General features: G+C 72.4%; 43 protein-coding genes (1 of these 43 running past the window's edge). 28 read left to right on the top strand and 15 right to left on the bottom strand.

What is annotated here, in order from left to right:
- Positions 1-859, bottom strand: partial view of an ABC transporter substrate-binding protein gene (locus tag ACWEJ6_RS26365; RefSeq protein ID WP_452426956.1) — the 5' portion only. Its footprint begins 431 nt before the window's first position; only the first 859 of its 1,290 coding nucleotides appear in the window; its start codon is at positions 857-859; the stop codon falls past the left edge of the window.
- A 156-nt stretch (positions 860-1,015) separates the two neighbouring features.
- On the opposite strand from ACWEJ6_RS26365, the gene ACWEJ6_RS26360 reads away from it, so the two are divergent.
- The 3 genes from ACWEJ6_RS26360 to ACWEJ6_RS26350 all read left to right on the top strand — a co-directional run bounded on the left by ACWEJ6_RS26360 (position 1,016) and on the right by ACWEJ6_RS26350 (position 5,572).
- Positions 1,016-2,026 (top strand): LacI family DNA-binding transcriptional regulator, encoded by a 1,011-nt coding sequence (locus tag ACWEJ6_RS26360; RefSeq protein WP_387665538.1) that lies wholly within the window; start codon positions 1,016-1,018, stop codon positions 2,024-2,026.
- Between the two features lie 70 nt (positions 2,027-2,096).
- Positions 2,097-3,677 carry a zinc-binding metallopeptidase family protein gene (locus ACWEJ6_RS26355; protein ID WP_358298186.1) on the top strand — a complete coding sequence of 527 codons (1,581 nt, stop codon included), beginning with the start codon at positions 2,097-2,099 and terminating at the stop codon, positions 3,675-3,677.
- Positions 3,674-5,572, top strand: coding sequence for a hypothetical protein (locus ACWEJ6_RS26350; RefSeq protein WP_452426953.1), 1,899 nt, complete (start codon positions 3,674-3,676; stop codon positions 5,570-5,572). Before ACWEJ6_RS26355 ends, ACWEJ6_RS26350 begins: the two co-directional genes overlap by 4 nt.
- Here ACWEJ6_RS26350 and ACWEJ6_RS26345 read toward each other — a convergent pair.
- Positions 5,542-6,228 carry a TetR/AcrR family transcriptional regulator gene (locus tag ACWEJ6_RS26345; protein ID WP_452426951.1) on the bottom strand — a complete coding sequence of 229 codons (687 nt, stop codon included), beginning with the start codon at positions 6,226-6,228 and terminating at the stop codon, positions 5,542-5,544. The two genes, ACWEJ6_RS26350 and ACWEJ6_RS26345, sit on opposite strands and share 31 nt — an antisense overlap.
- A 66-nt stretch (positions 6,229-6,294) precedes the next feature.
- On the opposite strand from ACWEJ6_RS26345, the gene ACWEJ6_RS26340 reads away from it, so the two are divergent.
- Genes ACWEJ6_RS26340 through ACWEJ6_RS26315 form a run of 6 tightly spaced genes read left to right on the top strand, consistent with a single transcriptional unit; the run spans position 6,295 to position 12,804 of the window.
- The gene (locus ACWEJ6_RS26340; protein ID WP_397166488.1) at positions 6,295-7,152 is read left to right on the top strand and encodes a poly(ethylene terephthalate) hydrolase family protein; all 858 of its coding nucleotides are present in this window, start codon (positions 6,295-6,297) and stop codon (positions 7,150-7,152) included.
- A 10-nt stretch (positions 7,153-7,162) separates the two neighbouring features.
- Positions 7,163-8,416, top strand: a complete 1,254-nt coding sequence (locus ACWEJ6_RS26335; protein ID WP_452426948.1) for an ABC transporter substrate-binding protein — start codon at positions 7,163-7,165, stop codon at positions 8,414-8,416.
- A gap of 2 nt (positions 8,417-8,418) precedes the next feature.
- Positions 8,419-9,336 carry a carbohydrate ABC transporter permease gene (locus tag ACWEJ6_RS26330; protein ID WP_452426946.1) on the top strand — a complete coding sequence of 306 codons (918 nt, stop codon included), beginning with the start codon at positions 8,419-8,421 and terminating at the stop codon, positions 9,334-9,336.
- On the top strand, positions 9,333-10,133 hold the full coding sequence (locus ACWEJ6_RS26325) for a carbohydrate ABC transporter permease (protein WP_397166485.1): 801 nt from the start codon (positions 9,333-9,335) through the stop codon (positions 10,131-10,133). Before ACWEJ6_RS26330 ends, ACWEJ6_RS26325 begins: the two co-directional genes overlap by 4 nt.
- Complete coding sequence (locus tag ACWEJ6_RS26320; RefSeq protein ID WP_452426944.1) at positions 10,130-11,452, top strand: M28 family metallopeptidase; 1,323 nt, start codon at positions 10,130-10,132, stop codon at positions 11,450-11,452. Before ACWEJ6_RS26325 ends, ACWEJ6_RS26320 begins: the two co-directional genes overlap by 4 nt.
- Complete coding sequence (locus ACWEJ6_RS26315) at positions 11,449-12,804, top strand: carboxylesterase/lipase family protein (protein ID WP_452426942.1); 1,356 nt, start codon at positions 11,449-11,451, stop codon at positions 12,802-12,804. Before ACWEJ6_RS26320 ends, ACWEJ6_RS26315 begins: the two co-directional genes overlap by 4 nt.
- A 3-nt stretch (positions 12,805-12,807) precedes the next feature.
- Here ACWEJ6_RS26315 and ACWEJ6_RS26310 read toward each other — a convergent pair whose 3' ends face one another.
- A complete protein-coding gene (locus ACWEJ6_RS26310) occupies positions 12,808-13,653 on the bottom strand; it encodes an SDR family oxidoreductase (RefSeq protein ID WP_452426940.1) in 846 nt (281 codons plus the stop codon).
- Positions 13,654-13,756: 103 nt separating this feature from the next.
- Between ACWEJ6_RS26310 and ACWEJ6_RS26305 the strand changes: the two genes are divergently transcribed.
- Positions 13,757-14,764, top strand: coding sequence for a helix-turn-helix transcriptional regulator (locus tag ACWEJ6_RS26305; RefSeq protein ID WP_452426938.1), 1,008 nt, complete (start codon positions 13,757-13,759; stop codon positions 14,762-14,764).
- Between the two features lie 129 nt (positions 14,765-14,893).
- Entirely contained in the window at positions 14,894-15,724 is an 831-nt protein-coding gene (locus ACWEJ6_RS26300) for a hypothetical protein (RefSeq protein ID WP_452426936.1), read from the top strand.
- 57 nt (positions 15,725-15,781) lie between these two features.
- On the opposite strand, the gene ACWEJ6_RS26295 is transcribed toward ACWEJ6_RS26300, so the two are convergent.
- On the bottom strand, positions 15,782-16,252 hold the full coding sequence (locus tag ACWEJ6_RS26295) for a pyridoxamine 5'-phosphate oxidase family protein (RefSeq protein ID WP_452426934.1): 471 nt from the start codon (positions 16,250-16,252) through the stop codon (positions 15,782-15,784).
- Positions 16,253-16,429: 177 nt separating this feature from the next.
- On the bottom strand, positions 16,430-16,795 hold the full coding sequence (locus ACWEJ6_RS26290; protein WP_452426932.1) for a hypothetical protein: 366 nt from the start codon (positions 16,793-16,795) through the stop codon (positions 16,430-16,432).
- A gap of 183 nt (positions 16,796-16,978) precedes the next feature.
- On the opposite strand from ACWEJ6_RS26290, the gene ACWEJ6_RS26285 reads away from it, so the two are divergent.
- The 9 genes from ACWEJ6_RS26285 to ACWEJ6_RS26245 all read left to right on the top strand — a co-directional run bounded on the left by ACWEJ6_RS26285 (position 16,979) and on the right by ACWEJ6_RS26245 (position 25,823).
- Positions 16,979-18,622, top strand: a complete 1,644-nt coding sequence (locus ACWEJ6_RS26285) for a chitobiase/beta-hexosaminidase C-terminal domain-containing protein (RefSeq protein WP_452426930.1) — start codon at positions 16,979-16,981, stop codon at positions 18,620-18,622.
- Between the two features lie 186 nt (positions 18,623-18,808).
- Positions 18,809-19,630 (top strand): hypothetical protein, encoded by an 822-nt coding sequence (locus tag ACWEJ6_RS26280; protein ID WP_452426928.1) that lies wholly within the window; start codon positions 18,809-18,811, stop codon positions 19,628-19,630.
- Between the two features lie 64 nt (positions 19,631-19,694).
- Entirely contained in the window at positions 19,695-20,138 is a 444-nt protein-coding gene (locus tag ACWEJ6_RS26275) for a hypothetical protein (protein ID WP_452426926.1), read from the top strand.
- Positions 20,139-20,190: 52 nt separating this feature from the next.
- The gene (locus ACWEJ6_RS26270) at positions 20,191-21,321 is read left to right on the top strand and encodes a sensor histidine kinase (protein ID WP_452426924.1); all 1,131 of its coding nucleotides are present in this window, start codon (positions 20,191-20,193) and stop codon (positions 21,319-21,321) included.
- Positions 21,322-21,326: 5 nt separating this feature from the next.
- Positions 21,327-22,013, top strand: a complete 687-nt coding sequence (locus ACWEJ6_RS26265; protein ID WP_387665578.1) for a response regulator — start codon at positions 21,327-21,329, stop codon at positions 22,011-22,013.
- 36 nt (positions 22,014-22,049) lie between these two features.
- Positions 22,050-23,495 (top strand): hypothetical protein, encoded by a 1,446-nt coding sequence (locus tag ACWEJ6_RS26260; protein ID WP_452426922.1) that lies wholly within the window; start codon positions 22,050-22,052, stop codon positions 23,493-23,495.
- 124 nt (positions 23,496-23,619) lie between these two features.
- Positions 23,620-24,042: a hypothetical protein gene (locus tag ACWEJ6_RS26255; RefSeq protein ID WP_452426920.1), complete on the top strand. Its 423-nt coding sequence runs from the start codon at positions 23,620-23,622 to the stop codon at positions 24,040-24,042.
- Positions 24,043-24,873: 831 nt separating this feature from the next.
- A complete protein-coding gene (locus ACWEJ6_RS26250; RefSeq protein WP_452426918.1) occupies positions 24,874-25,221 on the top strand; it encodes a peptidase inhibitor family I36 protein in 348 nt (115 codons plus the stop codon).
- Positions 25,222-25,448: 227 nt separating this feature from the next.
- Positions 25,449-25,823 (top strand): hypothetical protein, encoded by a 375-nt coding sequence (locus tag ACWEJ6_RS26245; protein ID WP_452426916.1) that lies wholly within the window; start codon positions 25,449-25,451, stop codon positions 25,821-25,823.
- A 245-nt stretch (positions 25,824-26,068) separates the two neighbouring features.
- On the opposite strand, the gene ACWEJ6_RS26240 is transcribed toward ACWEJ6_RS26245, so the two are convergent.
- Complete coding sequence (locus tag ACWEJ6_RS26240) at positions 26,069-26,656, bottom strand: isochorismatase family protein (RefSeq protein WP_452426914.1); 588 nt, start codon at positions 26,654-26,656, stop codon at positions 26,069-26,071.
- Positions 26,657-27,098: 442 nt separating this feature from the next.
- Between ACWEJ6_RS26240 and ACWEJ6_RS26235 the strand changes: the two genes are divergently transcribed.
- Entirely contained in the window at positions 27,099-28,307 is a 1,209-nt protein-coding gene (locus ACWEJ6_RS26235) for a hypothetical protein (protein WP_452426912.1), read from the top strand.
- Between the two features lie 465 nt (positions 28,308-28,772).
- Here ACWEJ6_RS26235 and ACWEJ6_RS26230 read toward each other — a convergent pair whose 3' ends face one another.
- The 5 genes from ACWEJ6_RS26230 to ACWEJ6_RS26210 form a co-directional block, all read right to left on the bottom strand.
- Positions 28,773-29,990, bottom strand: coding sequence for an MFS transporter (locus tag ACWEJ6_RS26230; protein ID WP_452426910.1), 1,218 nt, complete (start codon positions 29,988-29,990; stop codon positions 28,773-28,775).
- A complete protein-coding gene (gene blaOXA, locus ACWEJ6_RS26225; protein ID WP_452426908.1) occupies positions 29,987-30,712 on the bottom strand; it encodes a class D beta-lactamase in 726 nt (241 codons plus the stop codon). Before blaOXA ends, ACWEJ6_RS26230 begins: the two co-directional genes overlap by 4 nt.
- Positions 30,713-31,496: 784 nt before the next feature.
- The gene (locus tag ACWEJ6_RS26220) at positions 31,497-32,837 is read right to left on the bottom strand and encodes an NAD(P)/FAD-dependent oxidoreductase (protein ID WP_452426906.1); all 1,341 of its coding nucleotides are present in this window, start codon (positions 32,835-32,837) and stop codon (positions 31,497-31,499) included.
- A 31-nt stretch (positions 32,838-32,868) separates the two neighbouring features.
- Positions 32,869-33,180: a hypothetical protein gene (locus ACWEJ6_RS26215; RefSeq protein ID WP_387665605.1), complete on the bottom strand. Its 312-nt coding sequence runs from the start codon at positions 33,178-33,180 to the stop codon at positions 32,869-32,871.
- An 87-nt stretch (positions 33,181-33,267) separates the two neighbouring features.
- Positions 33,268-34,011, bottom strand: coding sequence for a thioesterase II family protein (locus ACWEJ6_RS26210; RefSeq protein WP_452426904.1), 744 nt, complete (start codon positions 34,009-34,011; stop codon positions 33,268-33,270).
- 154 nt (positions 34,012-34,165) lie between these two features.
- On the opposite strand from ACWEJ6_RS26210, the gene ACWEJ6_RS26205 reads away from it, so the two are divergent.
- Genes ACWEJ6_RS26205 through ACWEJ6_RS26185 form a run of 5 tightly spaced genes read left to right on the top strand, consistent with a single transcriptional unit; the run spans position 34,166 to position 50,365 of the window.
- The gene (locus ACWEJ6_RS26205) at positions 34,166-40,189 is read left to right on the top strand and encodes a beta-ketoacyl synthase N-terminal-like domain-containing protein (RefSeq protein WP_452426902.1); all 6,024 of its coding nucleotides are present in this window, start codon (positions 34,166-34,168) and stop codon (positions 40,187-40,189) included.
- A complete protein-coding gene (locus ACWEJ6_RS26200) occupies positions 40,186-45,354 on the top strand; it encodes a type I polyketide synthase (protein ID WP_452426900.1) in 5,169 nt (1,722 codons plus the stop codon). The genes ACWEJ6_RS26205 and ACWEJ6_RS26200 overlap by 4 nt, the downstream gene beginning before the upstream one ends.
- Positions 45,351-47,012 carry an NAD(P)/FAD-dependent oxidoreductase gene (locus tag ACWEJ6_RS26195; protein ID WP_452426898.1) on the top strand — a complete coding sequence of 554 codons (1,662 nt, stop codon included), beginning with the start codon at positions 45,351-45,353 and terminating at the stop codon, positions 47,010-47,012. The genes ACWEJ6_RS26200 and ACWEJ6_RS26195 overlap by 4 nt, the downstream gene beginning before the upstream one ends.
- 31 nt (positions 47,013-47,043) lie before the next feature.
- Positions 47,044-48,711 carry an NAD(P)/FAD-dependent oxidoreductase gene (locus ACWEJ6_RS26190; protein ID WP_387665618.1) on the top strand — a complete coding sequence of 556 codons (1,668 nt, stop codon included), beginning with the start codon at positions 47,044-47,046 and terminating at the stop codon, positions 48,709-48,711.
- Positions 48,712-48,730: 19 nt separating this feature from the next.
- A complete protein-coding gene (locus tag ACWEJ6_RS26185; RefSeq protein ID WP_452426895.1) occupies positions 48,731-50,365 on the top strand; it encodes an NAD(P)/FAD-dependent oxidoreductase in 1,635 nt (544 codons plus the stop codon).
- 109 nt (positions 50,366-50,474) lie between these two features.
- Here the strand turns inward: ACWEJ6_RS26185 and ACWEJ6_RS26180 are convergent, their stop codons facing one another.
- From ACWEJ6_RS26180 to ACWEJ6_RS26165, 4 genes are read right to left on the bottom strand one after another with little or no spacing between them, the layout of a single operon-like run.
- On the bottom strand, positions 50,475-51,065 hold the full coding sequence (locus tag ACWEJ6_RS26180; protein ID WP_387665624.1) for a flavin reductase family protein: 591 nt from the start codon (positions 51,063-51,065) through the stop codon (positions 50,475-50,477).
- Positions 51,062-52,537: an amino acid adenylation domain-containing protein gene (locus tag ACWEJ6_RS26175; protein WP_452426893.1), complete on the bottom strand. Its 1,476-nt coding sequence runs from the start codon at positions 52,535-52,537 to the stop codon at positions 51,062-51,064. Before ACWEJ6_RS26175 ends, ACWEJ6_RS26180 begins: the two co-directional genes overlap by 4 nt.
- Positions 52,534-53,676 carry an acyl-CoA dehydrogenase family protein gene (locus tag ACWEJ6_RS26170; RefSeq protein WP_452426891.1) on the bottom strand — a complete coding sequence of 381 codons (1,143 nt, stop codon included), beginning with the start codon at positions 53,674-53,676 and terminating at the stop codon, positions 52,534-52,536. The genes ACWEJ6_RS26175 and ACWEJ6_RS26170 overlap by 4 nt, the downstream gene beginning before the upstream one ends.
- 12 nt (positions 53,677-53,688) lie before the next feature.
- Positions 53,689-54,993: a cation:proton antiporter domain-containing protein gene (locus ACWEJ6_RS26165; RefSeq protein ID WP_452426889.1), complete on the bottom strand. Its 1,305-nt coding sequence runs from the start codon at positions 54,991-54,993 to the stop codon at positions 53,689-53,691.
- 180 nt (positions 54,994-55,173) lie between these two features.
- On the opposite strand from ACWEJ6_RS26165, the gene ACWEJ6_RS26160 reads away from it, so the two are divergent.
- A complete protein-coding gene (locus ACWEJ6_RS26160) occupies positions 55,174-56,496 on the top strand; it encodes a glycosyltransferase (protein ID WP_387665635.1) in 1,323 nt (440 codons plus the stop codon).
- Positions 56,493-57,593 carry a galactose-1-phosphate uridylyltransferase gene (gene galT, locus ACWEJ6_RS26155; protein ID WP_452426887.1) on the top strand — a complete coding sequence of 367 codons (1,101 nt, stop codon included), beginning with the start codon at positions 56,493-56,495 and terminating at the stop codon, positions 57,591-57,593. Before ACWEJ6_RS26160 ends, galT begins: the two co-directional genes overlap by 4 nt.
- Positions 57,594-57,671 lie beyond the last annotated feature (78 nt).

Here is a 57,671-nt window from a genome sequence, read left to right as displayed (position 1 = left end):
TCTGGTCGCCGCCGGCGGCCGCGAGCAGGGCCGGGAGCATGTCGGAGTGCTGGGCGACCATGGCGGCCTCGCCGGTCACCAGGGCCTTCATCGAGTCCTCGAACTTGGCGGTGACGATGTCCTTGTTGAAGCAGCCGTCGGCCTTCAGCTTGGCGTAGGCGGTCAGCCCGGCGACGAAGGGCGAGCCGGGGTCGGCCAGCGTGCTGGTGTGGCCGGCGATGGCCTTGCCGTAGGCGTTGCCCTGGTTGGCGCCGGCCAGGTAGAGGATGGGCAGGATCTGCACGGGCCAGATCGAGCCTCCCGACTCGAAGACCGGCGTGACGCCGGCGGCCTTGAGCTTGGGGCAGGCGGCGGCCAGCTCGGTGAAGTTCGCCGGCGGGGTCAGCCCGGCCTTGGTGAAGACCTTCTTGTTGTAGTAGAGGCCGAAGACCTGGGGGAAACCGGTGATGGCGGCGTAGACCTTGCCGCCCACGGCCCCGGCGGCCTGGTAGAGGTCGCCGGACCGGGCGATGTACGCCTCGCCGGTCAGGTCGCGCAGGTTCTCGGCCGGGTTGAGGGCGAGCAGGCCGCTCACCGTCGCGTGGTACTCCAGGACGTCCGGGCGCTCGCCGGTGGCCCACTTGGTCTGGGTGGTGTCCTCGAAACCGTCGGACGGGATGGACACGAGCTCGATCTTGTGGCCGGACTGCTTCTCGAACTTCTTGTACATCTCCAGCAGCGGCGCCGGGTCCGCGCTGTTGTGCCAGAGGGTCAGCTTCACCTGACCGGTCCCCTCGGGGGCGGAGGATCCGCAGCCGGAGAGGGACAGGGCGAGGACGGCGCCTATCGCCGCGCCGAGCGGACGAGTTGGTGCTCTCACGCTCGTGCTCCTGTTCATGAGGGGGAGAATGTGTAGAACGTTCTACGGCAAGATCGAAACCTCCGTCAAGGGGTGGACCTGAGCAGTGGTGGCGGGCTAGCCTCTGCTTCCAGCAAAGTGTGTAGTTCGTTCTACGAGAACCCAAAAGGATGGCGTGTGACGAGCGGACGGGTGACGATCGCCGACGTGGCCAGGCGGGCCGGGGTCTCCACGGCCGCCGTGTCGAAGGTGGTGCGCGGCGCGTACGGCGTGAGCGCGGAGATGCAGGCCAAGGTGCGGCAGGCCATCGACGAGCTGGGCTACCGCCCGCACGCCGCGGCCCGCGCCCTGCGTGGACGCACCTACACCCTCGGCGTCATGCTCTCCGACACCCGCAACCCGTTCTTCCCCGACATCATCGAGGGCATCACCGGCCGGCTGGGCGACACCGAGTACCAGGTGCTGCTCGGGCCCGGCGGCATCGAGCCCAAGACGCAGGCCAGGATGACCGACGCCATGATCGACCGGAGCATGGACGGGCTCATCCTGATCTCGCCGGTCATGACGGACGCCGAACTCGCCGCCATCGCGGCGGCCGTCCCGGTCGTCGTGGTGGGCCGGCACGGCGGCGCCGCGGGCCACGACGCGGTCGTCGACGACGACGTGATGGGGGCCCGGCTCGTGGTCGACCACCTGGTCGGGCTCGGGCACACCCGCATCGCGCACATCACCCACCTGGAGCGGGCCCGCGCCCAGGGACTGCCGCACATGGTGCGCGCCGAAGGCTACCGCCAGGCGATGCGCGCCCACGGGCTCGCCGACGACGTGCTGGCCACCTCCTTCACCGAGGAGGGCGGCTATGAGGGCGCGCGGGAACTGCTCGCCCGCGACGACCGGCCCACCGCGATCTTCGCCGGGGCCGACATCGCGGCGCTCGGCGTCCTGCGCGCCGCCGACGAGGCCGGCCTGTCGGTGCCGGAGGACCTCTCCGTCGCCGGTTACGACAACATCGGCATCGCCTCGCTCAAGCGCATCTCGCTCACCAGCGTCGACCAGGACGGACGGGTGATCGGGGCGACCGCCGCGCGCCTGCTCGTCGAGCGCATCGAAGGACGCACCCGGTCGGTGGCGTCGTCGGTGTCGCCCACGCTGATCGTCCGCGGGACCACCGGACCGCCCCGCCGCTGAGAACTCGGCCGCGCCTCGGGGGACTGTCGCGGGCCATGCATTAAAACGATTCGATGGAAGGACCCCCCACGTGAGACGACTCGCTCTCCTCGCCCTTCTCCTCCCGCTGGTCGCGCCCGCGCAACCGGCCCTGGCCCAGGCGTCCGCCACGGTGTGCCCGGTCAGGGTGGACCCGGCCGCGTTCGCCTCCGAGGCCCGGCTGAGCGCCCTGGCCACCCGGCAGGGAACGTTCGGGCCCAGGCCGACCGGCTCGGCCGCGCACGCCGGCTACGTCGACTGGCTGGAGGAGGAGATGGCGGCCATCCCCGGCCTCCAGCTCTCCTCCCTGCCCTACGCCATCGACCGCTGGGACAACCTCGGCACCGGGCTGACCGTCGGCGGCACGTCCGTGCAGGTCGCGGCGCCCGTGCCGTTCTCCTCCTCCACCGGCGCGGGCGGCGTCTCGGCGCCGCTCGTGCACCTGGCCGCGGGGACGAACATCACCGCCGCCAACGCCGCCGGGAAGATCGTCGTCCGGGACCTGCCCTGGACCAGCGTGCCCAACCTGCTGTTCTATCCGCCCACCCTCGGCTACTCCATGTACGACCCGGGCATGACGATCAACCTGCTCGGCTCGGAGTCGATGGAGGCCCCGGCCGCGGCCGACGCCGACCTCAAGGCGGCCGCCGCCGCGGGCGCGCTGGGCGTGATCGAGGTCAGCCAGCTCCCGCACGCCCAGATCAAGGACATGTACGCCCCCTACGAGGGCCTGCCGTACGGCGTGCCCGGCGCGTACGTCGGCGCCGACCAGGGCAAGCAGATCAAGGACGCGCTGGCCGCCGGGCAGCCGGTCCAGGCGTCGCTGACGGTGAACGCCGCCTGGACGCCGACGACGACCCGCACCCTGCTCGCCACGCTGCCCGGCGGCAGCGCCCAGAAGATCGTCGTGGAGAGCCACACCGACGGCATGAGCCCGGTGTGGGACAACGGCCCGCTCACCATGATCGAGATGGCCCGTTACCTGTCGACGCTGCCGGTGGAGTGCCGTCCGCGGACCGTGCAGTTCGCGTTCGTGACCGGCCACCTCTACCAGCACCTGACCGGTCCCGACGTCCGCGAGGGCGGCGCCGGTCAGCTCGCCGCCCAGCTCGACGCCGAGTACGACCAGGGCAAGGTCTCCTCCGTCGTCGTGCTCGAACACCTCGGCGCCAAGCGCTACGACGCGGTCGCCAGGCCGAACGGCCTGCCGGGCAAGCAGCTCGTCGCCAGCCCCACCCTCACCGAGCTGCTGTGGGTGCCCGTCAGCGAGAGCACGCCGCTGCGCGAGCTGGTCAAGGGCCACATCGAGTACTGGGACGTGCGGCGCACCGCGATCCTCAAGGGCCTGTCGGCGGCCGACCTGGCCACCGTGCCGCACCACTGCAGCTTCGGCGGCGAGGGCACGCCGTACAACCAGCACCTGCTGCCCGTCATCGCGCCCATCGCCGCGCCCAAGACGCTGTTCTCGCCGCAGTTCGGCGCCGAGGCGATCGACCTGCCGGTGATGCGCAAGGCGTCGCTCGCCTTCACCGACGTCGTGCTCGACCTCGGCCCGATGGCCCAGTCGGCCGTCGCGGGCGACGTGACGACCATGCGCCAGCAGCGCGCCTCCGGCACGCCGGGGTGTGCGTGAGCATAGACCGAAGGGCACTCGTGCGCCGGCACAACGTCGCCGACGCCGGGTGCCCGCTCACCGTCGGCAACGGCGAGTTCGCCTTCACCGCCGACGCCACCGGGCTCCAGACGTTCGCGCCGCTCGGCACGCAGGCGCAGTGGGGCTGGCACACGATGCCCAACCCCAAGGGCCACGTGCTGGAGGACGCGCTCACCGACTACGACGGCGTCGGCTATCCCGACCTGTATCCGGCCACCGAGGCGGGCGGCTGGCTGCACGTCAACCCGCACCGCCTGCACCTCGGCCGGATCGGCCTCGACGCCGGCGAGGACGCCCCGCTCGGCCGGTCGGCGCAGACCCTCGACCTGTGGACCGGCACGCTGTCCAGCTCCTTCGAGCTGGGCGGCTGGCCGCACGAGGTGGAGACGGTCTGTCATCCCGAGCGCGACCTGCTGGCCGTACGCGTCACCGGCGGCACGGGCATCAGGATCGCCTTCCCCTACGCCAGCGACGGCTGGCACACCACCGCCGACTGGGACAGCCCCGACCGGCACACCACCACGTGCGCGCGGCGCGGCTCGCGCTGCGACTTCACCCGCGTCCTGGACCAGGACGGCTACCACGTGGCCGCCGAGTGGACGGGGGCGGCGCGGTTCACCTCGCCCGCCCCCCACGTGTACCTGATCGAGGGCGAGGAGCTGGAGCTCGTCGTCGAGTTCGCCCGGCACCCCGTCGGCGCCGGCCTGCCGTCCTTCTCCCAGGTCCGTACGGCCGCCGCCGCCCACTGGGAGCGGTTCTGGACGCGCGGCGGCGCGGTCAGCTTCGAGGGCAGCGCCGACCCGCGGGCGCCCGAGCTCGAACGCCGGGTCGTGCTCTCGCAGTACCTCACCGCGGTCAACTGCGCGGGCACCACCCCGCCGCAGGAGACCGGGCTGGCCGTCAACTCCTGGAGCGGCAAGTTCCACCTGGAGATGCACTGGTGGCACGCCGCCCACTTCGCCCTGTGGGGCCGGCCGGAGCTGCTGGAGCGGAGCCTGCCGTGGTACCGCTCGATCCTGCCGCGGGCCAGGGCCACGGCCGCGCGGCAGGGGTTCCGGGGCGCCCGCTGGCCCAAGCAGGTGGGGCCGGAGGGCAGGGAGAGCCCGAGCGAGATCGGCGCCTTCATCGTCTGGCAGCAGCCGCACCTGATCTCCTTCGCCGAGCTGCTCCGCCGGATTCGTCCGGGGGCGCTGGAGGAGTACCGGGACCTGGTGTTCGAGACGGCCGAGTTCATGGCGTCCTTCGCGGCCGGCGGGCACCTGGGGCCGCCGCTGGTGCCGGCGCAGGAGTCCTACCACGAGTCCAGGAGGACGGTGCGCGACCCCGCGTTCGAGCTGGCCTACTGGTGGTGGGGGCTGGCGACGGCCCAGCGGTGGCGGGGCCTGCTCGGCCTCGATCCCGACCCGGAGTGGGCGCGGGTGCTGGACGGCCTGGCCCGGCCGCTGGTGCGCGACGGCGTGTACGCGGCCATCGGCGTGGAGCCGTACACGGTCAGGACCGACCATCCCTCGATGACCGGCGCGCTCGGGTTCGTGCCGCCCACCCCGCTGATCGACCCCGAGACCATGCGGGCCACCCTGCACGACGTGCTCGCCGACTGGGACTGGGACAGCGCCTGGGGCTGGGACTTCCCGATGCTCGCCATGTGCGCGGCCCGGCTCGGCGAGCCCGGCACCGCCGTGGACGCGCTGCTGATGGACGCCCCGAAGAACACGTACCTGCCCAGCGGCCACAACCACCAGTGGCCCGGCCTGCTGCCCCTCTACCTGCCGGGCAACGGCGGCCTGCTGGCCGCCGTCGCCCACATGGCGGCATCGGGCTGTTTCCCCGAGGGCTGGCGGGTTCAGGCGGAAGGGGTGGTCCCGATGCCGTGATCGGGGCCGGCGAGCAGGGCGACCGCGTAGTGGTAGAGGTCGTCCGCCGACGACGTCAGCGTGGCGGCGCGGCCCGCGCGCACCTCCGAGGCGATGAACTCGGTGGTGCCGTAGACGATCAGCCGGGGGATCGCGGCGCGCAGCGGCGGCAGCGAGGGGTCCTCCAGCCTGGCCCGCGCGGCCAGCGCCGCCAGCATGTCCAGAAAGGGCCGGTAGGCGGTGTCGCGCTGCTCGACGGCCCGCTCGCCCGCCCTCGGCAACTCCACGAAGTAGGCCTGCGCGTACTCCGGGCGCTCCTGCCACCACCGCAGGTAGGCGGCCAGGCCCAGTCGCAGCGCCGTGCGCCAGCGGTCGCCCGCCTCGGACGCGGCCGCCCGGATCGAGTCGATCATCTCGGGCAGGTCGCGCTCGCAGCCGGCGAGGAAGCACGCCTCCTTGTCGGCGAACTGGGCGTAGAAGGCGTTGCGCGAGACCCGCGCGGCGGCGATCACGTCGGGCACGCTCGTGGCGGCGTAGCCGCGCCTGGCGACCAGCCGGAGCATGGCCTCCACGAGGCGGTCGCGCTGCGACTCGCGCACCGTGTCGGGGGAGAGCCCGTGCCGGCCCCGGGGAAGCGGCCGAACCGCCGGAACTTCCTTCTGTTCATCTCTTGACATCGCTCACCGATCGTACTTCCCTCTCTTAGGAGACGTTCACGTCTCCAAATATCCCACGAGGTGACCATGGAGAACATCACTCGTCGGCAGGCGTTGCGGGCAGGGGCGCTCGGCCTCGTGTCGGCCGGATTCCTGTCGTGGACCACCGCGGCCGACGCCGCCTCCACCATCGAGACCATCTACAAGGCGACGGGTCCGTGGCCGGTCGCCACCGGCACCTCGGGCGGCCACCGGCTCTACTACCCCTCGAACCTAGGCGCGGGCGGCGTCACCCACCCGATCGTCACGTGGGGCAACGGCTCGTGGGCCACCCCCGACAACTATCCGGGGCTGCTCAACCACCTGGCCTCCTGGGGCTTCGCGGTGGTCGCCTCCACCGACACCACCACGGGCACCGGCGCCGAGATCCTCGCCGCCGCCCAGCACCTCGTGGGCCTGGACGCCGACCCCGCCAGCGTCTTCCACGGCAAGCTGAACACCGCCCAGGTCGGCGCCGTCGGCCACTCCCAGGGCGCGGGCGGGGTCGTCAACGCGGCCAACCACTCCGCCGGGCTGATCAAGACCGTCGTGCCGATCGCCGTGCCCGCGCAGTGGATGGCCAGCCCCGGGGACGAGTTCTCGGTGGCCGCCCTGACCTGCCCGGTGCTCTTCCTCAGCGGCGCCGACGACTGGCTGATCTCCTCGGCCGCGACCGTGCAGGGCTACTACGACCAGGCCACCGCCGGAGCGGGCCGGGCGCTGCTCAAGGGCGCGGGACACAACGACATCCAGAACACCGGCGGGGCCTTCCTCGGCTACGTGACCGCCTGGCTGAGGTACCGGCTCCAGGCCGACGCCCAGGCCCGCGGGGCGTTCGCCGGCGGCGCCCCCGAGCTCCCCACCAACACCGCCTGGCAGAACCAGGCGCTCAAGAACCTCACCTAGGAGAACCACCATGGCGGATCTGACGCGGCGTGGGCTCCTCGCCGCCGGCGCGCTCACCCTGCTCGCCGGATGCGGCAAGGACCAGCCCCGGCAGCAGGCCGCGGCCGCCGGGCCGCACGGCGAGGTCACCGTCTGGCTGCACGGCTCGCAGGACACCGGCCAGCAGTTCCAGGAGCTCGTGCACCGCTACATCGCCGAGTTCAAGGTGGACGTCAAGCTGCTCTACCTGCCCGTGGGCCAGCTCGACGCCAAACTGCTGACCGCCTTCAGCGGCGGCGCCCCGCCCGACGTCTTCAAGATCGGCCACTGGAGCTTCCCCGCCCACGCCAAGAAGCAGCGGCTCGCCCCCGTCGACACCAAGGCCCTGCCCTTGACGAACTACGAGCCGGGCACGACCGCCCCGCTCACCTACCAGGACGTGCCCTACGGCGTGCCCATCGACTTCAACCCCTGCCTGCTCTACTACCGCAAGGACCGGTTCGAGCAGGCCGGGCTCGACCCCGACAAGCCCCCGGCGACCTGGGAGGAGATCGCCGAGTACAGCGCCAAGCTGACCTCGGCCGACCGGGCGCGGGTCGGCCTGCAGTGGCTCTACGGCGATCCGCAGTGGGCCCTCATGACGCTGACCGCCCTCGTCCGCGGCAAGGGCGGCGAGCTCGTCGCGGCGGGCGGCGGCAAGGCGTCGCTGGCCACCGAGCAGGGCATCGCCGCCCTGACGTACATGTCGGGCATCGGCAACCCCAAGCTCTCCAACCCGCTGGGCGCGCTCGGCCTGTTCTACTCCGGCCAGGCGGCCATGGTCGTCAGCGGCGCCTTCCTCGGCCCCGCGCTGGAGAAGCTGGGCAAGGACAAGCTCACCTTCGGCAAGCAGTACGGCGTCGCCCCCATGCCCACCTGGGACGGCGGGCCGTCCGTCGTCCCCGCCTACACGTGGGGCTGGGGCGTGGCCAAGGACTCGCCCAACCAGTTCACCGCCTGGCACCTGGTCAACTACCTCCAGGGCGCCCCGTCGGTGGCCGCCAACCTCGACAACGGCATCATCATCCCGACCAAGGGCTGGCGCGAGGCCGGGCCGCGCGGCAAGTCCGAGATCATGGAGATCGTCGCCGGCAGCCTGCCGCACGTCGACTTCGGCCCGATCATCCCCGGCGCGCTCGAACTGGCCAAGGCCGCGTCCGGCGCCGTGGACTCCGTCGCCCACGGCAAGGCCACCCCGGCCCAGGCCGCGGCGACCTTCGACGCCACCGTGCGACCGGTCCTGTGAGCGTGCTCGGCGGAGTCGGAGCCCGTCCGCACGGCCCGGTGAGCGTGCTCGGCAGGGTCAGGGCCCGGCCCCAGGCCACGGCGGGCGTGGCGCTGACCCTGCCGGTGGCCGTCTTCTTCGTGGTGTTCTGGCTGGTCCCGTTCCTGTCCGCGATCTATCTCAGCTTCACCGACTACGAGATGGCCGGGACGCCCAACTGGATCAGCCTGGCCAACTACGAGCGCATGTTCGCCGACCCCGGCTTCCTCAACTCGGCGTGGATCACCGTCGTCTACACGGTCTGCACGGTCGTCCCGACGATCGTGCTGGCCCTGCTGGTGGCCGTGCCGCTGAGCAGGCCGGGACGGCTCAACCGCTGGCTCAGGGCGCTCGTCATGATCCCGGCCGTGATGCCGCTCGCCGCCACGTCCATGGTCTGGGTGATCATCTACTCCGACCGCGGCCTGGCCAACACCCTCCTCGGCCTGGCCGGGATCCCCCCGCAGTCCTGGCTGACCAGCTCCGGCCTGGCCATCTGGGCCCTGGTCGTGATGGTCGTCTGGAAGAGCATGGGGCTGTTCGTGATCATCCTGACCGCCGGCCTGCAGGCGCTGCCCGGCGAGGTGTACGAGGCCGCCGCCATCGACGGCTCCGGGCCGGTCACCACGTTCACCCGCATCACGCTCCCGCTGCTGCGCAGGACGCTGCTGTTCGTCCTGGTCATCTCGGTCGCCGGATCGATGCAGGCGTTCGTGCCCGCCTTCCTGCTCACCGGCGGCGGGCCCGCCGACGCCACCCAGGTGCTGCCGTACTACATCTGGGCCAACGCCTTCCCCTACGAGCACATGGGCTACGCCGCCGCCATGGGCATGGTGCTGCTCGTCGCCATGGTGATCGTCTCGGCGCTGCAGTTCGCGTTCCTGAAGGGCGGCGACGAATGAAGGTGCTGCGCGCCGTCTGGCTGATCGTCGCGGTCGGGTTCATGCTGCTGCCGGTCTACGCCATGGTCGTCGTCGCCTCGGCGCCGGACGACACCGACCTGCGCGGGCTGGTCTTCAACGGCTTCCACCTGCCCGAGAACATCGGGGTGCTGTTCGGCGCGGGCAACCTGCCCACGTACCTGCGCAACAGCCTGATCCTGTGCGTCGGCACCGGCGTCCTGGACGTGCTCTTCTCGGCCGCCGCCGGGCACGCGATGGCCCACCTGTCCTTCCCCGGCCGCCGCGTCCTGTTCGCGCTGGTGGTCGGCACGCTCGCGCTCACCCCGATGGTCATGGTCATCCCGGTCTTCCTCATCGTGAAGGAGCTCGGCTGGGTCAACACGTTCCAGGGCATGATGGTGCCGGGCATGATCAGCGCGTTCGGCGTCTTCCTGGTGCGCCAGTTCGCCCTCGGCATCCCGAAGGAGCTGCTGCTGGCCGCGCGGGTCGACGGCGCGGGGGAGTTCCGCATCTTCGCGCGCATCGCCGTGCCGCTGCTGCGGCCCGCGCTCATCACCCTGTTCCTGGTGCACTTCCTGGCGCAGTGGGACAACCTGCTGTGGCCGCTGATCGTGGCCAACGAGCAGGAGCTGTGGCCGCTGCCGGTGGGGCTGGCCAACTTCCAGAGCGAGGTCGGCGTCACCTACCACCTGACCACCACCGCGGCGCTGGTCACCGCCGTGCCGCCGTTCATTCTCATGGTCGCGCTGCAGCGCTACTACGTGGCGGGGCTCACCTTCGGAGGCGTGAAACGATGATCCCGGACCTGATCCCCGGCGCCGCCCGGATGATGGAGTGGATCGAGACCGTCACCGCGCGCGGCGTCCGGCGGCCCGGCTATCCGGCCGACGACTGGACCGCCGCGTGGGCCGCCGAGCGCCTCGCCGGGTTCGGGCTGCGCGACGTACGGCTCGCGCCGGTCGAGCTGCCCGTCTGGCGGCCGGTGACGGCGTCCCTGGTGGTGCGCCTGGACGCCGACCCGTCGAAGGTCGTGCGGGTGGCGGCGTCCGCGCTGCCGTACACCACGCCGAAGGCGACCGTGACCGCGCCGGTCAGCCGCGAGGTCGTGCCGGGCGCGATCGTCGTGCCCGAGTACGCCTTCACCGAGCTGCCGCAGTCCTACGTCAGGGACCTGGCGACGGCCGTGCACGACCCCGAGGGCGTCTTCGACGACCTGGTCCAGACGCTGCCGTTCCAGCTCGACCACCTCGACGTGCTCCAGGGCGTGATCGACGGCGCCGCCGCCGCGTTCGCGGGCGCGCTGACCGGCGTGCCGTGGGAGACCCGCGACTACTACGTGCCCTACGACGCCGTGCACCGCGACCTGCCGGCCGTCTGGTTGTCGGGCGGCGACTCGCGGCGGGTGCTCGACCTGGTCGACGCGGGCCCCTGCACGGGCACGCTCACCGTCGAGTCGGAGACCGGCCCGGCCGTCTCGCACAACGTGATCGGCACGCTGCCCGGCCGCTCCGACCAGTGGGTGATCATCGGCTCGCACCACGACGCGCCCTGGGCCTCGGCCGTCGAGGACGCCTCGGGGATCGCGCTGGTGCTGGCCGCCGCCCGGTACTGGGCGGCCGTGCCCGAGCGGGACCGGCCGCACAACCTGCTCTTCCTGCTGACCGCGGGGCACATGGCGCACGCGGCCGGCACCCGGGCCTTCATCGAAGAGCACCGCGGCCTGCTCGGCGACGTCGTGCTCCAGCTCCACCTGGAGCACGCCGCCCGCCGGTGCGTGGCCGTGGACGGCGAGCTGGTCCCCACCGGCGACCCCGAACCCGGCTGGTGGTTCACCACCCGGAAGCCGGAGCTGGAGAGCCTGGTGGCGGCGGCCCTCGTCGCGGAGGACCTGAGACGCTCGTTCGTGCTGCCGCCGGACGCCTTCTCCCCGATGCCGCCCACCGACGGAGCCTTCTTCCACCCCGAAGGGGTGCCGCTGGTGCACTTCCTGTCGGCCCCCATGTACCTGTTCGACTCGGCCGACACCCTCGACAAGGTGTACGAGGACGGCCTCGAACCGCTCACCCGGGCGGCCGTGAGAATCGTCGAAGGGACGGCCGGATGGCGTCGCGCATGATCGTCCGTACCATGTCCGGGCTGGTGGAGGGCAGGGCCGAGGAGGGCGGGCTCGCCTTCCTCGGCGTGCCGTACGCCGCCCCGCCCTTCGGCGAGCACCGCTTCGGCGCGCCCGTCCCGCCGCCGCCGTGGGACGGCGTGCGGCCCGCCGTCACGCGCGGCCCCGCCGCCCCGCAGGCGGCCGGCGCGGACATCGGCCTGTACGCGCCCGACGTCTTCGAGACCGGCGAGGACTGCCTCAACCTCGACGTGCGCACCCCCGGCGCCGGCGAGACGGGGCTGCCCGTCCTGGTCTGGATCCACGGCGGCGCGTTCTCCATCGGCGGCAACGGGGCCGCCTGGCACCAGGGCCACCGCTTCGCCCGCGACGGCGTGGTCTGCGTGGCCGTCAACTACCGGCTCGGCTTCGAGGGCTTCCTCGCCCTGGACGACGCCCCGCTCAACCGGGGCGTGCTCGACTGGCTGGCCGCGCTGGAGTGGGTGCGCGACAACATCGCGGCCTTCGGCGGCGACCCCGGCAACGTGACGGTCGCCGGGCAGTCGGCGGGCGCCGCGGCCGTCGCGACCCTGCTCACCATGCCGCGCGCCGAAGGGCTGTTCCGGCGCGCGATCGTGATGAGCGGCTCGGCCACCCTGGTCGCCGGCGAGCAGGAGGCGCGCGACCACGCCAGGGCGCTGGCCGCCCGCCTCGGGATCGCCCCGACCAGGTCGTCCTTCGCCGCGCTGCCCCCCGAGGCGCTCGTCGCCGCACAGCCGCCGCCGCTGACCGGCGGCTCCGGCGGGCTGAACGACTCGGTGCCGGTCAAGCCGGTCGTCGACGGCGACCTGATCCCGGCCGTCCCGCTGGACGCCCTGCGCGCGGGCGCGGGCGGGCGCCTTCCGCTGCTGGTCGGCTGCACGTCCCAGGAAGCCGACGTGTTCGTCAGGGGCATGGCCGCCGGGCTCGACGAGGCCGCCGCGCGGGCGGCGCTCGACCACCTCGGCGTCCAGGTGGACGAACCCGGCCTCACCCCCGCCGAGCGGGTCGGGCGCGCCGTCACCCGGCACCTGTTCACCCGCGAGACGCGCTGGATCCGCGAGGCCAGGCCCGCCTACGGCTACGAGTTCCGCTGGGAGTCGCCGGTCGAGAGCCCGGCCGGCGGCGGACGCGTGGGCGCGGTGCACAACCTCGACCTGCCCTTCGTCTTCGACGTGCTGGACGCGCCCGGCGTCGCCCGCACGGCGGGACCGGGCGCGCCGCAGGCGCTGGCCGACGCGATGCACGCCGCCTGGGTGCGCTTCGCCCGCACCGGCGACCCCGGCTGGCCGCTCGGCCACACCATGATCTTCGACGATCCCGCACCGCCGGCGTGAGGCTCAGCCGGCCGTGAAGTCCGCGCGGTGGTCGGCGACCCACTCCGCGAGCGTGCGGCCCGGCCGTCCGGTCACCGCGGTCACCGGACGCGGCACGTCGGGCACGGTGAGGGTGTCGTGCCAGTAGTCGAGCAGCATCTTCAGCACGGGCTCGGGAATGAACCGCCCGGTCTCCGCGCGGAACTCCGCCGGCGTGATCTCCACCAGCGGGATCTCCAGGCCCAGGGTCTCGCCGATGATCGCCACCTGCTCGGCGCGGGTCAGGGCCTGCGGGCCGGTGAGCGGGATCGCCGTTCCCAGGTGATCGTCGGAGAGCAGGGTCTCGGCGGCGGCCTCGGCGATGTCGTACTCGTGGATCGGGGCCTGCGCCGACGCGAGGTAGGGCGCCCGGATCGGTGCGCCGGAGCGGATCTGCCAGGCCCAGGAGAGCAGGTTGCCGGCGAACGTGCCGGGACGCAGGATCGTCCAGGCGTCGGCCCGGGAGGTCACGGCGGACTCGACCGCCGCGTGGTGGAGCTGGCTCGCCGAGCCGTGGTCGCGCCGGAACTCCTTCGCGGCGGCGAGGGAGGACAACACGGTGAAGCGGTGGACGCCGCGGGCGGTGGCCGCGGCGACGAACGCCCCCACCCCCTCGGCGGGGAAGACGAAGGCACGATCGACGCCGGCGAACACCTCCGGCCCGAGCGTGGCGGCGTCGGCCAGGTCGCCGGCCACGACCTCGACCCCGGCCGGCAGGCCCGCGTCATCGGGCTTGCGGCTCAGCGCGCGCACGGCGGCGCCGCGGGCGAGCAGCGTCGTGACGAGGTGACGGCCGACGGCGCCGGTCGCGCCGGTGACAAGGATGCTCAAGATGACTCACCTCAGGGGAAACGGTGCCGGTCCATCCGGCCCGAACTCCAACCTAGGGAGCTTTTAGGTCATTTCCTGTCCACTTCTACTAGGCTCGGCGGGTATGCCGGACCAGACCACGACCGGGCGGGCGCTGCGCCTGCTGGAGTTGCTGCAGGCCCGCCGGTCCTGGAGCGGCGGCGAGCTCGCCGGCCGCCTCGGCGTCGACGGCCGCACCCTCCGGCGGGACGTCGAGCGGCTGCGGCGCCTCGGCTACCACGTCGAGGCGCGCCGCGGCCCCGACGGCGGCTACCGGCTGTCCACGGGCAGCGACCTGCCGCCCCTGGTGTTCACCCCGGACGAGGCGCTCGCCGTGGCCGCCGCCCTCGCCTCGTCGGCCGCCGGCGGCGCGGCCGGCGGCGGCGAGGTGGCGCTCACCGCCCTGGCCAAGATGGAGCAGGTGATGCCGCCGGCGGTGCGCCGGCGGGTGCGGGCGCTGCGCTCCTCGGTCGCCTTCGGCAGCACGCCGAACGCCGTGGCCGGCGCCTATCCGGCGCCGCTGAACGCCGGCGTGCTGGCGGTCCTGGCGCTGGCGTGCCGGGACGCCGAGCGGGTCCGGCTGCGCGTGATGAGCACCGAGGGCGCCGACACCGGACGGGAGTCCCCGTGCCACGTCGAGCCCGCCGCCCTGGTGCCCCGGCAGACCCGGTGGTTCCTCGTCTGCCGCGACCTCGACCGCGGCTGGCGGGTGCTGCGCGTCGACCGGATCACGGCGGCGTCGGCGACGGGCGTGCGCTTCGAGCCCGAAGAGGTCCCCGGGGGCGACCCGGTCGCGTTCGTCACCAGCCGGCTCGGCGCTCCGCCCCGCCGGCACACGGCGACGATCCTCATCCACGCCCCGATCGAGCAGGTGCAGGCGTACATGGGCGGCTTCGCCACCGACTTCGCCCCGACGACCACCGCCACCGGCCAGGCGGCGACACACTGGCGGATCGCGGACGTACGCCTTGAGGTGCTCGCCGGCGGCCTGCTCTGGCTGCGATGGCCCTTCGAGGTGGTCGACTCTCCCGAGCTCGCCGCCCTGCTCCGGGACCGGTCCGCGGCCTTCGCCCACGCTGCGGACCCGGGCTGAGGTCCGCCGCCCACGACGCGGCGGCCTGACGCCCGGCTCGGACGTCCGTCGTGACGGCGTCGAGATCTTCCTGCGCGATCATCTTCCACGCCCTCCGTTCCGGACGGCATGCGACCGAGCGGGGAGCGTATGAGCAAGGGGCGATGGACGATCGGGGCGGCTCTCGTGCTGACGGCCTCGGCCTCGATCTCGGTCTTCGGCCCGCGGGCCGAAGCGGTCACCCGTCCCGGTCCGGTCGAGGCGCTGAAACGGCAGCTCGTCGGTCATGACGGGGTTCGGGAGACTTCGGTGTACCGGAGCGTCTGGGGGCCGAAGAAGGATCGAGTGACCAGCCGGGCGCGGTCCGTCCACGAGTTCGGTGGCGGGCGGGTCGCGGCCACGGACATCAGCTACCCGAAGTCCTCGTTGCTCGGCGCCTCCCGGAACATCGTCTTCCCCGACCGCGCGTACCTCTGGCGTCCCGACCGGCCCGACTACCTGCCCGCGGGGAAGTCGTGGATCCTGACGACCAGCAAGAACGACCTGGCCCTGGACTGCGGGCAGATCAGGCTGAGCGATTCCGCCACCCTCCGGCACGTGCTGGCCACCACCACGGCCAAGAGGCCCGCCGGCGTCTACGACGGCACCCGCACCACCCTCTACGAGGGCAGCACCACCATCGGCGCACTGTTCAGGCTGAACCCGCGCCTGTGGGTGGCCGGCCTTCAGAAGCCCACAGGACCGTACGCGAGCTACAGCAAATTGCCCGTGAAGTGGCGGCTGTGGCTCGGCGCCGACCAGCTCGTCCGCAGGTGCCAGACGCGCTATGACGAGCCCGACTCGCTCTGGAACGACAAGGACCGCCGAGTCACGACCGCCGACGTGCGGTTCTCCGGCTGGGGCGACCCGATCGACGTCAAGCCGCCGCCCGCCGAACTCGTGGCGACCCGCGACGAACTGGTCTTCCCCGACGAGGACTGACCGGTGAGCGGGCGGCCCTGTCGCCCGGGGCCCCACCCGCGGTCTTCCGCGGCCGGGTCATTCCGGCGGCGTCCAGATGCGGCTGCGGAGATCGGTGCCGCGGATCACCTGGACGCGCCAGGGTTCGAGGCGGAGGACGTGCAGCGCGGGGTCGGCGGGCGACCGCCAGAAGGCCCCGAGGTCGTAACCGGCCCCGCGCGGGCTGGTCGCCCGGTAGAGGTCCCAGACGCGGTGCTTGGTCGCCAGGTCGTCGACCCAGGCGGCCGTGGCGTCGATGGCGACCGAGCTGTTGCCGGGCTTCCAGTAGGAGAAGGAGGTGTGCGGATTGCCTGCCAGGTGGGCGGCCTTGACCGGCGTCCGGTAGGTGGCCAGCCACCCGCGCGGCCGCCCGTCCACGTTCTCCCAGACGGGGATGAGGATGCGGGTGCGGGGACGGTTCTTGGCGTCGACGGTGACCATCGTGGCGTACCGGATGGCACCGATATAGGTGTTGAACTCGCTCTCGATCTCGGCGAACGACGTGGTCATCGACGGCACTCCTTACGACTTGGGTGACCAGGGCATCTTGCGCCGCCGCGAAGACCCTGCGGAAGACGGCACTTCAAAGGCACCGAGTAACCGCCCGGGAACCACTCCTGACCAGGCAGGACAGTGGCACGCGCGGACGGACGCGATGCGCGAGACTCCGGGGCCGGAGGATCAGAGTCAGCTCGGCGGGATGATGCCCCACCTGTCGCGCTCACGCAGACGGCGCTCGTGCTCGTCCGTCTCGACGATGCCCGCCACCACATAACCCCGATAGTCACGCCCGCGGACGATCAGAAGGTTGTCCAGGTCATGGCGAGGGCCGAGTTGGGCAGTCACGGCGTTGACGGCTTGTGCATCCGGCCGTTCGATCGTCAGCCCCTCCATCGACACGGGAAGACTGACCGCCGAGACATCCCCGAAGGCTATGTCGATCGTGGTCGTGCCGGACGTGTCAACACCGCTGCGCAGCAGCAGCTTGGAATGCGTCGGTACGTAGATCCACATGCGGAACGTCCGCTCCGGAAAAGCCACGCCAAGATCCATGGCCCCGATCATCCAACGAGACCGCTCTCCCGGTGAGGGGTGCTCAGTTCTTACCTTGCAGGTCGCGCGAACTTCATGCAGGTCGCCGGTTCCGTACATCTTGGTGCTCCAGGTTCAAGTCGTTCACTTTTGAAGCACGTGTCGCGGCGCCCAGCGCGCCGCGACAAGATCGGGGAGCACCACATGCGACATGCCGACTTCACCGTCCGCCGAGAACCGGCCGCCTGGCGCCACATCGCAGCCGTCTCGGTCGGCATCGGTCTGGGGCTCTTCCCGCCGGCACAGAGCGCGTCGGCCGCCCCGAGCGGGACGCCGCAGGCCCCGGCCTTCAGTGTCGACGGCGGTCGCTACGAGCAGGCGGTGTCCGTCGAGCTGCGGGCCAGGCAGGGCGAGACGATCCGGTACACCACCGACGGCAGCATTCCCACCAAGAGCAGCCCGACCTTCGCCGGCAAGCCCATCCGCATCACCGAGGACACGAATCTGACGGCACGCGCCTTCAAGGGCAACCAGCCCGGCGCCGTCAAGTCCGAGGGGTACCTCATTCGCGAGGGGGAGCAGCCGATCGCCCGCATGATGATCGTCTCGGACGTTCACATCGGCGACTACGAAGCCGACCGCCACCGCTGGTCGTCCTACTTCGACACCATCGCGTCGGTTCTGGGCACCCCGGACGCCATCCTCTCCAACGGCGACATGATCAACGACAACCGGGACGGCCGCGGCAAGGACCACCAGTTGACCGCCCGCATCTTCAAGGAGAACCTCGCGCGCAAGGGCATGAACGCCACCCAGGTGTTCATGTCGTACGGAAACCATGACGCGACCCTGGCCGAGCTCCGTGCGGGCTACCCCAAGGAGTGGTTCCCCGACTCCGGCGACGGGTACTACCGCACGGACATCAAGGGCATTCCGCTGATCACCGTCAACACCGAGAACTACTCCGCGGCCCAGGCCACCTGGCTGCGTGACCAACTCGGGCAGATCTCCGCGGACCCCGCCTACCGCGACCTGCCGATCATCGTCCAGGGGCACCGGCCGGCTCCGGGCACCGTGATGGACGGCCAGCAGACCAGCAACCCGCGTCTGACCGAGGATCTGTCGAAGTTCCCGCGCGCCGTCTACTTCTCGGGCCATTCGCACCTGAACGTGAACGACCCGCGCTCGATCCACCAGAAGAACTTCACCGCGGTCAACGACGGCAGCTCGTCCTACATCGAGATCGACCACGGGTACCAGATGCTCGACGCGGAAGGGCAGCTGGCCAACCGCTTCGAGACCCCCACCGCCCAGGGGCTGGCCGTCGAGGTCTACCGGGGCCGTACCGTCGTCAACCGCATCAACCTCAACGCCGACCTCCACGACATCTACACCGGCGGGAAGTGGTCGGCGAACTGGAAGCCCCCGTTCCAGAGCGACGGGACGCTGGCCGGCAGGTCCTGGGAGATCAGGACGGCCGGCGCCGACGCCCAGGTCGTGCAGAACTTCACCTACACCGACGCCAACCGCAACCGCACGGCCCCGGCCTGGACGTCCCCGCGCCCGCTGACGGCCCAGACCGGCAAGGACGGCCGGCTCGCGCTGCGCATCGAACAGGCCCGGGACGACGAGCTGGTGTACCACTACAAGGTGCGCGTCACCCGCGCCGACAACGGTGCCGAGGTGCTCACCACCAAGGTCGCCAACCGCTTCGACGTGGTGCCCGCCGCCGCCTCCATGGACATTCCGGTCCCGGTCCAGCGCGACGGCGCCAGGTACCGCGCGGAGGTCGTCGCGGTCGACGCGCAGGGCAACCAGTCGCCTGTCGCCGCGGACGTGCTGAAGTAGCACCTCGCCCCGTCATCGACCATCGGCCGGACCCGGTCGATGACGGGGCTCCCTCGGAAAGCCTGACGGCCCGCCGCTCCGGCGCGGACCTCTCCATCGCCCGGCGCAGGTAACGGGGACCCAGGACCGGCGGATTCCCCATCGTGGGTTTCTAGTCGCACCACCGCGCCCGGCCGTGACGTGGTCATGCACGACGTCGTCAGCCTGGTCCCGGCGCAGCCGAGCGACGTCGTGCAGCAGTTGCAGAGGGCCGCCGGACGCCGGCCGTACTGGCCGTTCGCCCTGGCCGCCCTGCTCCTCGCGGGGCTGGTGACCGGACGCTTCGGCCTGGTCGTTCTCGCTGTCGGGCTGCCCGGCGTGCTCTGGGTGGCGTTGCGCGACCGGGCGGCTCGCGCGGTGGTCGTCATGTACGACGTGACCGACGAGGCCGCCCGGCGCTTCGATCACCTCGTCAACGCGGTCACCGGCCTCCAGCAGGCCCACGGCTTCTGGCTGATCACCGCGTCCGGCGCGGTCACCAGCACCTACCAGTTCAAGGTGAACGCCGGCGCGTCCAGTCTGCTGCGCCGGCTGAACGCCTCGGCCCGGCTGGCCGGACCGCGGATCCTGGTCACCAACGTCGCCGTCCCGACCCTGACCGCGGGCAGCCTGTCGGTGCACTTCCTCCCCGACCGGATCCTGTTCCGGGACGGCCGCCACGTCGCCGACCTGGCCTACCAGCACCTCCAGGTCGCCATGGAGCACGCGCGCTTCATCGAAGCAGGCCCGGTGCCCCGCGACGGCACGGTCGTGGACTCCACCTGGCGCTACGTCAACGTCAACGGCGGCCCCGACCGCCGGTTCAACGACAACGCCCGCCTGCCCGTCCTGCTGTACGGCAGGCTGCTGCTCCGCAGCCACAGCGGTCTCAACCTCGTCTGGGACGCCTCCCAGGCGCCGCTCGTCCACGCGGTGGCGAACGCCCTCCACCAGTTCACCGCCGCCCGTCCGCCCATGTTCCATCCCTGACGGCCTCCGCCGCGCCATCCGGACACAGGAGAGCGCCTGAGCTGGAGTGCATAGACTTGTCCTCATGTTCGACGACAAAACGCAGGAGACCCTGCGGCGCCTGCTGGACCTCGCCGAACACCCCACCACCCCGGACACCGAGCGGGCGCTGGCATTCGTCCGGATCCGCGCCCTGGTGGCGGTGCCGGCCGACGACACCCGCCGCCGGGCGCCCGTCGCCGGCATGGACGCCCAGCTGCTCACCAAGCTCAAACCGCTCCAGCGACAGGTGGACGAGGACCTGGTCGACGACGTGCACGGCGACCTGCACTCCTTCGGCATCCGCTACCGGCTGGTCTCGGAGGTCGCCGGCGAGCTGGCCCACATCCTCGACCTGCGCTCCCGCCTCGCCCCCGACAAACGACACCGCCACGACGACGGCGTACGCCAGACGGCCGCCAGGCTGACCTACCTCCTGGAGCGCTCCGACGGCTTCCGCACCTCCCGCTGGCGCACCAAGCGCGGCTGACCCGCCCGACCCGGTTTTCCGCATGCCGGCAGCGACACCCTCGGAGGAGCGGATGACCAGCGTGGGGCGCGCCGGCGGGGTTCTGAGGCTCTGGACTGCCAGGTTCTCCGGTCGTAGGGGCGACGTCGCGATCGCGGCGGTCACCACCGCGGCCACCCTCGGTCCGCTGCTGGTGCCGAGTCCGAAGGCGTGGTGGATCGTCGCCCTGGGCGCGCTCGCCTCCGCGCCCGTCCACTGGCGCAGGCGCGCGCCCATGGCCGTGGCGCTGCTCGTCGGCGCCGCGATGACCGTCATGGTCTTATGGGAGAAGCCGTTCCTCCCGTTCGGGCCACTGGTCGCCGTGTACACCATCGCCGACCTCAGTCCCACGTGGAAGCGACTGGCCGCGATCCCGGCGATCGCCGTCATCGTCGGCGTCTCCCTGGCGCTGCCCGGGGAGGACAGCGAGATCTTCCGCCTGATCGGCACCGCCTTCGTGGCCGCCTACGCGCTGGGCACCAGCGCCCGCGCGAACCGCTCACGTGCCGCGGAACTGGCCGAACGGGCCCGTCGCCGCGAACAGCAGCACATCGCCGCGGTGGCGGAGGAACGAGCGCGGATCGCTCGTGACATGCACGACATCATCACGCACGCCGTCGGGCTGATGGTCGTCCAGGCCGAGGCGGGGCCCGTGGTCGTACGGAGCGACGCGCCCAGGGCCGAGGCCGTCTTCGACGCGATCGCCGACACCGGCAGGGGAGCGCTCACCGAGCTGCGCGGCCTGCTCACCGCGCTGCGCGCGTCGGACGGCCCGGCGGGGGAGGACCCCGGGCCCGCCCAGCCGAGCCTGGACGGACTCGCCTCACTGGCCGGACGCAGCGGCCTGGACGTGGTCATGACCGTGGAGGGCGAGCGGCGGCGGACATCGGGCAGCCTGGAAGCCGCCGTCTACCGGATCGTCCAGGAAGCCCTCACCAACGTGCGCAAACACGCCGGGGTGCGCAACGTCCGGCTGCACCTGCGCTGGACCGCGCGGGAACTGGTGGTCGAGATCGCCGACGACGGCGGCGGGCCACGTCGCGACGGCGGCGGCTACGGCCTGATCGGCATGCGGGAACGGGCGACCGCCTACGGCGGGACGCTCACCGCGGGACCGGGACAGGACGGGGGATTCCTCGTCAGAGCCGTCCTTCCGCTTGAATAGCGCGCATGCTGCGCGTGCTCATCGCCGACGACCAGGATCTCTTCCGCGCCGGGTTCGGCCTGATCCTCGGCGCTCAGCCGGACATGCTGGTGGTGGGCGAGGCGGCGGACGGCGACGAGGCGATCGCGCTGGCCGGGCGGCTGCGTCCGGACGTGGTCCTGATGGACGTGCGGATGCCGGGCAGGAACGGCATCGAGGCCACCAGGGAGATCTGCGCGACCACCGCCGCCAAGGTGCTCGTCCTGACCATGTTCGACCTGGACGAGTACGTCTACGACGCCGTCCGCGCCGGCGCCAGCGGCTTCCTGCTCAAGGACATCCGCCGCGACGAGCTGGCGCACGCGGTGCGCACCGTGGCCGCCGGCGAGGCGTTGCTGGCCCCCGCCGCCACCCGCAGGCTGCTGGAGGACCTGGTCAGAAGGCCGGCTCACGGCCCGATGCCGCGGCTGGCGGGACGGCTGGCGGCGCTCACCGAGCGAGAGCGTGAAACGCTCAGGCTGGTCGCCCGCGGACTGTCCAACGCCGAGATCGCCGCCGCGCTCGTGGTCACCGAGCACACGGTCAAGACGCACGTCAGCCGCATCCTGACCAAGCTGGACCTGCGGGACAGGGTGCAGGCGGCGGTGTTCGCCTACGAATGCGGCCTCGTGGTCGCCGGTGAGAGTGACATCGGAGATCACACTCACGACTGACGCGCCACCAGGGCGGCCGCGAGCAGCATCGTCGTCATGAAACGTGTCCTGATCGCGCTCGCCGCGGCCCTCGCCTCGGCCGTCCTGCTGCACTTCGGCACCGGCCCGCACCCCGTGGCCTGGCTGACGTGGCTGGCCCCCTTGCCCGTGCTGCTCGCCGCCCCCCGCGTGGGGGGAGGCGCGGCCTTCGCCGCGGGCGCCCTCGCCTGGCTCGGCGGGCAGTTGCAGTGGTGGCCGTACTTCACCGCGACGCTGGAGACGCCCGTCCCGGTGGCGGCCGGCCTGCTCGCCGGGCCGGCGCTGCTGTACGGCCTCGGCGTGCTGCTGCACCGTTCGCTGCTGGCCAGGCGGCGGACGCTGTCGGCCGTGCTCGCCGTACCGGCATCGTGGGTCGGCGTCGAATACCTGATGGCGCTGGCCGGACCACACGGCGCCTGGTGGAGCCTGGCCTATACGCAGGCCGACGTGTTACCCGTCCTGCAGACGGCCTCCGTCGCCGGCGTCTGGGGGATCACCTTCCTGCTCCTGCTCGTGCCCGCCGCCGTGGCCGCGCTTCTCGCGCCGGGCGCGACCCGCCGGCTCTCCGTCGCGGTGACCGCGGGCGCGATGGTGGCGCTGGCCCTGGCGTACGGCTTCGCGCGGCTCGGCACCGGCCAGGACGGCGGGCAGCGCCGCGAGGTCGCGCTGATCTCCACCGACGACCCGAGCGACACCGTGGCACTGGACTCCCCGCAGGGGCGCGACCTGCTCCGGCGCTACCGCCGGGCCGTCGACGCGGCCGCCGCCCGCGGCGCCGAGATCGCGGTGCTGCCGGAGAAGACGTTCGACGCGGCCACCGCCCGCCTGCCGCTGGCCAGGCCGGGCGTGACGGTCGTCGCCGGCGTCGCGCTCGGCGCCGGCGCGACGCGGACCAACAGCGCGCTGGCCTACCCGTCCGGGGCCCGCTACGACAAACACCACATGATTCCCGGGCTGGAGTCTGAGTTCACGCCCGGACGCGCGCTGACCCTGCTCGGCCCGACCACGACGGGCCTGATCGTCTGCAAGGACCTGGACTTCCCCTGGCTGGTACGGCAGTACCGCCAGGCCGGCACGACGACGCTGCTCGCCCCCGCCTGGGACTTCGACGACGACGCCTGGCTGCACAGCCGCATGGCGGTGGTCCGCGGGGTGGAGAGCGGGTTGTCGGTGGCGCGCGCGGCCCGCCAGGGCCTGCTCACGGTGAGCGACACCCGGGGACGGGTGCTGGCCGAAGGCCGCAGCGGCAGGCCCGGCGTGACCACAGTGTTCGCGGCGGTGCCGCAGCAGGGCGCCTCGACCGTCTACGCCGACCTGGGCGACTGGGCGGCCTGGTGCTCGGTCGCGATGCTGCTCATCGCCCTCGCCGGGCTTCGCATCGGCCGCTCCGCCGCCCGTACGATCCGGCCGTCTACGGGTGGGCCGGCTCCCGGTGCGCCAGTCCGGGCGGCCACGGGTATCTGACCTTGAAGATGGACAGGAAGATCAGGATCTCGCCGCCGCGCACGACGGCCGGTACGCGGTACGTTCCCTGGATCGCTCCGGGCATGTTCCGGATCTTGCTGGACGACGTGCCAAGCTGACGGACATGGAGGCTGAGTCCGTACGCAGGGTTCTGGCCGTGAAGCCGGATGGTCCATGGCTGCTGCTCATCAACGGGACCACCTGGAATGTCGAATCGCGAAATGCTGGGGTGGATGCCGGCTTCGCCGTGTCGAGGGTGGCGCTCCTACCGCTGCTGGAGAGGCCTCGGGACGAGGTGGAGAGGCTCGCCGGGAAGGCGCTTGGCCCCGATGGGCCAGACATCGCCGAGGTCCTGCGGGCGGTCATCCAGTGCGGGCTTTCGTGGCCGACCGAGTATTGGATCTCACGAGCGCTGGCGTGGATGATGGCTGACGAAGTGGAGCTCTTCGCCGGACTCCTCAAGGAGATCGCTGTTGGCCGGTCCCGTTCCCAAGCCATCCAGCACGCCGCGAAACGGCTCCTGAAGCAGAACGGTCATTGGCCGTAGCCGGCTTGGAAGACTTCGGCGCAAGCGTCCCATGGCGTGCTCCGGTTCTGGTCAGGCGCGGTTCGGCCTTCCTTGATCATTGCACGTACAGACAGGGCAGCTGATCATGTGAGGGCGCCGCCCAGATGCAACCGCGAGCTTGCAGTGACCGGTGTCGTGGCACCAGGAGAATGCGCTGCCCGCGGAGCTCGCTCCCGGCGGTGGTGGTCGGCTCCATCCGAGCGCCCGTGATCAGGAGCCTGAAGCCATCCCGACGCCGAAGTTCAAGTGCCTCCCCGGGACGCCAATCCCCCGAACGCCAGTGACCGGTGATCCTTACGCTGTGGTCCGGTCCTGCCTCCAGCGTCATCGTCCGGAAGTGAAACGGCCCCCCTGCCCCGCGCGAGGCGACACGGTACCGTTCCCCGCACTCACACACTCGCTCAGCCGGAAAGGGAACGTCATGGACCGCCGGGTCAGCTTCGTGCTGGGTCACGCCCATACTGTAGGTCGCTCCCAACGCAATGTGCTGCCCCGCCCGGCTCGCCTGAGTTGACCCGTGGCCCTGGTTCGCCCGGCTTCTCCCGGGTCGATGGCGGACGAGGTGATCAGGCTTTCACCTCAGCCACTTACGGCCCCGACCCCTGGTGCGGCGGCCACCTCCGGAGCCGGAGTGCCCCCGCCATCGTCACCGCTCTTCGACACTCGAGCCTTTCGCTGATATCGGGATGCGACTTCCAGGCGAGTGTTCCTCGGAGTCACGGCGACAAGTTCCTCACTGTGAGTACGTTAAAGAACACGGAGGGTGAGGGTAATGAGATAGCGGAGTCCCACCACCGACAGGAGATCCCCATGCGTTCCCTCGCCTTGCTTGCGGTCCTGGCCGCCGGCGCCACCCTCGCCACCGCCGCGCCCGCCGCAGCCCGCGCCCTTCACGCTGCTGACCCGCGCTGCCCCGACGACGCGGTCTGCTTCTGGAGCGAGCCCGAATTCGAAGGCGAGCGGCAGGTCGTCCGCCCCGTCTCCGGCTCGCGTCCGTGCATCGCCACGCCCGAGGCTCATGCGGAATCGGCCGTCAACAACACCAGATTCTCCCGGCTGCTGTACCTCGACCCCGGCTGCTCCAGCCGGCCTGTCGGGTTCGTCCCGGCCGGTGGTAACACTCCCTTCCTCGATCCTCCCATCGCCGCTTGGCGGTGACCCGCCGTCCGGCCAAGAGGTGCGGCCTGACGCCACGCGCTGGGTCGCGCGAGCTGAGGTCACCCCATTCTCTGGCGCGCGAACGCGCCGCTGCCCACACCGCCGGCCCGCCGGCCCACCCGCTGCCGCGCCCTGTCCCACCACCGGCGCGCCGAGGTCCCGCCGCCCGGTCCGCCCCCCTTGCAGGGGTGAACGCCTTCCCCCATGACCTGAGGAGGTCATCCGCCTTGAACATCATCCGCCGTACTGCGGCCACCTTCGCGCCCCTGGCCGGCGCCCTGACCCTCGCCCTGGCCGCCGGCATCGCACAACCGGCCGCCGCGTCCGCTCAACCAGTCGCAGCACCAGCCGCAGCCGACTTCGCCTGCCCGCCCGTGCTGGGCGTCTGCGCCTACGACGTGGACGACAACCTCAGGGTCCTCTACGACGACGAGGCCGACATCATCCCGCCCATCGTCCGGGCGGCCAACTACAGCAACGACCCCTGGTGCTTCTACAACTGGTTCGGCTACGGCGGTGCACGCCAAGAGCTCGCCCCGGGCCAGGTCGCCGACGACTTCGGCTTCGTCGTCCGCGCCGCTCGACGCGGACCGTGTGATTGACCACGCGACTCATGTGACCGACTGACGCCGCGGCCTTCACCACTCGGGGGACGGTCCACTGCCGACGTGATGCTGTGCCTGATCGCGGCGATGGCCACGGGTCAGTCAGATCGTCCGCAGAGTCGGTGCGAGCGGCTCGACTCCGGATGATCGCCAATCGACCCGTGGCCGTCCCCGCCCGTGTGGCAGTACTCCTGCGTGGACTGGATCCGCAAGCCGCCGACGAGCACGCCGGGCCGGCGTGCTCAGGCGACGACGGGCTCGCCGCTCAGCGCGACACCGGCCCGGCGCAGCTCGTCCAACGCGGTGCGCGTGGTGTCGGCGGCGACGCCGGCGGTGTAGTCGAGCAGGACCTGAACCGTGAAGCCCGCGCGCGCTCCGTCCAGCGCGGTGGCCTTGACGCAGTGGTCGGTCGCGATGCCGACGACATCGAGGTCGGTGACGTCACGCGCCTTCAGCCAGGCGGACAGCGTCTCGCCTTCCTCGGTCAAGCCCTCGAAACCGCTCTTGGAGGCGGAGTGAGCGCCCTTGTAGAACACCTCGTCGACGTGCCCGGAGGCGACGGCGGGCGCGAACTCCGGATGGAACTCGCCTCCCTCGCTGCCGACGACGCAATGCACGGGGAACGAGTCCTGGAAGTCGGGGGTGTCGGAGAAGTGCGCGCCCGGATCGATGTGGTGGTCGCGGGTGGCGACGACGAAGGCGTACTGCCCATCGGCGCGCTGGACCAGCTCGGTGATGGCGGCGGCCCGATCCGCGCCACCCTTCACCGGAACGCTGCCGCCCTCGCAGAAGTCCTTCTGCACATCGACGACGATCAGTGCACGATTCACGGATGATCCCTTTCTCCCGGGTGTAGCTGTCCTGCGCACACCCTTCCGGCGGGCGGGCACATCACTCCCTGGATGTATGCCGACCGGCGACACGCGCGGCAACGCGGCTCACCGCTCCCGATGAAGCCGCATCTGGCCCATGCTTACGAAGCGCTTAATGTTCATCACTATAAGTGTTGTCCCTGTGCGGCGGCAGGAGGCGGGCTCCTGGCAGTGGCCCGCGGCCGTTTCTGCAGGAGCTTGAGCGTCACCGACCAGCGGCCCGCCCTCACCGCGCCGGACACCGTGGCGGACCGGCGACGATCTCCAGCTCCAGGTGGCGGATCATGTCGAGGTCTCGTTGATGTCGGCGAGGGGGACCGCGGCGCCGGACTCGGCGAAGGCGCGGGCGGCTCGATGGAGGCCGCGTGAAGATTGTCCATCTTGGGCGTAGGGTGGCCCGATGCCCGGATCCTTGCGTGCGGCCGTGCTGGCAGTGGTGTCGATCCTCCTCTGCGGCTGCTCGGCCACGCCGGCGGCGGCCCCACCGTCCCCGACCGTCCCGGCCAAGCCGACATCCACCCCCATCTGTGACGGCCGGCTGCCGCCCACGGGGCCGGAGAAGACCGCCTACACCGATCACATCGATGACTGGCAACTCGCCAAGGCCGTCAAGGACGGGTTTCCCAACGACCTGGCGGTCAAGCGGGACGGGACGGTATGGGTGGTCGGCACGGCCGAGGTGCCGGTGAAGCCCTATCTGGACAAGGAGCAGGGGTGCCTGGTCACGACCGACACCGAGCGCCGGGGGAAGGTGTGGCGGTACGACGCGGGTACGTGGCACGTGGTCGCTCCGCCGCAGAGGTGCTCGGACCACCTGTCCAAGGTCGACGTGACCGAGGACGGCAGCCTGTGGGTGTACGGCACGCGACTGGAGAAGGATGACCACGTGTCCTGCGTGGCTCGATGGAACGGCAGCGGCTGGGAGGCGCGGACCGTCCGAACGGAGGACCCGGCGGAGGAGGCCGAGGCGCTGACCGTCAGCGGCACCGATCCGTGGTTCATCGACTCCCGGGGGAGAACCGTTCGGCTGACCAAGGGGAAGCTCTCCGCTCACACACCGGTGGCGGAGGCTGACGTGCTCGCGCGAGGGCAGGGAGGCGCGCTCTGGGCGGCGGGAGTCCAGGGTGCACATCGCATCCAGCTCGCACGATGGGATCGCGGGCGCTGGCAGCGCGTTCCCGACCTGGCACTGCCTCATGCGAAGGGGGAGCCGAGGGCCTGGCTCGCGTGCGACGGCATGGTCGCGACCGGGCCTGATGACGTCTGGGTGGCCGCCTACTGGACCTGGAACGCGAGCGACGAGTCGGAGCCCGGGCGGCAGGTCCTGGCCCATTGGAACGGCTCGGCCTGGTCATGGCACACGGGCAAGGTGGCACTGCCGGACAGGGAGGCCGACCTCGCCCCGGATGGGCAGGGTGGCGTCTGGCTCACCTCCCTCGACGACACCACCCTCGAACACGTCACCGGCCGGCGTCACGAGCCGATCAAGCTACCCGATACGGAGGAGGATGTCGGGCTGGGCATGCGGCTGTCGCAGCGTCCCGGCACCCACGAGGTCTGGGTGCTGAGCCAGGGGAACCTCTGGGTCACTCGAAGGGACGCCGGCTAGCGAACGGCTACTTGGCGGCCGAGGTTGCCCAGCGCCTGACCTTCGCCGCGCCGGTCGCCCGGCTCCGGGCGACACACCTGGAAGCACTCCATCAGGGGTGTGATGACGGCGCAGAGACGACCAGTCTGGTGGGCGTGGTGGCGGCGACCAGGTTTGAGGCGTTCAGCGTCGAACCAAGCCGGCGCGGCAGCTCGGTCGACGAACACCTCGGGCGACTCCTGGCCGGGAAGCGCCCGCAGCCGAGCGGGAGCCGTGTACGCCGCGGGTACTACGCCAGAAGCCGGCCCAGCGCCACCTCACGCCCATCGTCAAGGGGTCCCGGGAGCGACCAACGGTGGTGCTGCTGACCTGCGGGAACTGCTGGGCCCGGCGGCGAGCCAGAGAGCTGACCGGCCGATCATGAGAGGTCCGCCAGTCAAAGGTTCGCCGACCGGGCCATGGGCGCGATGGCGACGGTCCCGCCGGTCACGACCTCGTCGCGTCGCGGACACCGTCCCCGAGCTCTTCGGCGCAGCTGGGGAAATCGATCGCCTGCTCAGGCAGCGGACGGACGCAGGCCGCCGCGGCGCAGGCGGTCAACGTCAGGATGACCAGCGCCGCCGTCGCGCCGCCTGGTCCCCGGTCGAACAACCCGCCCACCGCGATGCCACCGGCGAACGCGACCAGGCCCGACAGGAACGTCTGCACGCCCAGGTACGCCCCGAAACGCGTCGGCGGGGCGAGCCGGGCGATCGTCTGGAACACCGCCGGCTGTAGCAGCCCGTCGGCGAGCCCGTGCAGCACGGCCACCAGCGCCAGGCCTGGCAGCCCGGCGCCCGCGCCGGTTGCCAGCAGCAGATGGCCGCCCGCGGCGAACAGCAGTCCCGCGCGCAGCACGTGCGGTCGGTCGGCGCGCCCGGGTACCGCGCACCACGGCTGGACCGCGGCCGACACCATGGCGAGCACGCAGGAGAACACGGTGACCGCTGTCGCGTCCGCGCCGCCGAGCGGTACGACCACCGATGACTGGTCGGTCAGCAGCATGGCGGGTGCCGACACGGCCGCGAACCCGATGAAGACCCGGTCCCGCAGTACCGTTCGCACCCCGGAGACGACTCCGTGCGGCACCCGTACGCGCGGGACGTGCCGCAGGAGTGAGAACAGGAACGCCGCCACGCCCCACAGCGCTGTAGCCGTCAATGCCACCAGCCAGTAGCCGACGTTCAGCAGCGCCAGCCCGAGCACCGGGCCGGCCACCGCCGCAACCTGCAACGTCATCGCGTACGCCGCGTATCCGCGCGCCCTTCGCCGTTCGGCGAGCCCGGCCAGCAGCGACTGCGCCGCCGGGTGGAACAGCGCCCCGCCCGTGCCCAGCAGCACCACGGCGACGATCAGCCAGGGCAGGCTGGACACAGTGCCCAGCAGGGCGAACCCGGCCGCGCGCAGCAGGCACGCCAGAATGCCCATCCGTACCGGGCCGAGTACGTCCACCAGCACGCCGACCGGCAGGGAGAGCGTGTGCTGCACGAGATTGCGCAGCGCCAGCACCAGGCCGATCCCTCCGGCGGCCAGTCCGAGGTCGGCTCGCAGGTGCAGGACGACGTGCGCCATGGCCGCGAAGTAGCCCAGCGAGATGGCCGCCTGAACGGTGACGACCACGGTGACCGTGCGACGGTCACCGTGGTCCGCGGGGGAGACGATCACGCCGCGGGCAGGATGTTCAGCCGGTACAGCAGTTGACGGGCGAGCGTGGCGCGCTTGGCGGCGTCGGCATCCTTGGCGATGTCCATGTTCAGTGCGAAGGTGTACAGGCGTCCGCCGCGCTCGACCCAGCCCGTCCACCAGCCGGTGCCGGGGTTGGGGGCGTTCTGCCAGCCTGACTTGGCGTACAGGGTGTACCCGTTCTTCTTCTCCATCAGGATCAGGTCCTGGACGGCACGCTGGTTCGCGCGGGAGGCGGGCAGGCGCTGGGTGGCCAGCCGTTCCATGAACCGGGTCTGCTCCACCGCCGAGATCTTCAGCGGGCCGTCCAGCCAGAACCGGTCGACCACGGTCCCGGTCTGCTGGTTGCCGTAGCCAAGCCGGTGCAGCCACTGACGTTCGCGCGTGAGGCCGATGCGGCGGGCGATCACCTGGAACGCCGCCGCGTTGGAGATGCGCACGGCCTCCCGCATGGTCATGTCCTTCTCCCACTCGGGATACGGCTGCGGCGTGCCGTCCCAGGGGATCACCTCGTCGGGGCTCTTGACCACGCCCGTCTCCAACGCGACGAGCGCGTGCGGGACCTTGAAACTGGACGCGGGCACCATCGGCGTCTCCGCGCGCCGCCGGTCCACCACGGTCGTCGTCCTGGACGACACGTCCAGCAGCGCGAACGTGCCCCGCACCCCGGCCGTGTCGAACACCGTACGCAGGTCGTCGCGCACGGTCGTTCCCGGCCGCACCTCGACAGCCACAGTGGCGGCGCCGGCTGAGGCGGTGGCCGCGTACGAGGGAGCACAGAGGAGGGGGAGTGAGGTGAAAACGATGACGCCCAGCCCGGAACGGAGGGCCTGGGGGATTGCCTTCTTCATGCGCAGAGGAGATCACGCGACATCTGAACTGTCCAATATCGATATCACGGGACGACCGATATTCGAATCCGTATACCCGCTGGCAGAGAAGCCGCCGACGGCGGCGAGCGGCAGATGGGCCTGCGGGGGAGGAGCGGACCGGATCTGGACTACAAAGGCGATCTTGACGCCGATTCGGTGACGAGGGCTGTTCGCCCTGAAGGGGCGTTGGTGGGACTGCGAACAATGAAGCCCAGATGCTGGACCTGGGCAATGTGCGGCTGGGATCCCGGGGGACGAATGACCTTCGTGACGCCATAGATCTTCTTTCGCATGGAGGCAGAAACTCCGCCGTGCACCACGCGATGTCATCGGATGGGCAAGTCGGGGATGGTTCGAAGCCGGGATCTGTACGGTGACGGCTCGCACGTCCGCAGGTGGCTTGAACATCGCCCACAGCGTGTACTCCTCGCCCCTTGGTCACGAGGCATTCAGGGCGCGGGACCGACAACAGGCAGGGGCCCACGGTGATGTGGATTCGGAAGCCGACGTCCTGGCGCGCTGCGCGAGCAGCGCCGGTGGAACCGCGCCGACGGCTGACGGCCGTCACGGGCCGCTCGCGGGGCGGCCCACGGGCGCGCTCAGGACCCCGGGCGGCTCAGAATCCGGGCGCCGCGGCGGGGGCCCGGAGGTTACCCAGGTAGGGATGCCAGAGGTGGTGCGGGTCCGCCTCCACGGTCCGCACGACCTCGCGCATCGTGGCGAGGATCTCGGGCTCGTCCTCGTACACGTCGCCCTGCAGCATCTTCAGCACGTCGATGCGGTAGCGGTCGTCCTGGACGAAGGCGGTGAACAGGATGTTGAGCCGGTAGTACATGGAGATGAACTCGTACCAGTTACGCATGGCGCGGCGCAGGGTGGACTCGTAGGTGGTGAACCGGTGCCGGCCGAAGTCGCCCGCCTCGGCAGCGGCGATGATGTCCTGCGAGGCCAGACGGGCGCTGTTGAGCGCCACGCTCACGCCGCTGGAGAAGATCGGGTCGACGAAGCGCGCCGCGTCGCCGATGAGCACGTGCCGGTCGCCGATGATCTGCTTCATGCCGTAGCTGTAGTCGCCCTCGGCCTTCAGCGGCCTGACCTGCTCGGCGTTCTTCAGCACGTCGAGCAGGCCGGGGTGGCTGGCGACGGTGCCCCAGAAGAACTTCTCCCGGTCGCCGTCGAAGGAGCGCAGGCGCGAGCGCTGGCTCACCACACCGACCGAGGTGATGGTGTCGGTGATGGGGATCTGCCAGACCCAGGTGTCGGCCACGGGCAGGAAGTGGATGAAGATGAAGTCGGACTGCTCCTTGTTCACCGTCAGCGCGCCGCGGTCCAGCCCGTCGAACCAGGTGTGCACGGCGTACTGGTTGAAGACCGGGTCGACGACCTTCGTCCTGAGCTGGTTGCCGAGGTGGGTGCGCCGGCCGCTGGCGTCCACCACCATGCGCACCGGTACGGGCGTGGTCAGGCGGCCGAGCCGGACGTGCATGACCGGCAGCTCCGCGGAGAAGTCGACCTCGCCCACCGAAACCCCCTGGAAGACGTTCGCGCCCAGGCTCTCGGCGTTCTTCAGCAGGATCTGGTCGAACAGCCCCCGGTCGACGTGGAAGGTGTAGTCGCGGTCGACCCCCAACTGGTCGCGTTCGGCGAAGAGCACCTCTGCCGAGCGGAAGCCGTTGGTCAGGTTGCGGAAGCCCATCTGGTCGATGTCCCGCTGCTCGGTCGAGGTCCACGCCGCGCCGTACTTGCGCGGGAATCCCGCCTGCTCGACCTTCTCCATGCAGCCCGTTTCGATCAGCACCGGAGTGGTCGCGGGGACCAGGGACTCCCCGACGTGCTCCCGGGGGAACGTCTCGCGTTCGAAGACGGCGACGGAAAGACCTGCCTTGGCCAGATACGCGGCGGCCGTCGCGCCTCCCGGGCCACCGCCGATGATGCCGATGTCGAAAACGGCGTCCACGTGCTCTTCCTTCCTCTTGAGGCGACCCGGGTCAGGCGTTCTGGGCGGACAGTTCGCAGACCATGTCCGTGATGGCCCGCACGTTCTGGAAGTTCCGCCAGGTGATGTGGGTGAGCGGAACGGGCACCCCCAGCTCGCTGCGGATGAAACTGAGCAGCATGGTGGTGTTCAGGCTGGTGAGGATCCCCCACTCCAGCAGCGGGGTCTCCTGGTCGAGCTCGGACAGCGGCTCGGCCTCGTCGAGGAACTGAACCTTGACGTAATCGGTGATCGCGGCGTTGATCCGCGAGCGGTCGACGGCGCCGGCCGGCGCCCGCTGAAGGTCCGGATGTGTCTGCTCCATGCCGGCCATGCTCGGACGTCCGGCTGGAGTCTTGCTTGGGCGGCGGCCACGGGAGGCCACGCGGCGACCTACGCGGCTGCCAGTGGGCTACGCGGCGGCCGGCAGCCGCCCAAGCCGGTCGCGCAGGGCGGCGACGAAGGCCGGTGCGTGCAGGAAGAAATGCGACCCCGGTAGCAGCGTCAGCTCGAACGGCCCGGTGGTCTGCCGCGCCCACGCGGCCAGCAGGCGGGGCTCGGTCAGCACGTCGTCCCTGGCCCCGAAGGCCGCGACGGGGATGTCGAGCGCCGGGCCGGCAGCCCCGCGGTGCTCGTGCGCCATGGCCAGGTCGGCGCGGATCGCGGGTAGGTAGAGCCGGAGCAGATCCGCCTGCCCGGCCACCTCGTCGGGGATCCCGCCCAGGCGCCGCAGCCGGGCCAGCAGCTCATCGTCCGGCAGCGTGTGCAGACGGCTCTCGACCGGCGGGGTGTCCGGCCCGTTGCGCCCGCAGACGATGAGCACCGCGGGCGGATTGCCCGCCGCGCGGGCGCGCCTGGCCAGCTCGTAGGCGGCCAGCGCCCCGAAGCTGTGCCCGAGCAGCGCGAACGGCGCGGCCGACAGCTCGCCCACCAGCAGCTCGACGAGCGCGTCCAGGTCCGTCACCACCGGCTCCGCCAGCCGGCCGCCGTGGCCGGGCAGTTCCAGCGGGACGACTTCGACGTCGGGCAGGACGGCCCGCCAGCGATGGAAGTGGGCGGCGCCCCCGCCCGCGTGGGGCAGGCAGTAGAGCGTCAGCCGGGGCGTGGCCGAGGCCGGGACAGGCGCGGCCGGGTTCGAGACAGCACGCAGATCCACCGTGGTGGTCCTTTCCTTCAGGCGCCCACGGCCGCCGCGCGTTCAAGTCTCGCCCTAGCGGCCTGGGAGACGGTCAACGACATCTGCGCACTCCCTTTCAGCATAAGAACATCCCTGACTCGACCGGAAGCCCGCCGGTCGGAGAGGAGCCCGGATGCCCGGATACGCGACGCAGCCGAGACCCGATGACGTCGCGGTGGTCGGAGTCGGATGCCGCTTCCCCGGCGGGGTGCGGACGCCGCAGGCGTTCTGGCGCGCGCTCCGCGACGGGAAGGACGTCCTGCAGCGGGTGCCCGCCGACCGCTGGGGCAGTGGCTTCCACCACGCCGATCGCGGACGGCCGGGCGCGATCACCTCCGACCAGGGCGGTTTCCTGCCGGACATCGACAGGTTCGACGCCGCCTTCTTCGGCATCTCCCCGCGCGAGGCGGCCGAGATGGACCCGCAGCAGCGGGTGCTGCTGGAGGTGACCGCCGAGGCGATGGAGGACGCCGGCGTGCCGATGCAGCGGTGGGAGGGCAGCCGGACCAGCGTCCACCTGGGAATGCTCGGCTCCGACTACCTCCTGCTGCACACCAAGACCGCAGGCGCCGCGGCGATCGGGCCGCACTTCGCCACCGGCAAGGAGTTCAGCTTCGCGGCCGGCCGGATCGCCTACGTCTTCGGCCTGCGCGGGCCGTGCATGACGGTCAACACCGCCTGCTCCTCCTCGCTGACCGCCGTCCATCTGGCCTGCCGCGCTCTGCGCGACGGTGAGGTGGACACCGCGCTGGCCGGCGGCGTCAACGCGCTGCTGACGCCGGAGCTGTCGATCTTCATGAGCAAGGTCCAGGCGTTCTCGCCGAGCGGGCGGTGCCGGCCGTTCGACGCGCGGGGCGACGGCATCGTCCGCGGCGAGGGGTGCGCGGTCGTGGTGCTCAAGCGGTACGCCGACGCGGTGCGTGACCACGACCAGATCTACGGCGTCATCCTCGGCAGTGCCGTCAACCACGACGGGCGCAGCGCGGGCCTGACCGTGCCGAGCGCGGTGGCCCAGCAGGACCTCCTGCGCGCCGCGCTGGCCTCGGCCGGCGTGGACGCCGGCGTGCCGGGCTTTGTGGAGGCGCACGGCACCGGCACGCCCCTGGGCGATCCGCTGGAACTGTCGGCCCTGGCCGCCGTCCTGGGCAGCGGCAGGGCCGCCGGGGACCGGCTGCTCGTCGGCTCGCTCAAGGCCAACTTCGGGCATCTGGACGCGACCGCGGGCGTGGCCGGCCTGCTGAAGGCCCTGCTGGTGGTCCAGCACCGCGTCGTGCCGCGGCAGATCCACTTCGACACCCCGACCCCGATGATCGACTGGGCCGACAGCGGGCTTGAGGTGCCCAAGGAGAACGTCCCGCTGCGCGGGCCCGGGGTGGCGGGCGTCAGCTCCTTCGGCCTGTCGGGGACGAACGTGCACGTCGTGGTCGGCGCGGCGAGCCCCGCCGAGCCGGCGTCGCCGTCCGCGCCCGCCGGCCCGGCGACCCTGCTGATCTCGGCCTCCACCGCCGAAGGGCTGCGCGAGCTCGCGGACGACTACCTGGACCTGCTGCGCGACGACGCCGATCTGGACGGGACGGCCGGGGCCGCCGCGGCCCGCCGTACCCACCGCGAGCACCGGCTGGCCGTCGTCGGGGCCGACGCGGCGCAGGTGCGCGGCGGGCTGACGGACTTCCGCGGCGGCGACAGGAACAGCGCGGTGATGACCGGCGCGGCGCGGCTCGCCGAGGCCCCCGTGGTGTACGCCTTCTCCGGGCACGGCGCGCAATGGCCGAGGGCCGGCATGGACGTCTACGACGACAATCCCGTCTTCCGCGACATCCTCGACGAGTGCGACGCCGAACTACGCGCGCACAGCGGCTGGTCGGTGGTGGACGTGCTGCGCGACCCGGACCCCGCCCGGTTGCAGGCGACCGCGACCGGACAACCGGCGCTGTTCGCGCTCCAGCTCGCCCTGGCCGGGCTGTGGCGCTCCTGGGGAGTGCGGCCGGCGGCGGTCGTCGGGCACAGCATGGGCGAGATCGCGGCGGCGTGCGTGGCCGGGGCGCTGTCGCTGCCGGTGGCCGCGCGGCTGATCGTCGAGCGCAGCACGGTGCTGGAGCAGGCCAAGGGGAGCGGCGCCATGGCCTCGGTCGACCTGGGCGCCGACGCCGCCCGGGAGTGGCTGGCCCGGCGCGCCCCGGAGGTGTCGGTCGCGGCGGTGAACGGCCCGCGCTCGGTCGTCGTCAGCGGCCCGGCCGAGGACGTCGCACGGGCCGTGCGCGACTGGCAGCGGGAGAAGGTCGGGGCCGTCGCTCTGTCGGTCGAGTACCCCTCGCACGGACCTCTGATGCGGCCCTACGGCCGGCGGCTCAGGCAGGCGACGGCCGACCTGGCCGCGTCCGCGCCGGCGATCCCCTTCCTGTCCACGGTCGATCCGGGGACGTCGGGTGGCGTGCCGGACGCCGAGTACTGGGAGCGCAACCTGTGCCGGCCCGTTCTGTTCTGGCCCGCGATCGATCGTCTGCTGGCCGAGCGTGACGCCGCGTTCGTGGAGATCGGGGCGCATCCGGTGCTGTCCCGCCCGGTCCGCGACGCGCTGGCCAGACGCGGCCGGCGCGGGATCGTGGTGGGCTCGCTGGTGCGCGGCGAGAGCGGCCCCGCGATGCTGGCCCGGTCGCGGGCACGGCTGCACGTCGCGGGCGTGGCCGTCGACTGGGCCCGGGTCTGGAACGGGCCGGTCCGCGCGGTGAGCCTGCCGCCGCCGCGCTGGGCCGACGATCGTCACTGGCTGGCGGGGGTGGAGCGGGGAACGCAGTCCGCGCCCTCTCCCGCCCTGGCGGGCCCAGGACCCGGACCGTCCGGTGTCGCCTCCGGGACGGCGCCGGTGGCCGGGCCCGAGGCCGTCCCCGAGGCGGCCTCCGGTGCCGCGTCCGGAACGGCGTCACAGGCGGCGGACGTGCGGGCCGCCGCGCACGCGTTGCTCGCGCGGGTGCTCGGCCACCCCGAAGGCACGCGCTTCCCCGAACGGCGCGGGCTGGTCGAGCTGGGACTCGACTCGGTCGGCGCGGCGGAGCTCGCCGAAGGGCTGACCCGGGTGACGGGCCGGCCGCTGGACGCCGCCGACGTACTCTCCCACGCCACCCTCGCCGCGCTGACCGAGCACCTGTCGCGATCGGCGACGCAACCGGCGACCGCCACGTCGGCACCGGAACGGGAGAGCGCCGCGGTGGCGGGACCGCGGACCGCTACGGCGAGGACCACACCCGGCCCGTCGGGCGGCGCGTCGGGTGTCGCGTCCGGAACGGCGTCACAGGCGGCGGATGGAGCGTGGACCGGTGATGACCCCGTCGCGGTCGTCGGGTTCGCCTGCCGGGTCCCCGGCGCGCAGGACAGCGACGCCTTCTGGTCCCTGCTGAGCGACGGCCGGGACGCGACCGGACCCGTCCCGCCCGGGCGCTGGGACGCCGAGCGCCTGTTCGCCGAGGGAGCCGTCGCCACCACGCGCGGCGGCTTCCTCGACGCGGTGGACGGCTTCGACCACGGCTTCTTCCGGGTCTCGGCCCGGGAGGCGCGCAGCATGGACCCGCAGCAGCGGCTTTTCCTGGAGACCGCTTGGGAGGCACTCGAACACGCCGGCCTCACCCTGCGAGAGCTGCGCGACAGCCGCACGGGGGTGTTCGTCGGCCTCAACTCCACCGACTACCAGCAGCTCCTGCTGGGCGGCGGCGCCGAGGTCGACCTGTACTACGGGACCGGCAACTCCTTCTCCGGGGCGGCCGGGCGGCTGTCGTACCTGCTGGGGCTGCGCGGGCCGAGCCTGGCCGTCGACACCGCCTGCTCCTCCTCGCTCACCGCGGTGCACCTGGCCTGCCAGAGCCTGCGGCTGGGCGAGAGCGGGGTCGCCGTCGCGGGCGGGGCGAACGTGATGGCCACGCCGACGATCTTCCGTGCCATGTCGGCCGGCGGCGCGCTGTCCAGGGACGGCAGGTGCAAGACGTTCGACGACGCCGCCGACGGCTACGGCCGGGGCGAGGGCGCGGGTGTGGTCGTGCTGAAGCGCCTGTCCGACGCGCTGCGCGACGGCGACCGCGTGTTCGGCCTCATCCGCGGCAGCGCGGTCAACCAGGACGGCGCCAGCGGCGGACTGACCGTGCCCAGCGGTGCCGCCCAGGAGGAGGTCATCGGCGATGCGCTGCGCCAGGCGGGGCTGCGGGCCGCGGACGTCGGCTACGTCGAGGCGCACGGCACCGGAACCAGGCTCGGCGACGCCATCGAACTGCGGGCCCTGGCCGCCGCGCTCCGCCCGGAGGGCACCGCGGAACGGTCGCTGCTCGTCGGGTCGGTCAAGACCAACATCGGTCATCTGGAGGCCGCCGCCGGGGTCATCGGCCTGATCAAGGTCCTGCTCGCCTTCGACCGCGAGGTGATCCCCGCCCACCTGCACTGCGAGGTGCCGACGCGGCAGCTCGCCTGGGACCGGCTCCCGTTGCGCGTCACCACCGAGCAGGTGCCCTGGCCAAGGGCGTCCGGCACGCGTGTCGCCGGGGTGAGCGCCTTCGGGTTCACCGGTACGAATGCCCATGTCCTCGTCCAGGAGCCGCCGCCCGCCGGCGAGAGGTCCACGGCCGCCGGGACCGGCCCGGCGCTGCTGGCGGTCTCGGCCCGGACGGCGCCCGCGCTGGAGGAGGCCGTCTCGCGGCTGCGCGAGCGGCTGGCCGCCACGCCGGAGGCGGACCGCGCGGACCTGTGCTGGACCTCCGTCGCCCGACGGATCCACCACGAGCACCGGATCGCCGTGGTGGGACGGACCGTCCGGGAGCTGGCCGAGGCGCTGGGCGCGGGGCCGCACCGCGGGCACGTGCCCGCGGGGGAGGAGCGCCCCGTCCTGTTCCACCACCGTGCCAGCCCGCCGAGCCGGCAGTGGTTCGCCGAGGTCACGCGGGAGCTGCCGGGCATCGACGCGACGCGCATCCTGGAGCGCACCGAGACCGAACTACGCACCGTGGCCGCGCCGCGAACCGCCTCCGGAAACCCGCCGCGAACCGCCCCCGGAAACCCGCCGCGAACCGCCCCCGGAAACGCGCCGGGGACGGCGCCGGGGACCGGGGCGGAGTCGCCGGCGGGAATCGAGGTGCTGGCTCGGCACGTGGCGGCCGTTCGCCTGTGGCGGGCGCTGGGCGTGGTGCCCGCCGCCGTGGCTGCGCCTCCGGACGTCGGTCCCTACCTGGCGGCCTTCGCGGCCGGTGAGCTCACCGTCGCGGAGCTGGCCCGGGCGTTCGCCGAGGGGACGCCGCCGCGCGCCGGCGGCGTCGCCTCCTTCCCCGACCTGGCCGCCGCCGCCGGGTTCGAGCTGGTGCTCGACCTCGGTGAGCACGGGTGCGCGGTCAGCCTGACCGGCGAGGCAGCCCATCCAGGAGCCCCAACCGCCACCGGAGCCGGCGGTGGGGTCGGGGCCGACGGCGGGGCGGAGGCGCTCGATGTGCTGGCCGCCCTGCACGTGCGGGGGGCGCGCTTTGAGTGGGGGCGGCTGGCTCCTGCCCGTCCGCGGGTGCTCTCCCTGCCCGCCTACCCGTGGCAGCGCACGCGGCACTGGGTGGAGGCCGTCGAGACGCCACCGCCGCCGGCCGCCGGACCGCGTGCAGACGGGCCGCCCGGCAGCGGATCGGAGCCGGGGCCGCCCGTGGAGACCGCGCTGCTGCGCCGCATCCGGGCCACGCCCGCGCCGGCGCGGGTGGAGGCGCTGCTGCCACCGCTGCTCGACCTGGTCGCCGAGGTGCTCGGCGGGGCCGACGACATCGATCCTGACCAGGGCTTCTTCGACATGGGCATGGACTCGGTCCTGTCACTGCGGCTCAAGCTCGCCACCGAGGCGGCGCTCGGCATCGACCTGCCCAACACCGTCCTCTTCGAATGCCCCACCCCCCGCTCCTTCGCCCAGTTCATCGTCGCCGGCCTGGACGAGGCGCCGGCTGTGGACGACACCGTGGACGACGCCGTGGACGAGCTCGCCGCGCTGAGCGACGACGCGCTCGCCGCCCGGGTCGCGGACGTGCTCGCCGGCTCCTCGGCCCGGCTGCGATCGGCCGAGGCCCCGGTCGCGGGGGTTCAAGCCATCTTTGAGCAGCCGCACGTTGACTCGGGTCACTACCCGATCTCGTCGAAGGGAAGCGACGAATGACACAGGCCGACCTTCGCGCCCGGCTCATCGAGGCGTTGCGGGTGATCGAACAGCTGGAGGGCAGGCTCGCCGCAGGCGGGTCCGCGCCGGAGCCGATCGCCGTCGTCGGGGCGGGCTGCCGCCTGCCCGGCGGCGTCGACGGGCCCGACTCGTTCTGGAAGCTGCTGAGCGACGGAACCGACGCGGTGAGCGAGTTCCCCGCCGGCCGCGCCGACCTGGCGGCCTGGTACGACCCCGACCCCGACCGGCCCGGCACCACCTACGTGCGCCACGGCTGTTTCGTCGACCAGGTGGACCGGTTCGAGCCCGAGGTCTTCGGCATCTCCCCGCGCGAGGCCATCGGCATGGACCCCCAGCAGCGGCTCGCCCTGGAGGTCGCCTGGGAGGCCCTTGAGCACGCGGGGTACGCGCCGGACTCCCTCACCGGCAGCGCCACCGGCGTGTTCCTCGGGGTGAGCACCACCGACTACGTCCGGCTGCGGCAGGAGCGCGGCGACCCCGCCGACGTGGACGCCTACCAGCTCATGGGCGAGCCCAGCTTCACCGCCGGCCGGATCTCGTTCGTCCTCGGGCTGATGGGGCCGAGCCAGGTCGTGGACACCGCCTGCTCGTCGTCCCTGGTGGCGCTGCACGACGCGTGCCAGGCGCTGCGGCTCGGCGAGTGCGACATGGCGCTGGCGGGCGGCGTCAACCTCATGCTCAGCCCGTACTCGTTCGTGCTGCTCAGCAAGTTCCGCGGGCTGGCGCCCGACGGGCGGTGCAAGACCTTCGACGCCGCCGCCGACGGGTACGGGCGCGGCGAGGGCGCCGGCATCGTGGTGCTCAAGCGGCTCTCCGACGCAGAGCGGGACCGTGACCACGTGCTGGCGGTCATCCGCGGCACCGCCGTCGCGCACGACGGGCGCAGCAGCGGCATGACGGTGCCCAATCCGGCCTCCCAGCAGGCCGTCATCAGGGACGCGCTCAAGCAGGCCGGCCTGACCCCGGCCGACATCGACTACGTGGAGGCCCACGGCACGGGAACCGCGCTCGGCGACCCGATCGAGCTGCGCGCGCTGCAGGCGGTCATCGGGCAGGCGCACAGCCGCGCCGCCCCGCTCCTGGTCGGCTCGGTCAAGACGAACATCGGCCACCTGGAGGCCGCCGCGGGCGTCGCCGGGCTGCTCAAGGTGGTGCTGTCCCTGCACCACCGGGAGATCCCGCCGCATCTGCACTTCACCGACCCCAACCCGAACGTGGACTGGTCAGGGCTGCACGTCCGCGTCGCCGACGAGGGACGGCCGTGGCCGGTGCGCGGCGGCGTGCGCGCGGGCGGGATCAGCAGCTTCGGCGCCAGCGGGACCAACGCCCACGCCGTGGTCACCGAGCCGCCGCCGCGTCCGGTGCCCGCCCAGGCGTCCGGGCCGCGGCGCGAGCACGGCGTGCTGACGCTGTCGGCGCGCACCGAGGGCAGCCTGCGCGAGCTGGCCAAGGCGTACGCCTCCTGGCTCAGGACGCCGGGCACCGGGTCGATCGAGGACGTCTGCCGCACCAGCCAGAGCGGGCGCGGCAGGATGGCCAAGGGGCTGGCCGTCGTCGGCGACTCGTCCGCGGAGCTGGCGCGGGCGCTGGAGACGTTCGGCCGCGGCGAGCACGACGACGGCTGGACGGGCGTTGCGCTCGCGCCGCACCGCAACCGCGGCCTGGCCTGGCTGTTCACCGGCCAGGGCGCCCAGTACGGGCGCATGGGCGAGGATCTGCGCGCCGAGCCGGCCTACCGGGAGGCGATCGAGCGCGTCGCCGAGCTGATGGACCCGCTGCTCGACCAGCCGTTGGCCGCGCTGCTCGACCTGCCGGACGACGCGGGCTCCCCGATCCACCTGACCGGCAACACCCAGCCGGCGCTGTTCGCCGTCGAGTACGCGCTGTCGCGGCTGTGGATGTCCTGGGGGGTGCGGCCCGCCGTCGTCATGGGGCACAGCGTCGGGGAGATCACCGCGGCTTGCGTGGCCGGGGTGCTCAGTCTGCCCGACGCGGTCGAGCTCGTCGCCGCCCGCGGCCGGCTCATGCAGGCCCTTCCCGCGGGTGGCGTCATGGCGACCCTGGTCTGCGACGAGGAGCGGGCGCTGCGGGCGATCCAGGGGTTCGAGGAGCTGGTCTCGGTGGCGGCGGTCAACGGCCCCGCCGACACCGTCATCGCGGGCCCGGCCCGCGAGGTCGCCCGGATCACCGACGCACTGGCGGCCGAGGGGGTCAAGCACCGCCTGCTGAAGGTGTCCCACGCCTTCCACTCGCCGCTGCTGAAGCCGATGCTGGACGACCTGCGCGCGGTGGCCAGAGGCGTCAGGCATCACGAACCGGAGATCCGGCTGCTGTCGAACGTGACCGGCGACGAGTGGGGTGAGGAGCAGCGCGACCCGGAGTACTGGGTGCGGCACGCGCTCGCGCCGGTCCGCTTCCACGACGGGATCCGCCGGCTGCACCGCGACGGCCTGCGCACCTTCCTGGAGATCGGCCCGCAGCCGGTGCTGCTCGGCCTCGGCGCCCGGGCCCTGGACGATCCCGGCTGCCTCTGGCTGCCGTCCCTGCGCAAGAACCATGACGGACGGCGGCGCACGATCGCCGCGCTGGGCGCCCTGCACCTGCGGGGCGTCGCGGTGGACTGGGCCGCCGTCCACGGGGGAGCCGGGTTCGATCGGGTGCCGCTGCCCACCCACGTGTGGGACCGGACGCGGCACTGGTTCACGGAGGTGGAGCCGGGCGCCCCGGTCATGCGCGGGCGGCCCGGCGCATCGGGCCCCGGCGTCCGGCTGCCGGTCGCGCTCCCCACCTATGAGGTCGCCGCGGACGCCGAGGCGGGGCTGGAGCGGCTGGTCGAGCTGGCCAGGCAGGCCGCGGCGGATGCGTTCGGCGGCGTTTGGCACCGGGCCGCCGCTGTGGAGCTGGCCGAGCCGGTGGCCGCCGGTCAGACCCTTCAGGTCACGGTCGAGCGGGACGGCGACGGCCCGGCCGCGTTCACCGTCAGGGGCCGCGACGACGGCGAGGCGGCGGCGTCGGCCCCCTGGCGCCTGCACGCGCGCGGCGTGCTCCACGGCGGCGCGGTCAGGGAGAGCGACGGGATCGACGGCGACGAAGACGTGGTGGTGCCGGCCGGTGAGCGTCATCCGCTGGTGGCCGCCGCCGTGGCGCTGAGCGGCGCGGAGACGGCCACGCCGGCCGGATTCGAGACACTGGCCTGGGACCCGGGCCCGCCCGTGGCGAGCGTGCGAGTACGCAGGCGGAGCGCCGAGGCCGAGTTCCGCACCGCCGGCGGTCGCGTGAGCGGCCGGGTCACCGGGCTGCGGACGGCGCAGCCGGGCGAACAGGCCGCCGCGCGCTGGCGCGACCCTGCCGAGCTGGTGTTCGAGCTGGACTGGCAGGAGGCGCCCCTGCCCGCGGCGGGCGGCCTCGACGGTGAGCGCTGGCTCCTGTTCCGCGACGGCCACGGCGTCGCCGAGCGGCTGGCCGAGCAGGTGCGCGAGCAAGGCGGACGCCCGCGGCTGGTCCGCCACGCGCCCGGGGTGGGCGTGGCGGGGCTGCTCGCCGAGGCGCGGCCGCACCGGGTCGTCGTCCTCACCGGGCTCGACGCGCCCGACCTGGACGAGGCCGACGAGGACGCGCTGGTGGCCTTCCGCGACCAAGCCGAGCTGCTGGCCGTCGAGGTCGTCCAGGCGCTGCGCGAGCGGCCGGGCGTCACCGTGCACCTGGTCACGCGCGGCGCGGTGCCCGCCGCCCCCGGCCGGCGGCAGCACCGGGCGGCGGCCGCCGGGCTATGGGGGCTGGGCCGGGTGATCGCGCTGGAACATCCGGGCTTGTGGGGCGGCGCCGTGGACCTGGACCCGGCCGGACCGGCCGACGGGACCGGGCGCCTGCTCGACGCACTCGTGCACAGCGCGGAGGACCAGATCGCCCTGCGTGAGGCCCGGGCGCTGGTGTGCCGGCTGGTCCGGCGACCCTTGCCGGCCGAGCGGCTCCAGGCGGCGCCGCCCATCCGCGCCGACGGGGCCTACCTGGTCACCGGGGCGTTCGGCGGAATCGGCGTCACGGTGGCCCGATGGCTGGCCGGGCACGGCGCTCGGCGGCTGGTGCTGCTCGGCCGGACGGCGCTGCCGGACCGGGAGCGCTGGGACGACCCTGGCCTGGCGGCGGCGCAGACCGAGCGGATCGCCGTGGTGCGAGCCCTGGAGGCGCTCGGCGCCGAGGTCACCGTCGAGGCGGCGGACGTGGCCGACGCCGCCGCGGTCCGCGCGGCCGTGGCCCGCCTGGAGGCCGGCGGCGTGCCGCTGCGCGGCGTGGTCCACGCGGCCGGCGTGTCCAGACCCCAGGTTCTCGCCGAGGTGGACCGGGCGGGCTACGCGGCGGTCTGGCGGCCCAAGGTGCTGGGCGGGTGGGCGCTGCACCGCGCCACCCGGGAGTCGGAGCTGGACTTCTTTCTCGGCTTCTCCTCCATAGCTGCCGCCTGGGGCTCTCTCTACCTGGCCGGTTACGCCGCCGCCAACGCCTTTCTCGACGGCCTGGCCCAGGACCGCCGCGCGCGCGGGTTGCCCGGTCTGAGCGTGGACTGGGGGCAGTGGGAGCTGCCGTCCAAGCTGTACGGGGCGGACGTCCGCTCGTTTCTGGCCGCCAGCGGGCTGCGGGCGCTGCCCGCCGGGCAGGGGCTCCGGCTGCTGGGCGCCTTGCTGGGGGCGGACCGGGTCCAGCCGGTGGTGTGCGCGGCGGACTGGCCCACCTACAAGGCGACGCTGGAGATCCGCGGCCCCAAGCCCGTGCTGGAGCAGGTCGAGGCGGCCCAGGCGGCCGAGGAGCCGGCGGGCGAGGCGGCACCGGTGCTGGCGGAGCTGCGCGGCTGCCCGCCGGACGAGCGGCCGGCCGTCGTCTCCGGCTACCTGCGTGACCAGCTCGCGCAGATCCTCGGCCTGGAGCGGTCGCGGCTCGACACCGAGTTCCGCCTGCTCGACCTGGGCATCGACTCGCTGATGGTGATGGAGCTGATCAAGCGGGTGCGGCGAGACCTGCGGATCGACTGCCCCGCCAAGGACTTCTTCGCCACCGACGCCGCCGAGTGGGACACGCTCCTGCTCCGGCAGGCAGCACAGCACCACGCGTTCGACGTGTCCGCTACCGAGGTTGGGAGTGACGACAGGTGACAGGGACCAGGCGCGGCAAGACGTCCGGCCAGTACGACGTGGCGATCCTGGGCAGCGGGATGGCGGGCTCGATGCTCGCCGCCGTCCTGGCCCGCAACGGGGTGGAGGTGCTGCTGGTCGATCAGGGCACCCATCCGCGATTCGCGGTGGGGGAGTCGACCATTCCCTACACCTCCGCCATGACGCGGATCATCGCCGACCGCTACCGCGTGCCGGAGATCGGGGCATTAGCCAGCTTCAAAGGCATACAGCGTCATATTTCGCGAAATTCCGGTATTAAGCAGAACTTCGGGTTCGTCTACCACCGCGAAGGGCGCCCGCAGAACCCGGAGGAGATCAACCAGCTCAAGATTCCCACCGCCCTGCGCACCGAGTCCCACCTCTACCGCCAGGACACCGACGCCTACCTGTTCGCCGTCGCCGTCCGCCACGGCGCCCACCCCCGGCCCGGCACCCGTATCGAGGAGGTGGACATCGACCCCGACGCCGGGGTCGAGCTGCGCGCGGCGGGCGGGGAACGCTTCCGCGCCAAGTACGTGGTGGACGCCGGCGGCTTCCGCTCGCCGCTGGCCGACCGCTTCGACCTGCGCGAGAACCCCACCCGCGCCCGCCACCACTCCCGCAGCCTGTTCACCCACATGATCGGGGTGCGCCCGTTCGACGCGGCCCCGGCGGCAGCGCTGCACCGCCAGCCCAGCCCCTGGCACAACGGCACGCTCCACCACGTCTTCGACGGCGGCTGGCTCTGGGTCATCCCCTTCGACAACCACCCCGGCTCGACCAACCCGCTGTGCAGCGTGGGGCTCACGCTCGACCCCCGGCGCTTCCCCCAGGAGGAGCCGGACCCCCAGCGGGAGTTCGACGGCTTCCTCAAGCGCTTCCCCGAGATCGCCTGGCAGTTCACCGACGCCGTCGCCACCCGCCCGTGGGTGTCGACCGGCCGGCTGCAGTACTCCGCCAAGCGCCTGGTCGGCGACCGCTTCTGCCTCACCTCGCACGCGGCCGGCTTCATCGACGCCCTGTACTCGCGCGGGCTCACCAACACCCTGGACGTGGTCAACGCCCTGGCCTGGCGGCTGATCGCGGCCGCCCGCGAGGACGACTGGTCCACCGAGCGCTTCTCCTACGTCGAGACGCTGCAGCAGGGCCTCTTCGACGTCCATGACGACCTGGTCTACAGCTCCTTCGTCGGGTTCAGGGACTACGAGCTGTGGAACGCCGTCTACCGCACCTGGAAGATCGGCACCGTGCTGGGCACGCTGGTCCTGGAGAACGCCCACACCGCGTTCCTGCGCACCGGCGACGACGGCCTCTTCCGCGAGCTGGAGCAGAGCGACCATCCTGGCTCCCCGTTCCCCATCAGCGACCAGTTCAACCGGTTCGGCCCGCTCACCCGCGAGCTGTGCCTGGCCGTGGAGAACGGCTCGCTGAGCCCGTCGGCCGCCGCCGCCAAGATCTTCCACCACATCGAGGACGCCGACTACATCCCGCCGGTCTTCAACCTCGGTGACCCGGCCAACCACTTCTTCCACGCCACGCCGCCCAAGATGCTGGCCGCCGCCCGCTGGGGCAGGACCCAGGCCCCGCCGCACATCGGCGCGGTCATCCGCGGGGCCATCGCGGGCGTGGTCCGCACCCGGCTCAGCCCTCGCCACTGACGTCCGCCCACCGAGAAGAGGAATCGCCACGATGAGAAACAGCAGCATGGAGAAGACCTTCTACGACGTCGCGATCCTGGGATCGGGCATCGCCGGCACGTTGCTGGGCGCGATCCTGGCCCGGCACGGCGCGAAGGTCCTCCTGGTGGACGCCGCCTCGCACCCCAGGTTCGCGGTCGGGGAGTCCACGATCCCCTACACCCTGCTCTACCTGCGCGCCCTGGCCGACCGCTACGACGTCCCGGAGATCAAGGCGCTGGCCACCTTCACGCAGACCAGGAAGACGCTCGGGGAGCGGTTCGGCGTGAAGCGGCACTTCGGGTTCCTGCTGCACCATGAGGGTCAGCCGCAGAACCCGCGCGAGACCAACGAGTTCAACACGCCGAAGAACCTGCTCAACGAGGCCGCACACTACTTCCGCCAGGACACCGACGCCTACCTGTTCCACGTCGCGATCAAGTACGGCTGCCGGGCGAGGCAGAATTTCCGGGTCGAGCAGATCGACTTCGACGACTCCGGCGTCACCGTCACCGGCCCGGACGCGCAGTACCGGGCCCGCTACCTGGTGGACGCCAGCGGCTTCCGTTCCCCGGTGGCGGACAAGTTCGGCCTGCGGGAGAACCCGTGCCGGCTCAAGCACCATTCGCGCTCGGTCTGGAACCACATGCTCGACGTCACTCCGACCGACGACCTGTTCCGGCACGGCAAGGAGAACCGGCCGCCGTTCCCCTGGTACGAGGGCACCGTCCACCACATGTTCGAGCGTGGCTGGGCGTGGGTGATCGCCTTCGACAACAACAAGTGGTCGACCAACCCGCTGTGCAGCGTGGGCATGACCGTCGACCCCCGGACCTACCCCAAGCCCGAGCACCTGACCCCCGAGGAGGACTTCTACGCGCTCGCCGCGCCCTACCCCGACATCGCCCGGCAGTTCGAGGGGGCCAAGGCGGTGCGCGAGTGGGTGTCCACGCCGCGGCTGCAGTACTCCTCCAGCCGCTGCGCCGGCGACCGCTGGTTCCTGCTCTCGCACGCGGCCGGCTTCATCGACCCGCTGTTCTCCCGCGGCCTGTCGAACACCGCCGAGGCGGTGCACGCGCTGGCCTGGCGGCTGCTGGCCGCGATCAAGGAGGACGACTTCTCCGCCGAGCGCTTCGCGTTCGTCGAGCGCCTGCAGCAGAAGCTGTTCGACTACAACGACTCGCTGGTCAACGCCGCCTTCATCTCCTGGCGCGAGTACGACCTGTGGACCGCGGTGTTCCGCTTCTGGGCCTGGGGCGCGAACGCCGGCTGCTACCAGATCCAGCGCGCGCTCAGCCGGTTCGCGCAGGACGGCGACGACAAGCACTTCAGGGAACTGGAGAAGGCGCCGCACCTCGGGCACTACTGGGGCTTCAACGACGGCTTCGCCAAGGCCTACGACAGCATGGTCGAACAGGTGGACGCGGTCGAGGCCGGCCACCTCAGCCCGCGCGAGGCGGCCGACGACCTGTACGACCAGATGCACCGCGCCGACTTCTGGCCCAAGCACTTCGGCTTCGCCGAGCGGGACGTGCGTTTCATCAGCCCCGGCCCCAAGACGTTCTTCAAGATGGCGCGCTGGGCGAAGACCGAGGCCGACCCCGAGCTGGGCACGCTCATGATCGAGACCGGGAAGGCGGCGTTGAAGTCCCGCTTCCTCAAGGGACGCAAGCTGTTCTGACCACCGGAGGCAACTCGCGATGACCGTGGAAACTCCCAGCACCCCATTCGACGTCGCCGTCCTCGGCACCCACCTGGGCTGCGCCGTGCTCGCGGCGATCCTGGCCAAGCAGGGAGTGCGCGTCCTCCTCGTGGACGCCGCCCCCGGGCAGGAGGAGTTCGCCGGGGAGACGACGGTGCCGTACACGGCGGAGGTCTTCTTCACTCTCGCCCGCCGCTTCGACATCCCCGAGCTCGCCGCCTTCGGGCTGACCAGCGCGCTGCCGTCGGAGATCCGGCGCTCCAGCGGGATCAAACGCAGCCTGGGCTTCCTGCACCACAGCGAGGGCCGCCAGCAGGTCCCCGAACAGGCCGTGCAGTTCAACGTCCCGGGCGAGCACGCCGAGTGGCACCTGTATCGCCCGCACGTCGACCAGCACGCCTGGACGATCGCCCGGCGCTACGGCGCGGTGGTCGTGCCGCACCGTCCCGCGGTCGCGGACGTGCGCGTCGGCGCCGGCGGCGCCGACGTGCTGCTGGCCGACGGCTCCCTGCACCGCGCCCGGTTCGTCGTGGACGGCAGCGGCGCGGGCTCCCCGCTGGTACGACGGCTGGGGGCCGAGGACGCGGCGCCGAAACTGCTCTCCCGGTCGCGGGTGCTGGCCACGCACATGTACGGGGTGCGGCCGTTCGAGCAGTGCGTGCGGCAGGCGGACTACGTCAGCGCCACCGACTGGTCCATGGGCACGATCAGCCACCTGTTCCCCGGCGGGTGGCTCCAGCTGGCCCACTTCGGCAACGGCGAGGACCCGGTCAACCCGTTGACCAGCGTGGTGCTCAGCCTGGACCCGGGGCGGTACGCGGACCTGCCGGGCGAGCCCGAGCAGGCATTCCGCGAGCTGGTGCGCCGCTTTCCCACCCTGGCCCGCTCGTTCAAGGACGCCGTCGCCGCCCGGCCGTGGACCGCCGCCCGGGTCTGGCAGCGCACGGCGGGACCGGCGTTCGGCGAGGGGTGGTTCCTGTTCGACCGCACCTTCAGCCGCAACGACCTGTTCCTGTCACGCGACGTCACCATGACGGCCGAGATGGTCCACGCGCTGGCGCCGGCGCTGGTCGAGGCGGCGCGGCGCGACGACTGGTCGACACCGGCGCTGCGGCGCGCGGCGCTGTTCCAGGAGCGGCTGGTCGACTTCAACGACCGGCTGCTCGCCGGCGCCCGCACCGCCACCACCGACTTCCGGCTGTGGAACGCCTACTCGCGGGTGTGGCTGCTGTGGTCGATGCTCTCGGCCCTGTCGCTCAAGAGCGCCCGCAACCGGTGCCTGGCGCTGGGGCGCTGGGAGGAGGTGGAGCGCTTCGGGGACGACGCGTTCTGGTTCCGCCCGCCTGACGGGCTGCCCGGGCTGCTGGACCGGGCGCTCGGAGAGCTGGCCGAGGTCGAGGCCGGCACGCGCTCGGCGAGCGCCTGCGCCGGCCGCCTGTTCACACTGCTGCGCCGGGCGCCGTTCGTGCCGCCGGTCTACCGGTTCGCCGATCCGGACGCCCGTTACTACCACTTCTCCACGGCGCGACGGCTGCGCATGCTGTTGTGGTCGAAGACCGTGGCGCCCGCCGAGTTCCGGACGATGATGACCAAGGAGAACCTCACCAACGTGCCGCCTCCCGCGATGCACTGAAACGCGATGCACTGAGAAGGGCACGGAAATGCGCCGGGCCGGCTCCCTGCCCGAGGGAGCCGGCCCGGCGTCTTTCGCCTGGCCCGGCGCAGGAGCTCAGCGCAGGACCTCAGCGCAGGACTTCGGCGTAGCCGCCGCGCCAGTAGGCCAGGGGGTGGCGGTGGGACCGCAGGTTTCCGCCGACCAGCCGGCCCACCAGCAGCGTGTGGTCGCCCGTGGTCACCGCCCGCTCCAGCTCGCACTCGGCGTAGGCGACGACGTCGGCCAGCACCGGCATCCCGCTGACCGGGCCGCGGTCCCAGCGCACCCGGTCGAACTTGTCCGGGACCGGGGAGGCGAAGACCTGGGAGACCCGCCTGGCCCGATGGTCCAGCATGTTCACCGCGAACCTGCCCCTGGCCAGCACGGCGGTGAGCGTGCCGCTCTTGTTGCTCACGCACGACAGCAGCAGCGGCGGGTCGGCGGACACGCTGCACACCGCCGAGCAGGTGAACCCGCGCGGTGATCCGTCGCCGCCGGTGGTGGTGACCACGCAGACGCCGCTGGCGAAGGAGCCCATGACCGTGCGGAAGGTGTCGGCGTCCACCGACGGCAATCGCTCCTCGGCGCGCTCCTGGGTGGCGCCGTTCATCGGGAACACGTGCGTCGCGCACGGCTCGGGTCCGGCCAGGGCCATCGGCAACATCTCCCATCCGCTCATCGAGGGCCGCCCTCCTCCGTCATGGCCAGCAGCAGAGCTCGGTCGGTCTTCCCGTTCGGGGTCCTGGGCAGCGTCTCCAGCAGCCGCAGGCGGTCGACGTTCATGTAGGGGGGCAGCAGCCCCGCGCAGTGACGCTTGACCTCCAAGAGGGAGGGGCGCCGGCCGGGCGCAGGGACGACGAACGCGTACAGGCGCGCGTGATCCCCCTCCCCGGCGGCCAGCACGGCGACCTCGGCGACGGAGCCGAGCCCTCCCAGGGCCGTCTCGATCTCGCCCAGCTCGACCCGGTTGCCGCGGACCTTGACCAGGTGGTCGCGCCGCCCGACGTAATGCAGCTCGCCGTCGGCGTCCAGACGGCCGAAGTCGCCCGTCCGATAGGGGCCCGTCAACCTCTCGCCGCCCCAGTAGCCCAGCATCACGGTCGGCCCCTCGACGACGATCTCCCCGACTCCGTCGTCGTCCGGGGACGACAGCGTGACCGTGTCCCCGGCGCAGGCGCGCCCGATGGGCAGCGGCCGGTCGCGGTCCAGGTCCGCGTCGCTCACCTCGTAGGAGGTGCAGACGTTGGTCTCCGTCGGCCCGTACCAGTTGAGCAGCCGGACGCCGGGCCAGTGTTTGCGCAGCGCCCGCACGTGCTGCAGGGGGAACGGCTCTCCGGCGAAGACGCAGGCGCGCAACCCCGGCGGCGGCTCCCGGTCCAGCAGGCCCCCTTCGCGGCACATCAGGGTCAGGACGGAGGGGACGGAGTACCAGACGGTGATGGCGCGCTCGTGGAGGAAGTCCGTGAGCTGGTGCGGGGCGTAGGCGCTCGCCGGAGGCACGAGGTGGACCGAGGCCCCCGTCGCGAAAGCGGCATACAGATCGAAAACCGACAGATCGAAGTTGAACGGCGCATGGTTGGAGAGCCGGTCACCGGCCCCCACCCGGACTTCCCGCACCGCCCACTCGACGAACGCGAGCGCGTTGCGGTGGCTCAGGCACACCCCCTTGGGCGTGCCGGTCGAGCCTGAGGTGTAAAGGATGTAGGCGGGATCGTCGCCCCCTGCGGAGAGCTCGCCCCGGCCGCCGCCGGCGTCGGCGTCGCCGCCGGCGGCCAGCTCCGGCCAGGGGACGAGCGGCAGGCCGTGCCCGGCGGGGAGCCGTCCGGGAGCGTCCTCGTCGGTGACGACCAGCGCGGGCGCGGCGTCGCGGACGATCCTGGCGACCCGGGCCGCCGGGTTGGCGCCGGCGACCGGGACGTAGACGGCGCCCAGGCGCAGCACCGCCTGCATCACCGCGATCGCCTGGACGTGCTTGCCGGTCCAGATGACGACGCGATCGCCCCGGCCGACGCCGCGCCGGCGCAGGGCGGACAGGTAGAGATCGGACAGTTCGTCCAGGGCGCGGTAGGTCACCGGGCCGTCGTGGTCGTGCACGGCGACGGCCTCAGGCGTGCGCCGCGCGCTTTCGATGAGCAGCCGATGGAGTTTCACAGGTGGAGTTCCCTCGCGATGAGCTGTCGCTGGATGTCGGAGGTGCCGGAGAAGATCACTGCGGGCACGGTGTCGCGGAGCGCCGCCTCGATGCCGTCCTCGGACAGGTAGCCGCGGGCCCCGAAGAGCCTCACGGCGTCCAGGGCGCTGTGCAGCACCCCTTCGGAGACGGCCAGCTTGGACATGGCGATCGCCAGGTCCGCCGGCTCGCCCCGATCCAGTTGCCAGCACGCGCGGTACAGCAGCAGGCGGGCGCTCTCGACCTGGGTGGCCATGTCCGCTATGCGGTGGGAGACGGCCTGCAGCCGCGAGATGGGCGCGCCGTACTGCCGCCGGGCGCGGGCGTGCTCCTTGACCCGGTCCAGCAGGCGGTCGGCGAGCCCCAGGTAACCAGCGAACAGGCAGGCCCGCTCCCATTCCATGGAGCGCTGGAAGATCGGGCCGCCCTGCCCCGGCTCGCCCAGCACCCGCTCGTCGGGGACGAAGCAGTCCTCGAAGTGGACCGCGCAGGCCACGCAGTCGTCCAGGCCCATCTTCCGCATCGTCGGGCCGAGCCGGACGCCCGGGGAGCCGGCGTCCACAACGAAGGCGGTCTGCCCGAGGTAGCCGGCCCGCGGGTCGGTGGTGGCGTAGACGAGCAGCACGTCGGCGACGGGCCCGTTGCTGACGAACGACTTCTTCCCGTTGAGCACCCAGCCGCCCGGCGCCCGGCGGGCGCTCGTGGCCAGGCGCGAGACGTCCGACCCGGCCTCGGTCTCGGTCATGGCGTTGCCGGCGATCGCCTCGCCCGAGCACAGGCGCGGCAGGAACCCGGCGCGCAGGCCGGGCCCGCCGAACTCGGCGATCGGCATCGTGCAGGCGAACAGGTGCGCACTCGCGCCGAACACCAGCCCGGTGTGGCGGCAGCCCCGCCCGGCCGCCTCGAACACCCGGGCCGTGTCGAGGGCACCGAGCCCCTGCCCGCCGTGCTCGGCGGGCACGCAGGAGCCGAGCACGCCCAGCTCCCCGAGGCAGCGCCAGTGCCGTCGCCGGCCCCCCAGGGGGTGCTCGGTGTGCGAGTCCTTGCACACCTGGCGCAGCCGGGTCAGCAGGTGCTCGTAGCGGGCCGATTGCTCGGCGTTCCAACCGAAGTCCACCATCTCTCGTCTCCATCAGTGGGTGGGCAGGGCCGGCGCCGCCGGACCGGCGTCCTGACGCAGATCCGGCCGGGACGACACGGCGGCCGAGGACCGCAGGGTCAGGGAGAGCAACGGGGCGGCCATCGCCGTGGTGACCACGGCCATGACGACCATGGCGCTGAACAGCTCGGTGCTGAGCAGGCCCAGCCCGAGACCGACGTTGAGCACCACGAGCTCGGTCAGGCCCCGGGTGTTCATCAGCAGGCCCAGCACCAGTGAGCCGCTGGGGCTGAGCCCGCTGAGCCGGGCGGCCACGGTGACCCCGCCCAGCTTGCCCAGGCAGGCCGCCACCACGATGCCGACGGTGATCAGCAGCGTCATCCCGGTGATCGTCGTCAGGTCGACCGAGAGCCCGGTGACCACGAAGAAGACCGGCATCAGCAGCTGGCCGACGCGTTCGAGCGGGACCTGCACCGCCGCGCGCAGCGCGGGCGCCAGGGAGCGCGGCATCACCAGACCGAACATGAAGGCCCCGAAGATGGCGTGGATGCCGATCACCGAGGTCACGTAGGCCGACAGCAGGACCCCCGCGGCGGTGACCATGACCGGCCACGGCTGGGCCGCGCTCATCCGCTGGAACGCCCAGGCCAGCAGCGGCCGCACCACCCAGAACATGGCCACGACGTAGATCACCGACCAGGCCAGTACCGAGATGAGCGCCGCCGAGCCGCTGGTGGTGACCAGGGCGACGACCGCGGCCAGCACGCACCAGGCGAACACGTCGTCGGCGGCGGCCAGCGCGAGGGCGAGCACGCCTACCCGGCTGCTCTGCAGCCGGTACTCGGAGATGATCCTGGCCAGCACCGGGAAGGCCGTCACGGACATGGCCACGCTGAGGTAGAGCGTGAAGCCGAGCAGCCCCACCTGGCGGCCGTCCACGACGCCGTAGCGCGGGTACAGCAGCCAGGCCATCGCCACGCCGAGCAGCATCGGGGTCACGATCGACGACAGCCAGATCAGGCCCGTGCTGCGCCGGTGGCCGCGGATGGTGGCGGGGGTGAACTCCCAGCCGACGACGAACAGGAAGAGCAGGACCCCGATCTGCGCCACGACCGACAACTGCGGCCGCAGCTCGGCGGGGAAGAGGAGCCCCGTCAGGTCCCCGGGGAACAGGCCCAGCACGCTGGGCCCCAGGATGACGCCCGCCAGGATCTCGCCGATCACCGCCGGCTGCCGCATTGATCGGACGACGACGACGACCATGGTCGCGACCAGCAGGATCACTCCGATGCCCGCGACAGTCGTCATGATCTGCCATTCGGCGTTTTCCTTCGGCACGGCTACTCCAGGGCGTTGGGGAGGTGAGGCCGTTCGGCGCCTCGGGGGCCACTGTCCGCAATCGCGCTTGAGATCCGGTCAAACGGCGCCGGCCCGTTCGAGGGAAGTTCCACCGCCGAGGGCTAGACGTGGACTTCCGCGACACGCGGACTTCCACGAGACGAGAAGGGACGTGAGCCGATGGGACGGATCCTCGTCGCCACCACGCCGGGCGAAGGTCACGTGAACGGGATGGTGGAGGTGGCGCGCGCGCTCGTCCGCGCCGGCCACGAGGTGCGCTGGTACACGGGACGGGCCTTCCGTCCCAAGGTCGAGGCCGCCGGGGCCGTGTTCGTGCCCATGTCGCGCGGGCACGACTGGGGCGGCAGGACCAGGGAGGAGGCGTTCCCGCACCACGCGGGGCTGACCGGCGTGCGGAGCATGGTCGCGGCCTTCCGCGACATCTTCTTCCGCGCCGCCTACGGTCAGATGGTCGACATCCTGGAGATCCTGGACGAGTTCCCCGCCGACGTGATCGTCTCCGGTGAGACGATCTTCGGCGCCAACTTCGCCGCCGAACGGCGCGGCATCCCGATCGCCTGGGTGGCCACCTCCATCTACATCTTCGGCAGCCGCGACACCGCTCCGCTCGGACTGGGCCTGCCCCCTGCCGCCTCGCCGGCCGGCCGGCTGCGCAACAGGGCGCTCAAGGTGCTCTCCCGCACGCTGCTGAAACCCCTGCGGGAGGTGCGCAGAGACGCCGACGTGACCCGCTCGCGGGCCGGGCTGAGACCGATCGGCGCCGGCCCGTTCGAGAACATCGTCCACCCACCCGACCTGTACCTGATGGGGACGGTGCCCTCCTTCGAGTACCCCCGCACCGACATGCTGCCGCAGACCCACTTCGTCGGGCCCTTCGTCGGCCCGCCGCCCCAGGGGTTCCAGCCGCCCGCCTGGTGGGACGAGCTGGACGGGCGCCGCCCGGTCGTCCACCTCACCCAGGGCACGGTGGCCAACGACGCCGGCCGGCTGCTGACGCCGGGCCTCAAGGCGCTGGCCGGCCTGGACGTGACGGTGGTGGCGACCACGGGTGTCCCCCCGGACACGCTCGACCTCGGCCCCCTGCCGGCCAACGTGCGGCTGGAGCGGTTCGTCCCGCACTTCGAACTGCTGCCCCGAGTGGACGTCATGATCACCAACGGCGGCTACGGCGGGGTCAACACGGCGCTGTCGCACGGGGTCCCGCTCGTGGTCGCGCCGGCCACCGAGGAGAAGCACGAGGTCGCGGCCCGCGTCGACTGGGCAGGCGTGGGCATCGGGCTCAGCCGCCGCAACCTGTCGGCCGACGCGCTGCGCCGCGCGGTCAGCACGGTGCTCGCCACGGACTCCTACCGCCGCCGCGCCCGCCAGTTGCAGGAGGAGTACCGCAGACACGACGGGCCGCGGCGCGCGGTCGCGCTGATCGAGAGCCTGGCCGGGCTGCCGCAGTCCCGGCCCGCCGCCGAAGGGAGCGTGCGCGGATGAGGAAGACGACGACCAAGCTGCCCGACGGCCGCGAGCTGATCTACTACGACACCCGCGACGACGTGGTCAGGGACCCGGTGGACCCGCGTCCGGCCACCGCCCCGGCCAGGACGACCGAGATCCGCTACGACGCGCTGCGCGAGGAGTGGGTCCTGATCGCCGCCCACCGGCAGGGACGCACCCACCACCCGCCGACCGAGGAATGCCCGCTGTGCCCGTCCCCGGAGGGCAACAGCGAGATCATGGCCGACGACTACGAGGTGGCCGTCTTCGAGAACCGCTTCCCGGCCCTGGCCGGCGACGGCGACGCAGAAAGCGCCCGCGAGCGCCTGCACGCGCTGCGCCGGCCCGGCCAGGCGTGGCGGGCGGCGCCCGGGGCGGGCCGCTGCGAGGTGGTGTGTTTCAGCGCCGACCACGACCGCTCCTTCGCGGACCTGCCCGCTGAACAGGTCTCGCTCGTCCTCGACGTGTGGACCGACCGCACCGCCGAGCTGTCGCACCTGCCCGGCGTCGAGCAGGTGTTCCTGTTCGAGGACCGCGGCAAAGAGACCGGCATGAGCCTGGTCCACCCGCACGGGCAGATCTACGCCTACCCGTTCGTCACCCCGCGGACCCGGCGGGTGCTGGCGGCGGTGGCCGGGCACCGGTCCGCGACCGGCCGGAACCTCTTCGACGACCTGGTGGCCGAGGAGTCGTCCGACGGCAGGCGCCTGGTCGTCGAGGCCGAGCACTGGACGGCGTTCGTGCCGTACGCCGCGCACTGGCCCTACGAGGTGCACCTGTACCCGCGCCGCCGGGTGCCTGATCTGACCGGGCTGGACGACGCCGCCCGGGCCGAGTTCCCCGGCGTCTACCTCGACCTGCTGAGCCGCTTCGACCGGCTGTTCGGCGCCGCCGGCCCGGCGCCCTACATCTCCTCCTGGATCCAGGCACCGATCTCCGACCGGGAGGAGTTCGCCCTGCACCTGGAGCTGTTCACGGTGCGCAGGACACCCGCCAAGCTCAAGCACCTGGCCGGCTCCGAGCTGCTCATGGACGTCTTCGTCAACGAGATCCCGCCGGAGTCGGCCGCGGCCAGGCTGCGCGAGCTGGGGTGACGGCGGGCCGCCCGCCAGCACCACCCGGGCGCCGACGCGTTCGGCCAGGACCGGCGCGAGCGGCGAGGCGATCAGCGC

The sequence above is a fragment of the Nonomuraea sp. NPDC004702 genome (assembly GCF_053601695.1).
The sequence above is the reverse complement of the archived record's forward strand: the minus strand, read 5'-3'. Positions and strand labels throughout refer to the sequence as shown.

Coding starts and splice junctions, on each gene's coding strand:
- ACWEJ6_RS26180 (WP_387665624.1), bottom strand. CDS start 51,065: ATGAGCGGATGGGAGATGTTGCCGATGGCCCTGGCCGGACCCGAGCCG.
- ACWEJ6_RS26190 (WP_387665618.1), top strand. CDS start 47,044: ATGAGAAACAGCAGCATGGAGAAGACCTTCTACGACGTCGCGATCCTG.
- ACWEJ6_RS26265 (WP_387665578.1), top strand. CDS start 21,327: ATGCTGCGCGTGCTCATCGCCGACGACCAGGATCTCTTCCGCGCCGGG.
- ACWEJ6_RS26300 (WP_452426936.1), top strand. CDS start 14,894: ATGAGCAAGGGGCGATGGACGATCGGGGCGGCTCTCGTGCTGACGGCC.
- ACWEJ6_RS26305 (WP_452426938.1), top strand. CDS start 13,757: ATGCCGGACCAGACCACGACCGGGCGGGCGCTGCGCCTGCTGGAGTTG.
- ACWEJ6_RS26235 (WP_452426912.1), top strand. CDS start 27,099: ATGCCCGGATCCTTGCGTGCGGCCGTGCTGGCAGTGGTGTCGATCCTC.
- ACWEJ6_RS26205 (WP_452426902.1), top strand. CDS start 34,166: ATGCCCGGATACGCGACGCAGCCGAGACCCGATGACGTCGCGGTGGTC.
- ACWEJ6_RS26340 (WP_397166488.1), top strand. CDS start 6,295: ATGGAGAACATCACTCGTCGGCAGGCGTTGCGGGCAGGGGCGCTCGGC.
- ACWEJ6_RS26170 (WP_452426891.1), bottom strand. CDS start 53,676: ATGGTGGACTTCGGTTGGAACGCCGAGCAATCGGCCCGCTACGAGCAC.
- ACWEJ6_RS26325 (WP_397166485.1), top strand. CDS start 9,333: ATGAAGGTGCTGCGCGCCGTCTGGCTGATCGTCGCGGTCGGGTTCATG.
- ACWEJ6_RS26200 (WP_452426900.1), top strand. CDS start 40,186: ATGACACAGGCCGACCTTCGCGCCCGGCTCATCGAGGCGTTGCGGGTG.
- ACWEJ6_RS26280 (WP_452426928.1), top strand. CDS start 18,809: ATGCACGACGTCGTCAGCCTGGTCCCGGCGCAGCCGAGCGACGTCGTG.
- ACWEJ6_RS26160 (WP_387665635.1), top strand. CDS start 55,174: ATGGGACGGATCCTCGTCGCCACCACGCCGGGCGAAGGTCACGTGAAC.
- ACWEJ6_RS26215 (WP_387665605.1), bottom strand. CDS start 33,180: ATGGAGCAGACACATCCGGACCTTCAGCGGGCGCCGGCCGGCGCCGTC.
- ACWEJ6_RS26295 (WP_452426934.1), bottom strand. CDS start 16,252: ATGACCACGTCGTTCGCCGAGATCGAGAGCGAGTTCAACACCTATATC.
- ACWEJ6_RS26260 (WP_452426922.1), top strand. CDS start 22,050: ATGAAACGTGTCCTGATCGCGCTCGCCGCGGCCCTCGCCTCGGCCGTC.
- ACWEJ6_RS26285 (WP_452426930.1), top strand. CDS start 16,979: ATGCGACATGCCGACTTCACCGTCCGCCGAGAACCGGCCGCCTGGCGC.
- ACWEJ6_RS26290 (WP_452426932.1), bottom strand. CDS start 16,795: ATGGATCTTGGCGTGGCTTTTCCGGAGCGGACGTTCCGCATGTGGATC.
- ACWEJ6_RS26335 (WP_452426948.1), top strand. CDS start 7,163: ATGGCGGATCTGACGCGGCGTGGGCTCCTCGCCGCCGGCGCGCTCACC.
- ACWEJ6_RS26270 (WP_452426924.1), top strand. CDS start 20,191: ATGACCAGCGTGGGGCGCGCCGGCGGGGTTCTGAGGCTCTGGACTGCC.
- ACWEJ6_RS26275 (WP_452426926.1), top strand. CDS start 19,695: ATGTTCGACGACAAAACGCAGGAGACCCTGCGGCGCCTGCTGGACCTC.
- ACWEJ6_RS26250 (WP_452426918.1), top strand. CDS start 24,874: ATGCGTTCCCTCGCCTTGCTTGCGGTCCTGGCCGCCGGCGCCACCCTC.
- ACWEJ6_RS26345 (WP_452426951.1), bottom strand. CDS start 6,228: ATGTCAAGAGATGAACAGAAGGAAGTTCCGGCGGTTCGGCCGCTTCCC.
- ACWEJ6_RS26255 (WP_452426920.1), top strand. CDS start 23,620: ATGGAGGCTGAGTCCGTACGCAGGGTTCTGGCCGTGAAGCCGGATGGT.
- ACWEJ6_RS26320 (WP_452426944.1), top strand. CDS start 10,130: ATGATCCCGGACCTGATCCCCGGCGCCGCCCGGATGATGGAGTGGATC.
- ACWEJ6_RS26315 (WP_452426942.1), top strand. CDS start 11,449: ATGATCGTCCGTACCATGTCCGGGCTGGTGGAGGGCAGGGCCGAGGAG.
- ACWEJ6_RS26185 (WP_452426895.1), top strand. CDS start 48,731: ATGACCGTGGAAACTCCCAGCACCCCATTCGACGTCGCCGTCCTCGGC.
- galT (WP_452426887.1), top strand. CDS start 56,493: ATGAGGAAGACGACGACCAAGCTGCCCGACGGCCGCGAGCTGATCTAC.